43 protein-coding genes, 5 tRNA genes, 12 pseudogenes, 1 riboswitch and 1 other annotated feature (1 of these 62 running past the window's edge) are annotated in these 57,671 nt (G+C 55.0%); of the genes and pseudogenes, 50 read left to right on the forward strand and 10 right to left on the reverse strand.

Going from position 1 to position 57,671, the window contains the following annotated elements; all coding sequences use genetic code 11:
- The first annotated feature begins 7 nt into the window (after positions 1 to 7).
- Together JCM13996_RS00005 and JCM13996_RS00010 are read left to right on the forward strand one after the other, a co-directional pair.
- Positions 8 to 80, forward strand: a tRNA-Asn gene (locus JCM13996_RS00005).
- Positions 81 to 101: 21 nt separating this feature from the next.
- Positions 102 to 191 (forward strand) — tRNA-Ser (locus JCM13996_RS00010).
- Positions 192 to 786: 595 nt separating this feature from the next.
- On the opposite strand, the gene JCM13996_RS00015 is transcribed toward JCM13996_RS00010, so the two are convergent.
- Complete coding sequence (locus tag JCM13996_RS00015; RefSeq protein WP_054749130.1) at positions 787 to 1,434, reverse strand: hypothetical protein; 648 nt, start codon at positions 1,432 to 1,434, stop codon at positions 787 to 789.
- A gap of 92 nt (positions 1,435 to 1,526) precedes the next feature.
- Positions 1,527 to 1,608: riboswitch (SMK box riboswitch) on the forward strand.
- Here JCM13996_RS00015 and metK point away from each other — a divergent pair.
- From metK to JCM13996_RS12650, 3 genes are all read left to right on the forward strand, one after another.
- Positions 1,606 to 2,763 carry a methionine adenosyltransferase gene (gene metK, locus JCM13996_RS00020; RefSeq protein ID WP_054749131.1) on the forward strand — a complete coding sequence of 386 codons (1,158 nt, stop codon included), beginning with the start codon at positions 1,606 to 1,608 and terminating at the stop codon, positions 2,761 to 2,763. (Overlaps the previous riboswitch by 3 nt.)
- A gap of 398 nt (positions 2,764 to 3,161) precedes the next feature.
- Entirely contained in the window at positions 3,162 to 4,106 is a 945-nt protein-coding gene (locus tag JCM13996_RS12645) for an MFS transporter (protein ID WP_369395672.1), read from the forward strand.
- A complete protein-coding gene (locus JCM13996_RS12650; RefSeq protein ID WP_369395673.1) occupies positions 4,085 to 4,621 on the forward strand; it encodes an MFS transporter in 537 nt (178 codons plus the stop codon). Before JCM13996_RS12645 ends, JCM13996_RS12650 begins: the two co-directional genes overlap by 22 nt.
- Here JCM13996_RS12650 and JCM13996_RS00030 read toward each other — a convergent pair.
- Positions 4,587 to 5,018 (reverse strand): phosphatase PAP2 family protein, encoded by a 432-nt coding sequence (locus tag JCM13996_RS00030; protein WP_162205141.1) that lies wholly within the window; start codon positions 5,016 to 5,018, stop codon positions 4,587 to 4,589. The two genes, JCM13996_RS12650 and JCM13996_RS00030, sit on opposite strands and share 35 nt — an antisense overlap.
- A gap of 49 nt (positions 5,019 to 5,067) precedes the next feature.
- Complete coding sequence (locus JCM13996_RS11065; protein ID WP_054749133.1) at positions 5,068 to 5,262, reverse strand: hypothetical protein; 195 nt, start codon at positions 5,260 to 5,262, stop codon at positions 5,068 to 5,070.
- A 97-nt stretch (positions 5,263 to 5,359) separates the two neighbouring features.
- Positions 5,360 to 5,566 (forward strand) — a binding site (T-box leader).
- A 56-nt stretch (positions 5,567 to 5,622) separates the two neighbouring features.
- Here JCM13996_RS11065 and leuS point away from each other — a divergent pair.
- The 3 genes and pseudogenes from leuS (at position 5,623) to JCM13996_RS11295 (ending at position 9,732) form a co-directional block, all read left to right on the forward strand.
- Positions 5,623 to 8,035 (forward strand): annotated as a pseudogene (gene leuS, locus JCM13996_RS00040) (leucine--tRNA ligase).
- Positions 8,036 to 8,209: 174 nt separating this feature from the next.
- On the forward strand, positions 8,210 to 8,767 hold the full coding sequence (locus JCM13996_RS11290) for an oligosaccharide flippase family protein (RefSeq protein WP_225353379.1): 558 nt from the start codon (positions 8,210 to 8,212) through the stop codon (positions 8,765 to 8,767).
- The gene (locus JCM13996_RS11295) at positions 8,764 to 9,732 is read left to right on the forward strand and encodes an MATE family efflux transporter (RefSeq protein ID WP_225353380.1); all 969 of its coding nucleotides are present in this window, start codon (positions 8,764 to 8,766) and stop codon (positions 9,730 to 9,732) included. Before JCM13996_RS11290 ends, JCM13996_RS11295 begins: the two co-directional genes overlap by 4 nt.
- 222 nt (positions 9,733 to 9,954) lie before the next feature.
- On the opposite strand, the gene JCM13996_RS00050 is transcribed toward JCM13996_RS11295, so the two are convergent.
- Positions 9,955 to 12,003 (reverse strand): KUP/HAK/KT family potassium transporter, encoded by a 2,049-nt coding sequence (locus JCM13996_RS00050; RefSeq protein WP_054749134.1) that lies wholly within the window; start codon positions 12,001 to 12,003, stop codon positions 9,955 to 9,957.
- A 305-nt stretch (positions 12,004 to 12,308) separates the two neighbouring features.
- Between JCM13996_RS00050 and JCM13996_RS00055 the strand changes: the two genes are divergently transcribed.
- Positions 12,309 to 12,392, forward strand: a tRNA-Leu gene (locus tag JCM13996_RS00055).
- Positions 12,393 to 12,640: 248 nt separating this feature from the next.
- Positions 12,641 to 14,466, forward strand: a pseudogene (spxB, locus tag JCM13996_RS00060) (pyruvate oxidase).
- Positions 14,467 to 14,535: 69 nt separating this feature from the next.
- Here spxB and JCM13996_RS00065 read toward each other — a convergent pair.
- Both JCM13996_RS00065 and JCM13996_RS10230 read right to left on the reverse strand, forming a co-directional pair.
- Positions 14,536 to 15,213: pseudogene (locus tag JCM13996_RS00065) on the reverse strand (DUF554 domain-containing protein).
- Between the two features lie 66 nt (positions 15,214 to 15,279).
- Positions 15,280 to 15,780, reverse strand: a complete 501-nt coding sequence (locus JCM13996_RS10230) for a DUF805 domain-containing protein (RefSeq protein WP_162205142.1) — start codon at positions 15,778 to 15,780, stop codon at positions 15,280 to 15,282.
- Between the two features lie 284 nt (positions 15,781 to 16,064).
- Here JCM13996_RS10230 and JCM13996_RS00070 point away from each other — a divergent pair, with 284 nt between their 5' ends.
- From JCM13996_RS00070 to JCM13996_RS00080, 3 genes are all read left to right on the forward strand, one after another.
- Complete coding sequence (locus tag JCM13996_RS00070) at positions 16,065 to 16,505, forward strand: Hsp20/alpha crystallin family protein (RefSeq protein ID WP_054749135.1); 441 nt, start codon at positions 16,065 to 16,067, stop codon at positions 16,503 to 16,505.
- 54 nt (positions 16,506 to 16,559) lie between these two features.
- A complete protein-coding gene (locus JCM13996_RS00075; RefSeq protein WP_054749136.1) occupies positions 16,560 to 16,991 on the forward strand; it encodes an Hsp20/alpha crystallin family protein in 432 nt (143 codons plus the stop codon).
- Between the two features lie 69 nt (positions 16,992 to 17,060).
- Positions 17,061 to 17,144 (forward strand) — tRNA-Leu (locus tag JCM13996_RS00080).
- Between the two features lie 52 nt (positions 17,145 to 17,196).
- Here JCM13996_RS00080 and JCM13996_RS00085 read toward each other — a convergent pair.
- Positions 17,197 to 18,483, reverse strand: a pseudogene (locus JCM13996_RS00085) (replication-associated recombination protein A).
- 206 nt (positions 18,484 to 18,689) lie between these two features.
- Between JCM13996_RS00085 and JCM13996_RS00090 the strand changes: the two are divergent.
- From JCM13996_RS00090 to JCM13996_RS00100, 3 genes are all read left to right on the forward strand, one after another.
- Complete coding sequence (locus tag JCM13996_RS00090; protein WP_225353382.1) at positions 18,690 to 19,514, forward strand: matrixin family metalloprotease; 825 nt, start codon at positions 18,690 to 18,692, stop codon at positions 19,512 to 19,514.
- 161 nt (positions 19,515 to 19,675) lie between these two features.
- Positions 19,676 to 19,748, forward strand: a tRNA-Thr gene (locus JCM13996_RS00095).
- A gap of 317 nt (positions 19,749 to 20,065) precedes the next feature.
- Entirely contained in the window at positions 20,066 to 21,010 is a 945-nt protein-coding gene (locus tag JCM13996_RS00100; RefSeq protein ID WP_162205143.1) for an MFS transporter, read from the forward strand.
- 284 nt (positions 21,011 to 21,294) lie between these two features.
- Here the strand turns inward: JCM13996_RS00100 and JCM13996_RS00105 are convergent, their stop codons facing one another.
- The gene (locus JCM13996_RS00105) at positions 21,295 to 22,152 is read right to left on the reverse strand and encodes a metallophosphoesterase family protein (protein WP_225353383.1); all 858 of its coding nucleotides are present in this window, start codon (positions 22,150 to 22,152) and stop codon (positions 21,295 to 21,297) included.
- A gap of 247 nt (positions 22,153 to 22,399) precedes the next feature.
- Between JCM13996_RS00105 and JCM13996_RS00110 the strand changes: the two genes are divergently transcribed.
- The 14 genes and pseudogenes from JCM13996_RS00110 to JCM13996_RS11310 all read left to right on the forward strand — a co-directional run bounded on the left by JCM13996_RS00110 (position 22,400) and on the right by JCM13996_RS11310 (position 36,621).
- Positions 22,400 to 23,023 (forward strand): endonuclease III domain-containing protein, encoded by a 624-nt coding sequence (locus JCM13996_RS00110; RefSeq protein WP_054749137.1) that lies wholly within the window; start codon positions 22,400 to 22,402, stop codon positions 23,021 to 23,023.
- A gap of 88 nt (positions 23,024 to 23,111) precedes the next feature.
- On the forward strand, positions 23,112 to 24,314 hold the full coding sequence (locus JCM13996_RS00115) for a MalY/PatB family protein (protein WP_054749138.1): 1,203 nt from the start codon (positions 23,112 to 23,114) through the stop codon (positions 24,312 to 24,314).
- An 11-nt stretch (positions 24,315 to 24,325) separates the two neighbouring features.
- Positions 24,326 to 25,145: pseudogene (locus JCM13996_RS00120) on the forward strand (sugar phosphate isomerase/epimerase).
- Positions 25,146 to 25,324: 179 nt separating this feature from the next.
- Entirely contained in the window at positions 25,325 to 27,064 is a 1,740-nt protein-coding gene (locus JCM13996_RS00125) for an ABC transporter ATP-binding protein (RefSeq protein WP_054749139.1), read from the forward strand.
- A complete protein-coding gene (locus JCM13996_RS00130; protein WP_156321840.1) occupies positions 27,057 to 28,880 on the forward strand; it encodes an ABC transporter ATP-binding protein in 1,824 nt (607 codons plus the stop codon). The genes JCM13996_RS00125 and JCM13996_RS00130 overlap by 8 nt, the downstream gene beginning before the upstream one ends.
- A 73-nt stretch (positions 28,881 to 28,953) precedes the next feature.
- Positions 28,954 to 29,076: a hypothetical protein gene (locus JCM13996_RS12110; protein WP_263848826.1), complete on the forward strand. Its 123-nt coding sequence runs from the start codon at positions 28,954 to 28,956 to the stop codon at positions 29,074 to 29,076.
- Between the two features lie 385 nt (positions 29,077 to 29,461).
- Positions 29,462 to 30,562, forward strand: a complete 1,101-nt coding sequence (locus JCM13996_RS00135) for an ArgE/DapE family deacylase (RefSeq protein WP_054749141.1) — start codon at positions 29,462 to 29,464, stop codon at positions 30,560 to 30,562.
- A 140-nt stretch (positions 30,563 to 30,702) separates the two neighbouring features.
- Positions 30,703 to 31,176 (forward strand): nucleoside 2-deoxyribosyltransferase, encoded by a 474-nt coding sequence (locus tag JCM13996_RS00140; protein ID WP_054749142.1) that lies wholly within the window; start codon positions 30,703 to 30,705, stop codon positions 31,174 to 31,176.
- 168 nt (positions 31,177 to 31,344) lie between these two features.
- Complete coding sequence (locus JCM13996_RS00145) at positions 31,345 to 31,611, forward strand: ACT domain-containing protein (RefSeq protein ID WP_054749143.1); 267 nt, start codon at positions 31,345 to 31,347, stop codon at positions 31,609 to 31,611.
- 9 nt (positions 31,612 to 31,620) lie between these two features.
- Positions 31,621 to 32,963, forward strand: a pseudogene (locus JCM13996_RS00150) (PFL family protein).
- 115 nt (positions 32,964 to 33,078) lie between these two features.
- Positions 33,079 to 34,146 carry a competence protein CoiA gene (locus tag JCM13996_RS00155; protein WP_156321776.1) on the forward strand — a complete coding sequence of 356 codons (1,068 nt, stop codon included), beginning with the start codon at positions 33,079 to 33,081 and terminating at the stop codon, positions 34,144 to 34,146.
- Positions 34,147 to 34,239: 93 nt separating this feature from the next.
- The gene (yjbM, locus tag JCM13996_RS00160; protein WP_054749145.1) at positions 34,240 to 34,920 is read left to right on the forward strand and encodes a GTP diphosphokinase; all 681 of its coding nucleotides are present in this window, start codon (positions 34,240 to 34,242) and stop codon (positions 34,918 to 34,920) included.
- A 2-nt stretch (positions 34,921 to 34,922) separates the two neighbouring features.
- Positions 34,923 to 35,715: pseudogene (locus tag JCM13996_RS11305) on the forward strand (NAD kinase); the annotation flags it as partial.
- A 6-nt stretch (positions 35,716 to 35,721) separates the two neighbouring features.
- A complete protein-coding gene (locus JCM13996_RS11310; protein ID WP_054749650.1) occupies positions 35,722 to 36,621 on the forward strand; it encodes an RluA family pseudouridine synthase in 900 nt (299 codons plus the stop codon).
- An 80-nt stretch (positions 36,622 to 36,701) separates the two neighbouring features.
- Here the strand turns inward: JCM13996_RS11310 and JCM13996_RS00175 are convergent, their stop codons facing one another.
- Positions 36,702 to 37,076 carry a PTS glucitol/sorbitol transporter subunit IIA gene (locus JCM13996_RS00175; RefSeq protein WP_054749146.1) on the reverse strand — a complete coding sequence of 125 codons (375 nt, stop codon included), beginning with the start codon at positions 37,074 to 37,076 and terminating at the stop codon, positions 36,702 to 36,704.
- A gap of 121 nt (positions 37,077 to 37,197) precedes the next feature.
- Between JCM13996_RS00175 and JCM13996_RS00180 the strand changes: the two genes are divergently transcribed.
- The 4 genes and pseudogenes from JCM13996_RS00180 (at position 37,198) to JCM13996_RS00195 (ending at position 41,423) form a co-directional block, all read left to right on the forward strand.
- Positions 37,198 to 38,217, forward strand: a complete 1,020-nt coding sequence (locus JCM13996_RS00180) for a lactonase family protein (RefSeq protein WP_054749147.1) — start codon at positions 37,198 to 37,200, stop codon at positions 38,215 to 38,217.
- Positions 38,218 to 38,284: 67 nt separating this feature from the next.
- The gene (locus tag JCM13996_RS00185; protein ID WP_054749148.1) at positions 38,285 to 39,106 is read left to right on the forward strand and encodes an undecaprenyl-diphosphate phosphatase; all 822 of its coding nucleotides are present in this window, start codon (positions 38,285 to 38,287) and stop codon (positions 39,104 to 39,106) included.
- A gap of 106 nt (positions 39,107 to 39,212) precedes the next feature.
- Positions 39,213 to 39,884 (forward strand): copper homeostasis protein CutC, encoded by a 672-nt coding sequence (locus JCM13996_RS00190; RefSeq protein ID WP_054749149.1) that lies wholly within the window; start codon positions 39,213 to 39,215, stop codon positions 39,882 to 39,884.
- A 228-nt stretch (positions 39,885 to 40,112) separates the two neighbouring features.
- Positions 40,113 to 41,423 (forward strand): annotated as a pseudogene (locus JCM13996_RS00195) (ammonium transporter).
- A gap of 73 nt (positions 41,424 to 41,496) precedes the next feature.
- Here the strand turns inward: JCM13996_RS00195 and rpsN are convergent.
- The gene (rpsN, locus tag JCM13996_RS00200; RefSeq protein ID WP_054749150.1) at positions 41,497 to 41,766 is read right to left on the reverse strand and encodes a 30S ribosomal protein S14; all 270 of its coding nucleotides are present in this window, start codon (positions 41,764 to 41,766) and stop codon (positions 41,497 to 41,499) included.
- A 575-nt stretch (positions 41,767 to 42,341) separates the two neighbouring features.
- On the opposite strand from rpsN, the pseudogene JCM13996_RS12655 reads away from it, so the two are divergent.
- The 16 genes and pseudogenes from JCM13996_RS12655 to JCM13996_RS00265 form a co-directional block, all read left to right on the forward strand.
- Positions 42,342 to 43,284, forward strand: a pseudogene (locus tag JCM13996_RS12655) (magnesium transporter CorA family protein).
- A 53-nt stretch (positions 43,285 to 43,337) separates the two neighbouring features.
- Positions 43,338 to 43,846: pseudogene (locus tag JCM13996_RS00210) on the forward strand (tRNA (cytidine(34)-2'-O)-methyltransferase).
- Positions 43,847 to 44,090: 244 nt separating this feature from the next.
- Complete coding sequence (locus JCM13996_RS00215) at positions 44,091 to 46,505, forward strand: FtsK/SpoIIIE family DNA translocase (protein ID WP_054749151.1); 2,415 nt, start codon at positions 44,091 to 44,093, stop codon at positions 46,503 to 46,505.
- A 23-nt stretch (positions 46,506 to 46,528) separates the two neighbouring features.
- Positions 46,529 to 47,782, forward strand: a complete 1,254-nt coding sequence (yfmF, locus tag JCM13996_RS00220) for an EF-P 5-aminopentanol modification-associated protein YfmF (RefSeq protein WP_054749152.1) — start codon at positions 46,529 to 46,531, stop codon at positions 47,780 to 47,782.
- A complete protein-coding gene (gene yfmH / locus JCM13996_RS00225) occupies positions 47,782 to 48,903 on the forward strand; it encodes an EF-P 5-aminopentanol modification-associated protein YfmH (protein ID WP_156321778.1) in 1,122 nt (373 codons plus the stop codon). The genes yfmF and yfmH overlap by 1 nt, the downstream gene beginning before the upstream one ends.
- Complete coding sequence (locus tag JCM13996_RS10665) at positions 48,900 to 49,088, forward strand: hypothetical protein (RefSeq protein ID WP_156321779.1); 189 nt, start codon at positions 48,900 to 48,902, stop codon at positions 49,086 to 49,088. Before yfmH ends, JCM13996_RS10665 begins: the two co-directional genes overlap by 4 nt.
- Positions 49,085 to 49,810, forward strand: a complete 726-nt coding sequence (ymfI, locus tag JCM13996_RS00230) for an elongation factor P 5-aminopentanone reductase (RefSeq protein ID WP_054749153.1) — start codon at positions 49,085 to 49,087, stop codon at positions 49,808 to 49,810. Before JCM13996_RS10665 ends, ymfI begins: the two co-directional genes overlap by 4 nt.
- Before the next feature lie 96 nt (positions 49,811 to 49,906).
- Positions 49,907 to 50,854, forward strand: coding sequence for a helix-turn-helix domain-containing protein (locus JCM13996_RS00235; protein WP_054749154.1), 948 nt, complete (start codon positions 49,907 to 49,909; stop codon positions 50,852 to 50,854).
- Positions 50,855 to 50,965: 111 nt separating this feature from the next.
- Positions 50,966 to 51,543, forward strand: a pseudogene (pgsA, locus tag JCM13996_RS00240) (CDP-diacylglycerol--glycerol-3-phosphate 3-phosphatidyltransferase).
- A 149-nt stretch (positions 51,544 to 51,692) separates the two neighbouring features.
- Positions 51,693 to 52,921, forward strand: a pseudogene (locus tag JCM13996_RS00245) (competence/damage-inducible protein A).
- A 101-nt stretch (positions 52,922 to 53,022) separates the two neighbouring features.
- A complete protein-coding gene (recA, locus tag JCM13996_RS00250) occupies positions 53,023 to 54,126 on the forward strand; it encodes a recombinase RecA (protein WP_054749155.1) in 1,104 nt (367 codons plus the stop codon).
- Between the two features lie 309 nt (positions 54,127 to 54,435).
- Positions 54,436 to 55,077: an Rnase Y domain-containing protein gene (locus JCM13996_RS13045; protein ID WP_439646443.1), complete on the forward strand. Its 642-nt coding sequence runs from the start codon at positions 54,436 to 54,438 to the stop codon at positions 55,075 to 55,077.
- Positions 55,056 to 55,523 carry a KH domain-containing protein gene (locus tag JCM13996_RS13050; protein WP_439646444.1) on the forward strand — a complete coding sequence of 156 codons (468 nt, stop codon included), beginning with the start codon at positions 55,056 to 55,058 and terminating at the stop codon, positions 55,521 to 55,523. The genes JCM13996_RS13045 and JCM13996_RS13050 overlap by 22 nt, the downstream gene beginning before the upstream one ends.
- Complete coding sequence (locus JCM13996_RS13055) at positions 55,490 to 56,005, forward strand: HDIG domain-containing metalloprotein (RefSeq protein WP_439646445.1); 516 nt, start codon at positions 55,490 to 55,492, stop codon at positions 56,003 to 56,005. Before JCM13996_RS13050 ends, JCM13996_RS13055 begins: the two co-directional genes overlap by 34 nt.
- A gap of 278 nt (positions 56,006 to 56,283) precedes the next feature.
- Positions 56,284 to 57,438: a DUF4097 family beta strand repeat-containing protein gene (locus JCM13996_RS00260; RefSeq protein WP_054749156.1), complete on the forward strand. Its 1,155-nt coding sequence runs from the start codon at positions 56,284 to 56,286 to the stop codon at positions 57,436 to 57,438.
- Positions 57,439 to 57,456: 18 nt separating this feature from the next.
- A protein-coding gene (locus JCM13996_RS00265) for a hypothetical protein (protein WP_054749157.1) crosses the window boundary here: on the forward strand, positions 57,457 to 57,671 show its 5' portion. Its footprint extends 52 nt past the window's final position; 215 of the gene's 267 nt are visible here — the first part of the coding sequence; it begins with the start codon at positions 57,457 to 57,459; its stop codon lies beyond the right edge, outside the window.

The following is a 57,671-nucleotide window of genomic DNA, read 5'->3' on the forward strand; positions in this document are numbered from 1 at the left end:
ATATTATTCCGGTTTAGCTCAGTTGGTAGAGCGCCTGACTGTTAATCAGGGTGTCGTCGGTCCGAGTCCGACAACCGGAGTTTTTTTATTGTTTTAGCCTTGGAGAGTTGTCCGAGTGGCTGAAGGAGCATGCTTGGAAAGCATGTATACGGGTTTTGCCTGTATCAAGGGTTCGAATCCCTTACTCTCCGTAGTGATTCATGAGTTTCACAGGTTCATTGAGGCATCGCTACTGGCGGTGCTTTTTTTTGTGCCCAGAGTGCAATAAAAATGATTTTCAGGGAGGGGTAGGATTAGTGCCAAATCTGTCTTTGCTGCGAGCGTCCCCCCCTAGATATATTAGTTAAACTAGCTGATTATTCTGGTGCGGCCAGTATGACGTGGGTTTCACGCTTTTTTTGGTATTATCGTAGCCACGGCCGCGGCCATACGCGCCGACAATTTACAGAGGAAGTGGGATCCAACATATTGGTTGCGTTTCTTTGAAAAGTTCTAGATGGACAATAAAGCGTTTGAGGTACTACATACCGGTAATCGGGGTCCAACCGCACCTCCCCCAACGTCTAAGGTCGATTGAATCCGCTGTGTCACTATGTGGGGATGACTACTTACCATTAGTGCCAAAGTGGGGCTAGACAATGGCCAATTATTTGTAACGTTGTGTGCATGCTAACTGAGTTTCAACACCAATAACATGGCCAAAAAGCGCCCCGCAACTGTTGACCTCACGGCCGCTCCAGCTGCGGGGCGCGTAATTAATTTTGATGGAGTACTAGTGCTTGTGGTTTAACCGTGGATAAAGGAGACCGTCATGAGAATACTGGTCAGCCACGCTGCGCCTAACCAGTAGGCAGACCACCAGTCACGCCGACGCCGCAGTGGGGCGAGCGACAGCACCATGATTGCGACCACAACGATAATGGTCAGTTGCTGCATGATAAAGCCGGCAATACAAAGTGCAAATACGACGAGGCTGATTGCCCACATCGGTAAGTATTCCGACCACACCCCGATAATAAACGGGGTGAGCATGAGTACCAATGCCAGCAAGTAGGAAGACTGCAGTACGTGTGTATCGGCCATGGTCAACATAATTTGAGCAAAGCCGGCCAGAATGAGCAGTAGCGTGGTCCGAATTTCATGTAGCATTGCCTGGGTGCTAATAATGTAACTTACGGCCAGCAAGGCTAACGTTAACGGCAAGAGGAGCCACTGGTCAAATGCACCCACCACGGCGGGAACAATGCCGATAAGTGCCATCCACCCAGCGTGCCAGTCGAGCTGGATAGCCGCCAGTAGGCAGGCGACGATCACTAGTGCGACTAGCTGGAACGACCAGACAAAGCCGCCCGTGCCACCGGCGAGGATGGGGTAGGTAATGGCCAGTCCGGCCAGGGTGATTGTGGATAGAATTCGATCTCGTGCTGATGGCATGGTTCTACCTTCTTTCATTCATTCTTTATGCTACCTGAAAACTACGTGGTAGGCAAAAACTTTGTGGCGGGCCACCGTTATATGGTAGGATAGATTGTTGCAAAGAATTCCCGATAGGGCCACAGGCGTGGGTTTGCCTTGTAACCGAAAACTTTTAGGGGGAAAATTTTTATGTCGGAAAAACGTTTATTTACATCCGAGTCCGTTTCTGAGGGGCACCCGGATAAAATTGCTGACCAAATCAGTGATGCCATTCTCGATGCGCTGTTGACCAAGGACCCGGACGCCCGAGCCGCGGTAGAAACCAGCGTGACCACCGGTTTGGTGCTCGTATTTGGGGAAGTTTCAACCAATGCATACGTTGACATCCAGGGCGTTGTCCGGGACACGATCCGTCGTATTGGCTACACCCGCGAGAGCGGCTTTGATCCGGACTCTGTGGCCGTATTGGTAGCATTGGATGAACAGTCACCTGACATTGCGCAGGGTGTGAACGAATCGCTGGAGGAACGTGAAGGCGATGCTGACCCGCTGGACCAAATTGGTGCCGGTGATCAGGGGATGATGTTTGGTTACGCCATTGATGAAACTCCTGAGTACATGCCGCTACCAGCGGTTTTGGCTCACGGTTTAATGCGTAAAATTGCCGCGTTGCGTCACGAAGGTGTCATCAAGTACTTGCGGCCGGATGCTAAGGCTCAGGTGACCGTTGAATACGGTGAGGACGGCAAACCGTTGCGTGTGGACACTGTGGTGGTGTCAACGCAGCACGATCCGGATGCCACGTTAGCCCAGATTCGGGCTGACGTCGAAGAGCAGGTAATTCGCGCGGTCATTCCGGCAAACTTACTTGATGATCAAACCAAGATTTACGTGAACCCGACAGGCCGCTTTGTTTTGGGTGGCCCCGCGGCGGACGCTGGTCTGACTGGGCGCAAAATTATTGTCGATACGTACGGTAGTTTTGCTCGCCACGGTGGTGGTGCCTTCTCCGGTAAGGATGCCACTAAGGTGGACCGGTCCGCTAGTTATGCGGCACGGTACATCGCGAAAAACTTGGTTGCAGCGGGGTTGGCCAGCACTTTGGAAGTGCAGTTAGCTTATGCAATTGGGGTGGCCAAGCCGGTGTCGATTTCGGTCAACACCTTTGGTACAAACAAGATTCCTGAAAGCAAAATTGTGGAAGCAATTCGGAACAATTTCGATCTGCGTCCAGCCGGGATTATCCAGATGTTGGATTTGAAGCGGCCAATATACGAACAGACGGCGGCATATGGTCACTTTGGCCGCACGGACATCGATTTACCTTGGGAACACTTGGACAAGTAGATGCGTTGAAGAAGTACTTACAGTAAGGTGATCGATTGGCGGGGGGACATTTATTTGTCGCCCCCGTTTTTGCGTAGGCCCTTAGCGCTTTCAGCGCTTAGGGCCTGCCACTCGGAGGGCTCGCGGAGCTAGCCCGAGAGATTGAGGCCCGATACCACTTGGCCGCCAGGCCGAGCAAAGTAATAGCCCCAGTGGGCGTACTCGCTGCTACTCGGAGGCTCCGCGTCAGCAGAGCCGAGAGACTGAGGCCCGATACCACTTGGCTGCCAGGTCGAGCAAAGTAATAGCCCAGTAGGCGTACTCGCTGCTATTCAGAGGCGCCGCGCCAACCAACCTAAATCCAGTGCTTCACCAGTAGCACGAACAAATTTGATTAAATGATAGTTGAGGGATTAAACATGCATTCACAGCGTACTAACGTTCCGGTTATGACCGTGACGGTATTTATAGCAACATTCATGGCGGCAATCGAAGGTACCATTGTCAGTACCGCCATGCCGACAATCGTCGGGTCGTTACACGGCGTCCGGTTGATGAATTGGGTCATTGCGGTGTACCTGCTTACCAGTGCCATTGCGACGCCCGTCTACGGTAAGCTGGCCGATATGCGCGGCCGCAAACCGGTGCTGTTAGTGGGACTGGGCATCTTTGTCGTGGGCTCACTTTTTAGTGGGTTATCCCAATCAATGATTATGCTGATTATTGCGCGGGCGATTCAGGGTGTGGGGGCTGGTGCCATCATGCCGGTCACCTACACGATTATTGCCGATATGTATTCGCTGGCGAAACGGGCCCAAGTGCTGGGCCTGAACAGTTCTGCCTGGGGCATTGCGGCCGTTGTTGCACCCTTACTAGGTGGGTTGATTGTTGACCAATTGTCCTGGCACTGGGTTTTCATTATTAACGTGCCAATCGGGCTCATCACGATGGGGCTCACGGCGGTGTTCCTATACGAAAAGCCGCGGACGAGTTCGTCCAGTTTGGACATTCGCGGCATTTGGTGGTTAGCGCTCGTGTTGGTCTGTGTATTGGGTGCCTGTGAGCTGTTACAAATCAGCCACGGCACGTGGTACGCCCTAGTGCTGCTTGTCGGCGCTGGGCTGAGCGTGTGGCGGTTTATCGCCGCAGAACACGTGGCGGCCGACCCGGTAATTAGTTTGCAACTATTCCGTTCCCGGACGTTTATCTCCCAAAACATCATTGCGGCCCTAATTTCTGGCGTGGTAATGGGCCACGAAGTCTACATTCCGATGTGGATGCAGGGAATTTTGGGCATGAGTGCCACTTTTGGTGGCTTTGCCGTCACTCCCAGCAGTATTTTATGGGTCGTGGCTCATTTGTAGCGGGTAAGATGTTGCCGCGGATGCGCGTCACCCGGGTGCTCGGCATTGCGCTGGTCGACGTGTTGGTCGGTATTGCCGCGGTACTTTGCCTGAGCATTCATACGGTGTACCCAATCTTTCTGGGCGTGTCGGCTGTGCTCGGCTTTGGCTTTGGTATTATTATTACCAGCACGACGGTGGAGTCCCAAAACGTGGTTGGCCCTGACCAAATCGGGATGGCGACCAGTTTCAACACGCTCAGCCGCACGCTGGGACAGACGCTGATGATTTCAATTTACGGCATCATCTTTAATGGGCGGATCAGCGCCGGGGTAGCTGGTCATCGTGGTTTGGACACCAACATGATGAACAAGCTGGTCAACTCACAAACGGTGCACGAATTGTCGGCCGAGGTGATTCCGCCACTGCGCGGAGTGCTCTTTAGCGCGCTGCACACGGTGTACTTGACCTGTGCCGTCGTGGTGGTACTGGCGTTAGCCGCTAACCTGCTGGGCCACCAACGCCGCCGTGCATAAGGTGGCGGCGGTATCGTTGCTGTAAGCCACGCATTATTTCCCGGGCAATGATGGCGACCGCCACGCCTTCCAACACCCCGGCGAGGACGTCGCTGGCAAAGTGGACGTGCAGGTACACGCGGGTCCAAACGATGGTTGCCAGGTACAATACCCCGATGATTGCCGCCAGTGTCCGGGTTGCTGGGCGCCGGTGCCACCGCCAGATGTACATGAGCATGATAATCACGAGGGCGGCACTCGCACTTGCGTGGCCGCTGGGAAAACTCCAACCACTGGCGTGCGCGAGGGCGTGCAGTTGGGGGTCAGCAACAAAGGGGCGCGGCCGGACCACCACGCTTTGACCAGCCGGTTCAAAATGGCCGTTGCCAGTACCGCGCTTGCCAATGTCGCCGCCCACGTTGGCCGGCGCCGCCACAACATCCAGAGGGCCAAAACGATGGCCGTGATCACCATCCCACTGGCGACCCCCAGTTGGTGATGGTGCGCGCCCAGTTCGTCCGTGTAGTGGTGGTTTGCCCGGCGAGGTGCAGCCCCCAGGTGTCAAACTGGTGGAGGTACGGTTGGTTCGTGGTGATGGCGACCGCGATGGCGAGCATTGCGGTCATTAAGATGGTGGCTATTAGCCAGCGATGAATGCGCATGATGACCTTCCTCCGCAAAATAAATACCGTTAGTTTAGCATAGTGCTGCCGAAATGCTTGCTTGGTCGGGGGGATTTTGCTATTCTTAACACAATAATACTAAACGTAGGGAAGATTATTAGCGTATGGGTTGCGTCCAGAAAGGCGGCGGTCGTTGGAAGTCGTCCGTGACCCATCCGTGAACTGACTTCCTTGGTTGCCGGCCTGAACAATGTCAGTAGGGCCGACCGGGCTGCCGTTATCCAGACAAGCGCCGGGAATTTCCGGAACTTAGGTGGTACCGCGGCTCAAAGTCGTCCTAACTTGTTTAGGGCGACTTTTTGCGTTCAGGGGCATAAAACACACAGGGGGCAACACGAAATGGCAGCATTTGACCATGCAGCAATTGAAAAAAAAGTGGCAAAAGTATTGGCGTGAACACGACACGTTTAAGACGGGTAAGGATCCCAAGAAGCCGAAGTATTACGTTTTGGACATGTTCCCTTACCCATCCGGACAGGGCTTGCACGTGGGTCATCCCGAAGGATACACGGCCACTGATATTATTGCCCGCATGAAGCGGATGCAAGGGTTCAACGTTTTGCACCCCATGGGCTGGGATGCCTTTGGGTTGCCAGCAGAACAGTACGCTTTGAAGACGGGGAACCCACCTAAGGAGTTTACGGCGGCAAACATTGCCAATTTTAAGCGGCAGATTCAAAGCCTTGGTTTTTCCTACGACTGGGACCGGGAAATCAACACGACCGACCCATCGTACTACAAGTGGACGCAGTGGATTTTCGAACAGATGTACCGGCGTGGGTTAGCCTATGAAGCCGAAGTACCAGTCAACTGGAGTCCTGATTTAGGGACCGTGGTAGCCAACGAAGAGGTCATCGACGGTAAGACTGAACGCGGCGGCTTCCCGGTTGAACGCAAGCCTATGCGGCAGTGGATGCTGAAAATCACGGCGTATGCCGACAAGTTGCTGGACGGCTTGGACGACCTCGACTGGCCGGAATCCATCAAGCAAATGCAGCGTAATTGGATCGGCCGTTCAGTTGGGGCCAGCGTTAACTTCCAGGTAGCCGGCGCCGATAAGACCTTTGAAGTCTTCACGACACGTCCGGACACCCTCTTTGGGGCGACCTACACCGTCCTGGCACCCGAGAAGGATCTGGTGCAGGAAATCACCACGCCAGAACAACGTGATGCAGTCAACGCCTACATTAAGGAAGCGGCCAGCAAGTCTGACCTCGACCGGACCGACCTGAACAAGGATAAGACCGGTGTGTTCACCGGTGCCTACGCCATCAACCCGGTTAACGGCGCTAAGTTGCCGATCTGGATTGGGGATTACGTGCTTGCTAGTTACGGCACGGGGGCCATCATGCTGTTCCGGCCCACGATGAGCGTGACTGGGAGTTTGCCAAGAAGTTTGACCTCCCCATCAAGCCCGTTATTGAGGGTGGCAACGTTGATGAAGCTGCCTACACTGAAGACGGCGTGCACATTAACAGTGACTTCTTGAACGGGATGGACAAAGCCACGGCGATTGACGCCATGATCGATTGGCTCACGGAACACAAGGTGGGGGCCAAGAAGGTCAACTACAAGCTCCGTGACTGGGTCTTCTCCCGTCAGCGTTACTGGGGTGAACCGATTCCAATTATTCATTGGGAGGATGGCGAGACCACGCTGGTTCCCGAAGAAGAATTGCCCCTGGTACTGCCAGAAGACGCCAACATTGAGCCGACTGGTTCGACGGAGGGACCACTAGCTAACCTGACTGATTGGGTCAACGTGTCGATAAGAATGGCCGCAAGGGCAAGCGCGAGACGAACACCATGCCGCAGTGGGCCGGTTCATCCTGGTACTTCCTGCGGTACATTGATCCTCGCAACGGCCGGTTGCTAGCCGACCCGGACAAGCTGAAGTACTGGATGAACGTTGACCTGTACATTGGCGGGGCCGAACACGCCGTACTGCACCTACTGTACGCCCGTTTCTGGAACCTCTTCCTCTATGATCTGGGGGTGGTTCCAACCAAGGAACCATTCCAGAAGCTGTTCAACCAGGGGATGATTCTGGGCGACAACCACGAAAAGATGAGTAAATCTAAGGGCAATGTGGTCAACCCGGATGACGTTGTGGACCAGTATGGGGCCGACACTTTGCGCTTGTACGAAATGTTCATGGGCCCACTGGATGCCGGTATTGCTTGGAGCACCAAGGGGTTAGCTGGTGCCCACAAGTTCCTGGAGCGGGTTTACCGTACCTTCGTTGATGAGAACGGCAAGATGCGTGACCGGATCACGACCATTAACGACGGTCGCCTGACCAAGGTTTACAACCAGACCGTCAAGAAGGTCACCGACGACTTTGCGGACCTCAAGTTCAACACCGCCATTGCGCAGATGATGGTCTTCATCAACGAGGCTAACAAGGTGGATGACCTGCCGTACGAATACGTGGAGGGCTTCGTCAAGTTGCTGGCACCGGTAGCGCCACACCTCATGGAAGAGATTTGGCAGATCCTGGGCAACGACGACACCATTACCTACGCGGCTTGGCAACGTACGATGAAAGTGCGTTGGTGGCCGACACGGTCACGGTGGCCGTCCAGGTCAACGGTAAACTGCGGGGCCAGCTGGATGCGGCTAAGGACACGGACAAGGACCAGTTGCAACAGGATGCGTTGGCACTGGCTAACGTCCAGAAGTTCATCGCGGGCAAAACCGTTCGTAAGGTCATCGTGGTACCAAATAAGATTGTCAACATTGTGGTTGGTTAGTTTGCCAGTCACGTTAGGGCCCCTGCCATTGTGGCGGGGGCCTTACTGGGTTCATGGTGGGCTAGTGGCCCCGTTAAAAACCTGATAATCTGGTTAAAGATGCAGCCGTAAATTGCAGTCATGGTGCGATTCAACTAGAATTACTATGTTAACTACGAATAAAGAGGATTTTTAATGAACGCAAAAGAAACGCAGACCACGACCTCGAGTCAGGCCAAGATGCTCCGCGGTTCCGCGTGGATGACGATTGGTAGCATCTTTTCCCGGGTGCTGGGGGCCATTTACATCATCCCGTGGTGGGCCTGGCTGGGGTCAGCAGCGTTGACCGCCAACGGTTTGTTTACTAAGGGTTACCAAATTTATGGGGTCTTTATCATTATTTCGACGGCGGGGATCCCCAGTGCCGTGGCCAAGCAAATTGCGCATTACGACGCCATGAACGAGTATGCCACCTCAATTCGGTTGTGGTGGCATGGCATGATTGCGACCGGAATCCTTGGCGTCATTTCAGCCGCGGTGCTCTGGTTGGCTGCCCCGCTGTTAGCCGCAGGGGACAGTCGCATGGTGCCGGTCTTCCACTCCCTGGCGTGGGCCATCCTGGTCATTCCCGTGTTGAGTATCATGCGGGGTTACTTCCAGGGGGTCAGCGACATGCTCCCAGTGCGATCTCCCAGCTGGTCGAACAGTTTGTCCGGGTTATTTACATGTTGGCATCGGTGTTTTTCATCATGAAGATGGGGAACGGGGACTACGTGCTGGCGGTGACCCACTCCACCTTTGCCGCGTTTGTTGGGGCTCTGGCCGGAATCTTGATGCTGGTAGCCATCTTTATTCGACGGTGGCCGCGAATTCACGCGCAGATGGAGCAATCAGCCAACCAGATTGACGTCTCGGTCAACCAGCTGTTGATGGACATCGCGCGCCAAGCGGTGCCGTTCATCATCATGGATTCGGCCATTAACTGGTATTACATCATTGACCAGTACACCTACAAGCCGATGTGGGGCCACCTGTTTCACTGGTCTGTCAACCACATGAACGATTTATACGCCCTGTATGCGGGTAACGCCAACAAGTTGATCATGATCGTGGTGTCGTTGGCGTCGGCCTTAGGTATTACCGTAATTCCGCTGTTGTCGGCGGCGGTTACGCGCCACGAGATGCGCGATGTGAGTCACCAGATGACCAACGCCATTCAGCTGTTCAGCATCGTCATGATTCCCGCCTCCCTGGGGATGATGGCTATTGCCCAGCCGCTGTACGTCGTGTTTTACGGCTACAACGTGACGGGAATCCTCATGCTGGAGGTGTCCTCCCTTCTGGCGGTGGCACTGGGGCTGTACACCGTTCTGGCGGCTTTACTGCAAGGGGTGTTTCGTAACTGGTTGGCCATCGTTCTGATGTTAGTGGGAATCGTGGTCAAAGTGGTGTTACAATACCCATTTTCAGCGTGGTTCGGTGCGTACGGGCCAATGCTCGCTTCCATGGCGGGGTTGGGCGTCAACTCCGTGCTGATGTTACGGAAGTTGTGGCAGTACTACCGGTTCAAAGTGTTCCAAACTTCGCGGCGCGTGTCGGGAATGTTGCTATTCGGGGCGATAATGTTTGCGGTTGTGCGTTTAGCCGTGTTCTTCCTAAACCACTTTATTCCCGCCGTCAGCAAGCCTGGTGCCGTAGCGGAGCTAGTGGTAGCTTGATGCTGGGCGGCGGTGTCTACGGGTACCTCGTACTGAAGACGCACTTAGCCGATATGGTTTTGGGTAGCCGCGTGGCCGGAATTCGCCGGTTGCTACACATGAAGTAATTATTGTTTCATCATACTGGTGGTCCCGTTATTCGCAATCACCGATAAAAAAAGCCATCGTGGCACGTCCGCCCAGTTATTCTAGGGGATGCGCCACGATGGCTTTTTGCGTTGCTTATTGATTTTCTTCTTGGGCACTTGGTTGCGTGTGGACCCGCTTAAGGCGGGCGGCCCGCACCTTACCTAGTACTAACGGCACGTGCTCTTCCACCACGTCCGCGTATTCAAGGCCAAACCAGCGGGCTGGACTAACGGTGATCCGCTGCAATAGCAGGCGGGCCTGGATGATGGTTTTGACAAAGGTGTTGATCCGGGTTTCCGAGGACAATTCTTCGCGTACCAGGACGAAGGACCAGTCACCAACATCGCGGCCCGGCATGGTGGTGTATTGTTGCGGCTGCCGGTCGATCTCGCCGCTGGCCATCAGGTCCTGCACGATTTGCCGCAGGAAGACGTTGACGGTTTGCTGCATGCGGAAGCCGAGGTAAAGCTGCACGTTGACCATAAAGTCGGTGCCGTAAGTGTCTGCCGTGTACTCCGCCGTGAACGGCTCGTCGGTGACGTTGACCGTGACGAACCAGTAAACGTCAGCCCGTTTGGGCCGTTTATCGACGATGGAGTAAATGAGGTTCTTTTTGACGAAGTGGTTGTCGTGAATTTTGGTCAGGTAGACCAGGTTGTCCGCGTACCGCTCGTAATGAGTGTCGGCGTGGAGCGCGTCAAGCATCTTTTTGTACGCTAGCAGGGACACCCGTTGATTGGTGAAGGAATTCCGATCGCGGAGGATTCCCCCGTAGAGCCACACAAACATGACCAGCAGGATCGCTAGAGCGATGATTACGGTCACGTAACCACCATGGAGGAACTTCGCCGCGCTGGCAATGAAGAAGATACTTTCAATGCTGGCAAAGAACAGGAAGATGACCCACGACCAGATTCGGGGCGTGTGCCGCAGACGCAAGTACTGGTAGAGCAAGATGGTGGTCATCAACATCGTGACGGTAATGGCCAGGCCGTATGCAGCCTCCATGTGTGCGCTGGTCCGGAAGTAAAAGACAATGGCCGTACACGTGATCCACATCAAGATGTTGACACTGGGGATGTACAGCTGCCCCTTGAAGTTGGTTGGGTAGACGATGCGTAACCGCGGCAGGAAGCGCAGGCGGATAGCCTCTGCGACCAGCGTGTAGGAGCCACTGATCAGTGCCTGGCTGGCAATAATGGCGGCCAGGGTCGCGAGCACAATGCCGACGAGGTGAATGCTGGCCGGGAGCATGTCAAAGAAGGGGTTGAGGTCGGTGGCGTGTTGCCAAGCCGTGGCCGCACGGTTCTGGTTGATCCAGACGGCCTGGCCCAGGTAGTTGAGCACGAGGCAGATATTGACGAACGGCCAACTACCATAAATATTGGGCCGGCCCACGTGCCCCATATCGGAGTACAGGGCCTCCGCCCCCGTGGTTGCCAGGAAAATCGATCCCAGAATCAGGATACCGACTTTATTAGCGGGACTGAATAGTAGCTTGACGGCGTAGTACGGGTTGAGCGCGGCCAGCATTGACCAATCCTTGGTGAGGCTGACCAATCCCACTACACCCAGAAACAGGAACCACAGCGTCATGATGGGCCCAAACAACCGCCCAATGGACTGGGTCCCGAAGCGCTGAATGAAGAAGAGCACCGAAATAATAATGACGGTGGTGATGATTACCTGATCTTGTTGGGTAATGAAGACGTGGTGGTTAATAGCAGTATTCTTGAGCCCCTCAATGGCGGTGGTGACCGTCACTGCGGGCGTTAACATGCCATCCGCGAGTAAGGCTGCACCCCCGACCACGGCCGGGACGAGCAGCCACTTGGCCCGCTGGCGTACTAGGGTGAAAAGGGCAAAGATGCCACCTTCACCTTTGTTATCCGCGTGCAAGGCGATGATGACGTACTTGAGGGTCGTCACAATGGCCAGGGTCCAGAAGACCAAGGACACGGAACCGACCAGAAAATCGTGGGTCATCGTGCTCATGCCGCCGTTTTCGTTAACCAATGATTTCATTACGTAGAGGGGACTGGTCCCAATGTCACCGTAAACCACCCCTAGGGTAATGAGTAGCCCCGCCGCGGTTAAACGGTGGTGTAACTCGTGGTGTTGCTCAGTTTTTAATTGTGTCATGGGTAACTCCTTGTGAATGATGCTATCAGACAGTGTAGGCTATCTAGCGGGGGATGTAAATATTATTGTACATGATGGGCGCCCCCTGGGTCAGTGTGTTGGCGGTGGTGGACCACTAACGCGCATCTGCACTTCAACAAGGTCTGCACGTGATGTTATTTGGCGCCCGCAGTGGGTAAATATCCGCGGTGGGCCAGGCGGACCTCATGGCGTGGATACGTAGCTACTGATCAAAAAAAACGCGTCTTTTAATTGCAAAAGGGTTGGCAAAAGTTGCAACTGTTGGTATATTTATATTTGTTGTTGCCGCGATGGCGGAATTGGCAGACGCGCAGTGTTCAGGTCGCTGTTTGGGTAACCAAGTGCAGGTTCGACTCCTGTTCGCGGCAGATGGTAACAACTTGCACCCCACTACTAGTAATGGTAGTGGGGTGCTTTTTTTGCTACTCGGCAATAAAAAAAGAACATGTATGACTCCGGGCACAATAGCCCCGCAACGTTGGTGTACCTGGGCAACTACCCGATTTTAACGATCATAAAAGCACACTTACTAATTGAAAGTAAGCTATAAACGTGGTACATTATCCATGTAATCGCTGTCAAACCCAATCGCATACAGAAAGAAGCGTGTTTTTTTATGGCTAGTACACAGACTGTGCGCGCGAGTGTTGCCATGCTACGGGTGCTAGAGGCGTGGGGCGTTGACCACGTGTACGGGTATCCCGGTGGTTCGTTTAATTCCACCATGCCGCGCTCGACGACGAAAAAGAGCGCATCCGTTATATTCAGATTCGGCACGAGCAGGTCGGGGCCTTTGCCGCCGCAGCCGATGCTAAGTTAACCGGCAAAATTGGTGTAGCGTTCGGGTCAGCTGGTCCTGGGGCGACCAACCTGCTGACCGGGTTGTACGACGCGCGGGAGGATCACGCACCCGTTTTAGCGCTCGTGGGCCAGGTCCCGCACACCAACATGAACTATGACTACTTCCAGGAGTTTGACGAGGATCCCATTTTCCGGGACGTCGCGGTGTATGACCGCACCGTCATGACTCCGGAAAGTCTGCCGTACGTGGTGGATAAGGCCATTCGCATCGCGTACCAGCAGCGCGGAGTAGCGGTGGTGATCATCCCCAACGATTTCGGTATGGTTGAAATTCCGGACCGGCCGTATGCCAGCGCAGACGCGGAAGTTGCGGCTAAGCCCGCACCGTTGCCGCAGCCGACCACAGCCGAGGTGGATCAGGCCCTGGCGATGATCAAAGTCGCCAAACGGCCGGTTATTAATGTGGGTCAAGGTATTCGTGATGGTGGTCCCCAGTTGGTCGCGCTGTCGCGGAAACTGCAGATCCCGTTGGTGACTTCCAGTTTAGCGACGGGCAAAGTTGATCCTGATTATGAGGGCAACTTGGGGGCGTTGGGCCGACTTGGTGCCAAAGCGGCCAACGAAATCTTCGGCGCGGCAGACCTGGCCATTTCGCTGGGGGCCGACTTTCCGTTCGCCCGGGTCGTCTTTGAGTCACGCCCGTTCAAGTTTATTCAAGTTGATACTGACCGGTCTAAGTTTGGTCGCCGGCACCACGTTGACCTCGGCGTTTGGTCCGACGCGACCAGCTTTGTGGAACAATTGTTAGCGCGGAGTGAACCGGCTGCACCAAGTGCCTTCTACCAGGCAGCCATTGCTGATAGCCACGAATGGCGGGGTTACCTCCACGACCGTGCTCACCGGGACACTGACCCGCTTGAGGCGGAGTCGCTTTACCAAGCGATTAACGACGTCGCGGCGCCCGACGCAGCCTTTGCCGTGGACGTGGGTGACAACAGCATAAACGCCATTCGTTACCTGCACCTCAGCCCAGCGAACAAGTGGACGATGTCGGCGTTGTTTGCCTCGATGGGCACCGCGTTGCCCGGTGCCATTGCCGCACAGCTCGATTTCCCGGACCGGCAGGTATTCAGTATCTCGGGTGACGGAGCGTTCTCCATGGTCATGCAGGACCTGATCACCGAAAAGAAGTACCATTTGCCAATTATTAACGTGGTCACGAGTAATACCGTGCTTGGCTTCATCAAGGGTGAGCAGGACGATGTGAACATGGCCGAATATAGTGGTATTGACCTGGCTGACCAGGACTTTGCCCAAATTGCCGCGGCGATGGGCATTCAGGGCGCAACGGTGCGCAAGACGGGTGACCTGCAACCCGCCTTTGCCCGGGCGGTTGCGGCCAGCAAGGCGGGGGAGCCGTTCCTCATCGATGCTAAGATCACCGCTAACCGGACGTTTGCTACGGAGTCCCTCATCGTCAACGTCCATGACGGTCAAGTGGATGAGTTCTTCAATCCGGCGTTTAACAGCAAGCACGACGCACCTAAAGTGCAGACCCTGGCGGACTTCTTTGCCTACTTTGATGCCGCCAGCTTGCACCCGCTCCGTTACTTCTTTGACAATGCGGGTGTCCAACTGTAATAATAATTCGCAATTAAAAACGCTGGCCGTCAGTCCATTGGGGACTGACGGCCAGCGTTTTTGCGGTACCTAGAATAATTGCAAAATGGCCACTGCCACGATGGGGACGACGAGGGCGGGGAGCAGGTTGAGTGTTTTGATGTGCTTTAGCCCCAGAATGCTGATGCCACTAGCCAAGATAAGGATGCCACCCACAGTCGATAATTCGTTGATCATGGCAGTACTGATGGCGCCTGTGCGAGGGAGGCCAATAAGTAGATACTGCCCTGCCAACAGAACAGCACGGGGGCAGCGAGAATCATGCCGATACCAAAGGTGCTAGCCAGCACCGTACTGGTGACCCCATCGAGCATCCCGTTAGTGAGCAGCATGGTGATGTTGCCGCGAAGCGCAGCCTCGATGGGACCGACGATGGACAGGGTACCGATACAATATAGAAGAATTCCGGTCGCAAGTCCCTGACCTAGGCTGGATTGGCCCGCGTGGCGTTGGAGTAGCCGGTTGAAGTGGCCGTCGAGGTCGAGCCACTCACCCAAGATACCGCCTACCGCTAGGCTGACAATAAACAAGACGGGGTAGTGACTCTTGGCCATGTGGGTCAGGGCAGTATTGAGCCGATCGCCATGACGCTAGGCCCATCGCGGTCATCATGATGTCGTGGTAGTGTGCCTGCAGACCGTGTCCCAGCACCGCCCCCAGCGTACTACCGCCGATGATCATGGCCGTATTAAAAATTGTTCCCCACACAAGATCACGCTCCCTAATAGCTAGTATTGCTTCATATTATACCGTAACTAGGGGCCGACAGTGGTCCTAGTTACCTGCCGGGATGCGGCTGGGCAGGAGCGTGATGACCAACGTGACGAGGCCACTAATAATGGAGAGCGCGTTAAACGCATCACTTGGATAGCCCCAGATTACGGCGCCCGCGCCCATCACACCGTACTGAATCATCAGTACCCACCACGGACAACCCGCGTCACGATAACGGCGTACGAGCAGCGTAAGTGATGGTAGAAAAATGGCGAATGCGTAGATGACGATTGCGACGAGTATTACCCCCACACCGACGCCCAGTGTTCGCCCCAGGGCGGTAGCGGCATTTCCTTGGATGCCAGTGGCGTAGCCTGACAGTATGAGTACCATTCCGAGTACCAGGATGATGCTTAGCAAGTACAGCCATAAAGACATGTACCAGTATTCGCTCCGGCGTGACCGGCCCTTGAAGTTGACGTAGTTGGCAAAAAAAACGCCGCGATGGCGGTGAGACCAGTAGCCCCGTAGTAGCGATTGTGGGCATAATCTTGTTCGCAATGATTGGATTTTGTGGCCATGATGTTACCTCCTCTTCTTGGCCTAATTAAACCATAAATAACAGGGGATGACTATCAATTTGTAATTGAGCTGACGGCGGCTATTTGCGGAGCTAGGTAGCACCGTTATGCGTAGTCGACACGCGTAGGCGCGCAAAAAAAACTGGTTGTAAAACAACTGCAAAAAAAAGTTTTAGCACTCTCTTGACAAGAGTGCTAAAACATGGCATCATTATTATGTAAACAAGGAAAGGGGTTATCCCTTAGGAAAGGCAGATGTAGTCTATGAGTGATGAATTAATGCAGATGGATAACTGGTTGGATGACCCGTTCTTTGATGAATTGAGTCGTCGGTTCTTCACGCCGTTTACGGATGCCCGGGCCACGGCCACGCCGGTTGGCGCCTTGCGGACTGACATACAGGAACAGGATGACCGTTACGTCGCGACGGTCGATGTCCCGGGGGTCAATAAGGATGACATTCACCTGAGTTACCGGGACAACGTGCTCACGGTCAACGTGAACCGCCAGGCGGAGCAAAGTCAGCGCGATGATCACGGTCAGACGCTGATGCACGAGCGTTCCGCCGAGAGTATGACGCGCGACTTTGAATTGCCTCACGTCGATGCGGCTAAGATTAAGGCCGCGTACCGGGACGGTGTGCTGACCATTACCTTGCCGAAAGTCACGCAGGACGTTGACCAACACCAAATTGACATTCAGTAGTTTCACTTGGACCAATTGATTGATGTAGAGAATTAATGAAAGGAAGTATGCTTTATGGCTAACGAAATGATGCGGCGGAATGATATGTTTGCGGACCCATTCTTTGACAACTTGGGCCGTCACTTCTTTGACGACTTCTTTGCCCCACGTCAGGTACGGGGGTTGAAGACCGACATTGAAGACCGGGGCAACAGCTACGTTGCGCGGGTCGATGTGCCAGGAATCAACAAGGATGACATCCACCTGAACTACCAGGACAACGTGCTCAGCATCCAGGTCACTAAGCACACGGACGCTGACCACAGTGATAAGGATGGCAACCTGCTGATGCAGGAGCGTAGTTACGGCAGCATGTCCCGTAGCTACCGCCTGCCGTATGTTGACGCCGACCAGATCAAGGCTAGCTACAACGATGGTGTATTGAGTATTACGTTGCCAAAGGTCAAGGAAGAGGAACAGACTGGTCACGAAATCAATATTGACTAGTTGCTGGTAGTTTTTCCGGCGAAGTGCTTGGCAAAAATCTTGCGACCTGCTATACTAAATTCTGTTGTTGCCGCGATGGCGGAATTGGCAGACGCGCAGTGTTCAGGTCGCTGTTTGGGTAACCAAGTGCAGGTTCGACTCCTGTTCGCGGCAGATGGTAACAATTAAAAGCCTCACTACCAACTTTGGTAGTGGGGCTTTTGCGTTACTGGCGACCTTGTTGGAGGCTGCGGAGTTGAGCCAGGCGTTGGTCAAAGCTTGCTCATACTTCCCCGTTTGTTTGGGCTCATAGTAGTGCTTACCGCGTAAGTTATCGGGCAGGTACTGTTGACGGACCCAACCACCTGGGAAATCATGCGGCAGCTGGTAATGCACACCGTGGCCGAGGGCCTTTGCGCCTTTGTAATGCGCATCACGGAGGTCGTCAGGAATCGCGCCGGTTTTGCCCGCCCGCACATCCGCAATGGCAGCGTCGATGGCGGTGATGGCGGTGATGGCGGTGTTACTTTTCGGTGCCAAACAGAGGTCAATGACGGCGTTAGCGAGGGGGGATGCGGCCTTCCGGTAACCCCAGACGCTCGGCGGCCTCGATGGCGGTCAGCGTGCGGCTAGCAGTTTGCGGGTTGGCCAGCCCAACATCTTCATACGCAATGACCAGTAGTCGCCGCAAAATGCTGGGTAGGTCGCCAATGACGATGAGACGGGCGAGGTAGTGCAAGGCTGCGTCCACATCGCTACCCCGGATTGATTTCTGGAAGGCTGAAATGAGATCGTAATGGGCATCCCCGTTGGCGTCGCCGTCGAGGGCGTGCTGTTGCAACGATTGGTGCATGACCTGCTCATCGAGCGTGATGTGGCCGTCTTTTTCTGGGGTCGACAAGGTAGCGAGTTCGAGGGCGTTGAGCGCGCTACGCAAATCGCCGTTGGTGGCCGCAATAAGGTAGTCCCGCCCGCTTGCCGTTAAGTTGACGGGGTATTTGCCCAGGCCCCGCTCCTCATCGTGTAGGGCCCGATCGACGGCGGTACTAATGTCGTCGGGGCTGAGCGGGAAGACCTGGAAAATCTGGGCCCGGCTGCGGATGGCGGGCAAAATGCTCATGTAGGGATTCTCCGTAGTGGCGCCCACCAGGATGATGCGGCCGGATTCGAGGTGCGGGAGGAGAAAGTCTTGCTTAGACTTGTCGAGCCGGTGAATCTCGTCCAGGAGGAGAATGACGGTGCCGCTGATTTTGGCTTCTTCGGCGACAATCTGCAGGTCCTTTTTGGTGTCCGTAGCGGCGTTGAGCATGCGGAGGAAATACTTTGTGGCCCCAGCAATGGCGCTGGCAATACTGGTCTTACCGGTGCCGGGTGGTCCGTACAAAATCATTGAGGTTAATCGGTGCGCCTGGACCATACGCCGGATGATCTGGTGCGGGCCGACGAGGTGTTGTTGCCCCACGACCTCGTCCAGGTTGCGGGGACGCATGCGGTATGCTAATGGGTGTTGCATAGTTGGTTTCCTTTCTGAAAATTATTTTTGCCTTACGCGTGGGGTGTCAGGCCCCACTGCATGGTACAATTTAGGTTACTTAAAACGGTGTGCGGTGTTGCCCAACAACCTGTGGGCAGCTTTTGTACAAGTAATACAATCGTCCCCACCACCTTAAACTAGGTGGCTGGTCAGGGTCAATGCGGGGATGGGAAAGGAGGTCCATCATGAAAAGCAAGTCATGGTTAGCCCTGGTATTGGTGCCGGTCGCGGTTTTGGCCACGGGGGTATGGATCAAGCTCGATCCGCGGGTGAACATTTCCCGGACGGAGATGGTCGCCAAGGTCAAAGGCTATTTGGGTGGTCTGCGGAGCGTGTTGGTGCAGTTCCCGCCGTTGGAACACTTGGCCAACCGTATCGGGCGGGATGCCACTAGTGACGTGAGCATAAATAGTAGTAGTTCCAGCTCCCAGTCGCAGACTACTAGCAGCAGCGCTAGCGCCACGACCAGAAATGCGACGACCACAGCCAGCAGTAATAGCGATAACGCCGAACAGACCCCCATTGAAAGTATTGTGCAGGGTGTTCAGCTAGCCAATACGTACTATTACCACTTTGAAGCGGATACCCCAGCGGCCGTTCAACGGGTCTTCACGCAGGCGGTGGCGGTTTATAACGCGACTGGAATCGTGTCGCTACGGGCCGGTCAGGGGACGAACCTGCAAAACCGCATCACCTTGGGCGTCTACAATAAGCGCATGGGGGCAGACGCGGGCGGAACGTTAGAGCTGGGCAAAGGTGGTCCAGAAATAGTGCAGCGCATCAGTAGTAGAGGTCAAGTCACGGCAGTGGTTAACCGGAGTACGGCCCGGCTGAACGTTGATTATGCCGATGCGATTAAGTTGTCGGTCGCGATTCACGAGCTAGGGCACGCCCTCGGCCTCGACCATAGTACCAGTCGCAATTCCGTGATGTACCCAATCGATCAGGGGCTCACCCATTTATCGCCAGCAGATTTGGCCGGATTGAAGGTCATTTACGACCAACAATAATATTAATTAGTGCTGTTATTGAAACCGTTTAGGGTGCTATTATGTTCTCAATGATTAGTGTAAACAGGTTTTTTTATGCGAGAAAATTGCAAAAAGAGGTACACACGGCGTGAATCGTATGGTAATATATTTCTTGTGCTTAAGGGCACCAAACAGTTTTTGCCGTTTTAGCTCAGTTGGTAGAGCAACGCTCTAGTAAAGCGTAGGTCGCTGGTCCGAGTCCAGTAAACGGCAGCAAGGTACCACACGTCGACCGGATGTCACCTGACATTCGGTCTTTTTGTATGCTAATTTCGGTGCGGGACCAGCATCCGCAGTCACCCCTAAGGCCATGAGTTGGGCCAGTCCCACTGTATGATCAACATGTTGTGGTAGGATGAAAGGTATGTTGAAATAGCTGCCTGGCAAAACAGGGATAGGTGCTTTAAGCTATCAGTACGTGGCATAAATTGAAAATTTGTGCTGAAAGTACACCAATGTTGTCGGTCAGTCAGGAAGGATTGGTAAAGACATTGACAGAAAAAAGGGGACTAACGCGGGGGCAAGTGTTGTTGCTTGCGATTGCTACCGGGATCGTGGTGGCCAACCTCAACTACATTCAGCCGCTAGAGGCGTTGATTGCGCAAAGCTACAATGTGACCCGTGGTACCGTCGGCGTGGTGGCCATGCTGACGCAACTGGGCTACGCTTTTGGCCTGCTGCTACTAGTGCCACTGGGAGATATTTTTGACCGCAATCATCTCATTCAGTTCATGCTTGTACTGGCCGTGGTGTCGTTACTAGCGGCATACGCTGCACCAAACATTATTTGGTTTGGTGCAGCCTCGCTCCTTGTCGGGGTGACCTCTGTTGCCCCCCAAATGATTATCCCGTTCTCCGCCTACCTCGCGGACGGGTTACACGGCGGTCGGGTGCTGGGCAGCGTCATGAGTGGTCTGCTCACCGGGATTTTACTTTCTCGGTCAGTGAGTGGCTTGTTGGCCGGCTTCTGGCCGTGGCAAAGTGTGTACCTGGTCGCGGCCATCGCCGTGGTGATCCTCTTAGTGGTACTCCATTGGTACTTACCACAAGATCCGCGCGGCCACCAGCAGTTGAACTATGCTCAGGTTTTACGGTCGTTGCCCCGGTTACTGCGGCAACAGAAGCACCTGCAGGGCTCGGCCATCAATGGTTTTACCCTGTTTGGAGTCTCAAACGTTTTGTGGTCAACGTTAGCCTTCTACCTGGCTGATCAGTTTAAGCTTGGCAGCACCGTGGCTGGCTTAATGGGTCTGTTGGGAATCACCGGGGTCCTGTTCGCGCCTTATATTGGGCGGCTGGTTGACCGGGTCTCGCCGCGACGCACCATCGGCATGGGCATTATGTTTTCCACCTTGCGTTCGTCGCCTTTTGGCTACTCGGCCATTGGCTACTGGGACTGGTCATCGGTATTGTGCTACTCGATTTGGGTACCCAGTTTGGCCAAATCTCCAACCAAGCCATCGTCCAGTCGCTGAGTCGCACATCTGGGAGCCGCAACAATTCCGTCTTCATGTTCAGCTACTTTATGGGCGGTGCCCTGGGGACGTTCTTTGCCACGTGGGCCTGGGGACGATTCGGCTGGAATGGCGTTTGCGTGGTTGCGGCCGTCTTTCTGCTGGTGAGCTTGGTTGGGCACCTGGTGTGGCGTGAACCCGTCAAGATCGTACGCGCTGGGGAAAGGGACGATTAGCTTATTAGTCAGCATGTAAAAAGGCGGTCTGCCCGAAATTGCTCGGGCAGACCGCATTTTTTTTGTGTATTACCATTCATCAGCAGTAATGGCGCTGTCGGCGACGGTACCTAGTTGATCACGCGTGTTGATTGCAGCGACGTTCTCGGTGGTGTAAGTGAACTCACCAGTGGTCACTAAACGCTGGTATAGCTGGGCGTACGGCACGTCCTTGGTTCCCGCTAATGCGGCTTCGGCCGCCGCGTCGTAAGGTACGTAGCGTTGCGTCCAACCGAGAACCCCACCATCGGCTACATCCAGGAGGCCGTAGCAAGCGCGGCCAACTTCGCCGCGAATCCATTTGGTGGTGGACTGCCCAACGCTCCCCGGATTGATTACGTACCGCCCGTCGCTCGTTCGCCGGGTTACGGGCTGGTGCGTGTGCCCGTAGAAGGCTAGGTCAGCGTGACTATCGGCGAGCACCTGGTCAAAGTGGTCTTGGGGGGCCATGGGTTCAGTATAATGGCCACGACACTTTTCCGGCGTCGCGTGGAAAATGCTCAGGTGCACTCCACCAACCGTCACGTCCTGGTGGAGTGGTCGGCTCGCTAGCCACCGGAACTCGTCACCAGTCAGATGGCGGCGGTCATAGGCAGACGTCACGATGGCCATCACGGCTTTGGCATTATCCGCAAAGTCGACGAACCGGTGCGCTAACAGACTCGTGTATACTTCTTCGTGGTTACCCAGGACCCACGCGAGCGGGTGGAGTGGACGCAAGGCGCGCAGGCACCGTTCTGGCTCCGGCCCCCGATTAGTAATGTCGCCCAGGACGATGTAGTCGGTGGCGCCTTGCTCGTCGGCGTCTGCCAGTGCGGCGCGCAACGCACTATAATTTCCGTGGACGTCGCCGAGGATGGCGACGCGGTGTTGTTTAGTTGTCATCATTAAATTACCTCCATCCGTTATCACTATCATTATGACACCCAGGCACGGTAAAACAAGCACGTGCGTGCCGGCAAGCGTGAGGCCTTGTGCTATAATCGAAAGCGGGCATTACTTATTTTAAGTAACTGTCTTTCGACCGGCTGCAAGGCTGATGGTGCCGTTCGTGCCGGGACCGTCGATTGTAAGCGCAAGTGCGGGGCGGTACGGATAGCAGTCAACGATAATGTGGTAAGGAGCGAGTGACAGTATGAATCTACAGACGCGACAACGACAGATTTTGGACCGGCTAATGGCCCACTATGGCCCACAGCACTGGTGGTCAAACTATAATCGCCTAGCCGACTGGATCGCGATGATTTTAGTGCAACAGACCACGGGGCGGAACACCGAAAAGGTGATTGCACGGATGATGCCGTTCATGACGGTGGCGCAGTTAACGGCGATGCCGACCGATCAGCTGGAACAGTTGATCCGGCCGTCGGGCTTTTACCACCAGAAAACCAAGGCGATTCGGGCGTTGCTCCAGTGGTACCAGGATCATGGTGGCAAATTGTCGGCGTTGGCGGCCGTCCCCACGCCCGCTTTACGTAAGTCATTGTTGGGTATCCGCGGTGTCGGCGAAGAGACGGCGGACGACATGCTGCTGTACATGTTTAACCGGCCAGTCTTTGTCGCCGATAATTACGCGCGCAAGTTGTTTGCCCGGCTTGGTGCCGGAAACTACACCACGTATACCGCGATGAAGCGCGCGACCGCACCGTTGATGACGGGGGTGTCGGCGGCACTGGCGCAGGACTGGCACGCGGTGATCGATGAGCACGGCAAGTTGATGCGGCGCCAGGCCGACGCGGACGAGTCGTGGCTGTCCTAACGGCGCGCGGTAGGCCTGTTTTTTTTGTTCATTGGTAGGGTTTCTGCTACCATAAAGCTATTGATATTGTGGAAAGTGGGGTACGGTGATGGCAGTGCAGTTACCAGTAGCAGTAAAAGCGTTTGTTGATGCCAACTTGGTGGATCGACGCGGTACGAATTCAGAAAAGTGGGACGGTTTGCAGGGTGAATTTGGCGCCACGGACCTGTTGCCATTATGGATTGCGGACATGGAGTTCAAAGCCCCCCAAGCCGTGCGCGACGCGTTGACGGCGCGGGTTGCTAACGGGGTGTACGGTTATTCCTTCACGCCAGACAGTTATTACGCTGCGTTGGCTGACTGGATGCAGCGACGCCACGGTGTGACCATTCAGCGCGACTGGGTGCGCCTCACGACGGGCATCGTTAAGGCACTCTACATGATGGTGGACTGGTTAACCGCACCGGGGGCACCGGTCGTGGTGATGGAGCCGGTCTACTACCCGTTCATGCACGCAATTGAGGACCAGGGACGCAAAGTAGTGTCAGCCGACCTGCAGCGGACCGCTACGGGATGGCAAATTGACTTTGACCGCCTAGAACAGGTCTTTGCGCAACAGCATCCCCGGTTACTGATTCTCTGCTCCCCGCACAACCCGGTGGGCCGGATCTGGACGGCTGACGAGTTACGCCGCGTTTTAACGCTGGCGGAGCAGTACCACGTCATCGTGGTTGCCGATGAGATCCACCAGGACTTTGAAGTTACTGGACCGCAATTTACCTCCGCGCTGGCGGTAGCCACACCGAGCCAGTTGCAACACTTGATTGTCCTTAACGCGGCTTCCAAGACGTTCAATTTGGCTGCACTCAATAATGGTCACGTGTTGATTCCTGACGCTACACTGCGGGCGGACTATGACCAGTACGCGCAGCGGGTCGATAACGTCGCTGGCACCATGTTGGGCCAGGTCGCGGCCGAGGCTGGGTACCGTCAGGGTGAGGCTTGGTTTGATGACCTGCTAGCGGTCATTCGCTTTAACTACGCGCACTTGCAGGCTGTTCTCGCTGCGGGGGCGCCGGACGTGCGGGTTGATGATTTGCAGGGCACTTACCTGAGCTTTGTCGACCTGGGCGCGTACGTTGATGCGGCCCACCTGCACGACTTTGTGCAGCAGCAGGCCCACCTGGCGGTTGATTACGGTGAATGGTTTGCACCCATCACGGCGACGTATATCCGCTTGAACCTAGCAACGGATCCGCAGATCGTGGATGAAGCCGCCCAGCGGATCGTGCGGGCGGTACGGGCACAGTAGGGGGTCTCAGGATGCAATTAGGGTTAAAGGCTAGTACTGACGAAGACCAAATTGCGGACCGCCTCCAGTACCATCCGGATGTCTTTGAGTTTCACCTGACGGCGGACGACTTCACCGACACTGGTGGGTGCACCTCACCCAGGTGGTCGCGCACGTACAAGCCACGGTGCCCCGGGTTGTGCTGCATCACCCCATGAAATGGCACGGTTGGCGGTGTGAATTATGTGTCAATGCGGACGTCCACCCCGATTTGTACCAGTTCGTGATGGACAGCTCGCGGCGCTTGGTCGACTTTGCCCGGGCAACCGGCACGATTGCCTTGATTCATGGGGGCTACAACCAGAAGCCGGGGGAACCTGACCTCGTTGGTGACTGGCCGAACCTGCGTACTGCCCAGGCCGTGGTGTTGGGACGACTCAGTGAGTTGCGGAGCCGGGCTCAGGGGCACGTGGTGTTTGAAAACAGTATGTTGCCCACGTTCCAGTACGGGGTACCCGCCTTTGAGGATCAGCTGCTGGCTTTGGGGTTACCATTGGCCTATGATGTTAGTCACGCTTTATCGTCCTACATGGTGATAATGACGCGTTGATTGCCAGTTTACACCACCTGGCCCCACTAGTGCGGCACTACCACCTGGTGGACTCCATGGGGCAGACGCACGACAGTCTGACGTTAGGGACTGGTAAAATTGATTGGGTGCGGGTGTTGTCGGAACTTAATCCGACCGCCTCGCGGATTTACGAAATTAACTTAGCGGACCAGTGGCGCTGCCAGGAAATGTTGGCGAGTCACCAATACCTCGAAGGGGTGGCCCGCAAGATTCAACAATAGGTGTGCTGAACCGATAAATCGGCGTGTAGCACGTACTGACAACTGCAAAGTTGTGGGCACGGGCTACACGCCGATTGTGCTTTATGGCAGCAAAGGTTATTGCACCACCAGCCAAATAACGGTGGTTTACGCCGATAAAAAGGGGGTAGTGACCAGGCTATAGTTCTGGCCGCACGGATTTGTTCAACATCGTTTTTAAACATACACATGGGAAAGCACTGGTTTGCTTGATTTTAGCCCCCCTCACGATGCTCGGGGAAGTCTTTTCGGACTTGCAGCAACCAACATTGATGTCCCGCATTCTCGATAACGGGTTAGGCAAAGGTGACATGCACTACGTATTGCGGACCGCCGCGTTAATGGCGTTCTTTGCGGTCGTGGGCCTTGTGGCGGGGGTGTCGTGTAACGCTTTAGGGAGTTACGCCTCATTGCAAATGGGGGCAGCCTTGCGGCAACACATGCTACAGGTGGCACTGACTAGTCGTAACCCCCGGGGACTGCAGCCGGCTACCATCATTACGCGGATCACTAACGATGTGATCCAAATGCAAAACCTCGTGCTGATCATGGTACGGGGGATGGTGCGTGCGCCGCTGTTGATGATGGGCGGGGCCGTTATGTCCGTCATCGTTTGTCCCCAATTGGCCTGGTTGTTGCTCATCGTCATGCCGTTACTGCTGATTTTTATGGTGCTAGTAGTGCGGCGGAGCGTCCCGCTGTTTACGCGTGTGCAGCAAAGCATTGACCACGTAAACCAAATCATGCGGGAAAACTTGAACGGGATGAAGACCATTAAGTCTTACGCACTGGAAGACAGTCAATACCACCGCTTCAATGGGGCCAACGAGCAGCTCCAAAGTGATAGTGAGGTGGCACAACACTCGACAATCATCTTGTCGCCGGTCATCCTCCTGGTCCTGAACCTGGCGGTGGTGATTGCCTTGGCTTACGGTGGCCGGCTGGACATGCAGCACGTCATTTTGGACGGGCAAATTATTGCCTTTGTCAATTACATGATTCAAATTACCAACGCCATGATCGGGACGGTCAACATCATCACCGCCTTTTCACGGGCCAGTACCAGTGCTATTCGGGTGCGGACCGCGCTTGATGAGGAAAATCAGGCGGACGCGCTGGACCAGCAACCGGGGCACGCCCAACTGCCAGCTGGTAGTGGGTTCGACTTTGACCACGTCAGCTTTGGCTACGGCAAGCGGCCCATTTTGGCCGATATTGACTTCCACGTGGCCGATGGTACCTGGCTGGGGGTAATTGGCACAACGGGGAGTGGTAAAACCACGTTGGTTAACCTGCTGACCCGTGCCTTTGATGATTATCAGGGGCACATCATGGTCGGTGGCACGGACGTACAGGCGCTGACGCTCACCGAATTGCACCACAAAGTGGCGGTGGCCCTGCAGGACAGCGTGCTGTTTTCCGGGAGTGTGCGCGATGATCTGCGTTACGGGCAACCCGACGGCACGGACTCCAATTTAGCCCGGGCGATACACGATGCCGCAGCGGATGACTTTATCGATGCGGCTGGTGGTGGGTTGGACCTACCGGTTGAGCAACACGGAAAGAATTTTTCTGGTGGTCAACGGCAGCGCTTGAACTTATCCCGGGCACTGGCGGCTGATTCCGACATTTTGGTGTTGGATGATATTACCAGCGCGGTGGATCAAGAAACCAACGCGCGGATTCAGCAGCGGTTGCGTACTAGTCGACGCGGTCGGACTACCATGATTATTTCCCAGCGGATTAGTAACCTGGTGGATTGTGACCAGATTATTGTGCTAGAGGGTGGTCGGATCACCGGTCGCGGCACGCACGCGGAACTGATACGGACGTCGTCATTTTACCGACGGCTGGTGGCAGCCCAATTTGGCGAGGAGACGGTAGCCAATGCAAATGCGTAATGTTGGTAACATGGGCGGTGGGCGCCGTCCCGGCACACCACGTGGAGTGCACGTTGAAGTAACCATCAATGATTGGCGCGGGACGGTACGCCGGATCTGGTCGTACCTTGTCAGCAAAAAGTGGCGCCTAGTCGGCGTGTTTTTGATGACGGTAGTCACTACGGCCGTGACGATTGTAGGCAACCGGATCAACGGCATCGTTGTGGACACGTACATTGCCAAAGACAACTTGCGGGGACTGTACATCATTTGCCTGATGTTGGCGGGGATGTATGTAGTCTCCAGTGCGTTCACCTATTGGCAGAATGCCACCATGATCGACGTGGCTCAGGATACGAGTGCGCGGATTCGCCACGACATCTTTGCTCGCCTACAACGGTTACCCATGCGCTACTTTGATACCCACGATAATGGTGACGTGATGAGTACACTCACTAACGATGTGGATAACATCAACACGGCGTTGATGCAGACGTTTGTGCAACTGTTTACCGGGATCATTAGCGTGGTGGGCATGCTGGGGGCCATGATCGTGCTCAGCCCGCTACTGACCGTGATCGTGCTATTGAGCACGGTCATGACGTACTCATTTTCCCGCATGGCGGCACGGGTGACCCAAAAAGCCTTTACGGTGCAACAAGCAGCGCTGGGGGACCTGAACAGTCAGATTGAGGAATCGGTTTCGGGTAAACGGGCCGTGCAGTTGTTTAACCACGAAGCGGCCACGTTACGCCACTTTGCTAGCACCAACGCGGAGTACACCGCGGCTGCTTACCGGGCACAACTGTTTAGTGGGGCCATGGGGCCGTTTAACAACATGACCAACAACCTCGCTTACCTGCTGATTACGGCGGCTGGGGCCATTTCCATTGTGAGCGATCGCGGTGGCATCACGGTGGGGGTTATCTTTACCTTCCTGATCTACCTGCGCAACTTTACTGGGCCCATTAACAACACCTTGAACCTGATCAACACGCTGCAGCTATCATTGGCCAGCGCGGAGCGGGTGTTTGCGGTCATCGATGAACAGCCAGAGCAGGATCAACCTGACGCGGTGGCAGTCACGACCACCACGGGGGCGGTGCGCTTTGACCACGTCAGCTTTGCCTACGTGCCCGGACACGAAATTTTGCACGACATTAATATTACGGCGCACCCCGGGGATACGGTGGCCATCGTGGGGCCAACTGGGGCCGGAAAGACGACGATGATGAACCTACTGACAAACTTGTACCCCCTGCAAGCGGGGGCGGTCTTCTTGGACGGTCGGGATGTTACCACCATCAAACGGCAAAACCTACGGCGGTTGGTGACGGTGGTACAACAAGAATCGCACATGTTTACGGCTAGCGTAGCGGATAATATTCGCAACGGACGTCTTGACGCTACGGATGAAGAGGTTCAAGCCGCTGCGGTACGTGCGCACGCGGATACGTTTATTCGGCAGCTGCCGCAGGGGTATGCGACGGTGTTGACGGAGGACGCGGCGGGATTATCGCAAGGGCAGCGGCAGTTATTGAGTATTGCGCGCGCCTTTGTGACGAATGCGCCGGTGCTGGTGCTGGATGAAGCCACGAGTTCAATCGACAGTAATACCGAGTTGGATGTGCAACATGCGATGGCGGACCTGATGCAGGGTAAGACCAGCTTTGTGATTGCGCACCGTCTGTCCACGATTCAGCGGGCCACGACCATTGTGGTGATCAATGGTGGGCGCGTGGTGGAACAAGGGACGCACGCAGAATTATTAGCGGCACATGGATTCTATTACCAGCTATACCAAAGTCAGTTCCAGCATGACATTGACAAAAAGTAAGAAAGAGTGTAATATACTAGTATTCGCTACCTCGAGACCATTCGCACCACGAAACATGAATGGAGGTAATATTATGCAGTATCGTTTACAACTTGATATGAAGACGCAAGAATTTATTGCGATTGATCAGCACGACAGTCACAAGGTCGGGCGCGGTCTAACGGTTGAACAAGCTATAGCAGCCATGAAGCGGTAACCCGCGATGGCAAATAGTTGTGGGGTTCAACGTCAATCACATGATAATTTACAGTCTATCAACCATCCTTCGTGAATGTGCGCTATGTGCATTCGCGGAGGATTTTTTTTGCGCGGCGAGTTAGCGCTTTAGCGCATACTCGCCGCCACTCGGAGGCTGCGCGCAGCCCAGCCGAGAGACAGAGGTCCGATAGCAATTGGCAGACAGATCGCGCACGGCCCCCCCCCGTTCTATCTTCGTTGCACTAACTCCCGCCTTGCCCCAACCCCGCCAAATGACTATACTTGAGACAACATAAAAATTCACTTTCTTGCATATTAAGTCATTCAGGAGGCTCTCATGTCAAATTATCCAGCTGAAGCACTCACGTTATTGCAAAAAAATTATGGCCGTACCCACGGTGGGTCAGGACGAAAGTTTGGTGGCCGATATTATTGAGGATTACCTGCAACCATTGATTGCGTCTGGGGTGCTGGCGAGTACCCGCGTCAACTTTGCGCCAGGTCGCGACAACCTGGTAATCCGTTATGGTGAGGGCACCGACCACCTGCTCGGGTTGAACGGCCACATGGACGTGGTCACGGCTGGCGACGAGCAGCAATGGCAACACGCGCCCTTCACAGCTACGGTCGTTGGTGGCCGCATCTACGGTCGGGGTGCTACCGACATGAAGGCCGGACTGGCCGCGTTGGTAGTTGCCCTGAAGCGGCAGGCGACCGCGGTCCCGCATCCGGTGCACCCAGTGGTGTTGTTCGCCACCGTGGGTGAGGAAGTGGACAACTACGGGGCCCGCCAGTTGGCCGCGGCGGGGTACGCCGACCACCTGGAGGCACTCTTGGTGGGTGAGCCCAGTGAGGGCGTCATCAAGCCCGCCCAGCGTGGCATTATCGATTACACGGTGACGGCACGGGGCAAAGCGGCGCACTCCTCGCAGCCGGAGTTGGGGGCTAACGCCATTGACGGTTTGGTTGCCTTCCATCAGGCCGCGCAGACGGCAGTGGCACCACTACTCGCCCAAACCGCACCGCTATTGGGGCACCCAACGCACGCCATTACCCTGATCAATGGCGGGGCTCAGGTCAACATCATCCCCGAAGCGGGCCATCTGCGTGGTAACATTCGCACCATTCCTACAGCAAACAACGCGCAGTTTGTCGCGGCCTTGCACCAAGCGGTTGCGGCGGTCAATGTCCCGGGTGTGACGTTGGACTTGAGCGTTGATTCCACGTTGGACCCGGTTGGCACTCCGGCCGATAACCCGTTGGTCCAGGCTGTGCAAGCGGCGCGGGCCGCTGAGCAGTTGGCGCCGGCGCCCGTTGCGGGGGACACCGGCATTACTGATGCCGCGCTGATGTGTTTACCGGGGACGGCTTTAGCCATCTACGGTCCCGGCAACGGCACTTCACATCAGACTGATGAGTTTGTCGAATTAGCCGACTTTAATCAGGCTTTAGCCGTGTATGGCCACTTGCTGGCCCAGTGGTAAATTGTTCCACGACAATGTACGCCGCTGATTGACCTGATGGGAGCGGTTTAGTTGGGAAACATTACGGTTGGTGGGTGTCCCCGTAACCAGTGAAATGATGATATGCTGTTAACATCAACTTATTTGAAGGATGGTTACTAATGACAAAAACTGCATATATTGCATCAAGCTGGTTCAATCCAGAACAAACTGCGCTGATGAACGCGGGTGTTGCGGCACTGAAGCAAAACACCACTGTTGATATGGACAACAGCTACCTGCCGTTGGCACACCAGTACAAGGGTTTGGACACGACGGAACATCCAGAATTGCTCTCTGACACCGAGTGGCAGATGGCGACCTTTAATGGTGATGTTCAGGGCATCAACAACACGGATTTGGTGATTGCGTTGTATGACCCCAAATTGGAGAACAGTGATCCGGGCGTTCTATGGGAAATTGGGTATGCCTACGGAATCCGGAAGCCCGTCATTCTCGTGCTACCAGATGGCAACGAAATGCCAATCAACCTAATGCCAGCAATTGGTGTCACGGCGGTGATTAACGTCGCCGATTTGACGGATTACAACTTTAACTTTCCTAATTACGTTGTGTACCAGGGCAAAGCTTACTAAAGTTTGCTTGATTGATCCCGTAGATCCCGTAGCTAAGTGGCTACGGGATTTTTTTACGGGTGTGATTGGGGACCGGTCAATTCCAGTATTGCTGCGCGTTGGCGGCAGGGTGCCATATGGTACAATGGCGATAATTGATGCAGCAGACACATACAGGAGGAACGCGTAATGGACGTAGTAGTGACAGTGATGGGGCAAGACCGGGTCGGTATTGTGGCCGCGGTGGCGCAGACGTTGGCTGACCACAACGTGAACATCGTGGACATGACCCAGACCATTCTGCATGGTAGCTTTACCATGATGATGGGGGCAACTTTACCGGCAGACGCTGATTTTGCCACGGTCAAGCAGGCCGTACAGGCGACCGGGGAACAGTTAGGGATGACCATCCAGATGCAGCGCCACGAAATTTTTGACGCAATGCACGAACTTTAGGGGGACACCATGGACAGTAAGCAAATATCCGAAACTATTGCGATGATTCGCGAGGAAAACCTCGACATCCGGACTATCACCATGGGCATTTCATTATTAGACTGCATTCGTGGCGACTTTGACACTACCGCGCAGGCTGTGTACGACAAAATTGTGGCTAAAGCGCAGCACCTCGTGCCAGTGGCGGACCAGATTGAGGAGGAATACGGCCTCCCCATCGTGAACAAGCGCGTGGCGGTCACCCCCGTGGCGTTATTAGCCGGCGGCGATACCAGCTACGACTTTGTTAAGATTGCCCAGGCCATGGACCGGGCGGCTAAGGACCTCGATATTGATTTGATCGGGGGCTATTCGGCGCTGGTCCAAAACGGCATGACCCCTGCCGATGAGGCGTTGATCGACAGTATTCCGGCCGCGTTACAGCAGACTGAACGCGTGTGCTCGTCGGTCAACATTGGGAGCACCAAGTCGGGGATGAACATGGATGCGGTCAAGCTAATGGGCGAAATCGTTCAGCAAGTAGCTACACCCAAGCCGCAGGACGCCATGAAGCTGGTCGTGTTCTGTAACGCTGTTGAAGATAACCCGTTCATGGCGGGGGCCTTCTGGGGTGTTAGTGAGGGTGACGTGGCCATTAACACCGGGGTATCAGGCCCCGGCGTCGTCCAACGCGCCATTGCGGCGATTCCCGATGCGCCGTTTGAACAACTGTGTGAGACCGTCAAACAGACGGCCTTCAAGGTATCACGGATGGGCCAGTTTGTGGGCAAAGTTGCGGCTGAGCGACTACACGTGCCGTTTAACATTGTCGACCTGTCGTTGGCCCCAACCCCGGCCCAGGGTGATTCCGTGGCCGAAATTTTGGAGACGATGGGGCTGAGCCACGTGGTAGTTACGGCACCACGGCGGCCCTCGCCCTGTTGAATGACGCGGTCAAGAAGGGCGGCATCATGGCCGCAGAACGTGTCGGGGGACTTTCCGGGGCGTTCATTCCGGTCAGCGAGGACGCTAACATGATCGCCGCTGCGGCTGCGGGCCACATTGGTCTGGAAAAACTGGAAGCTATGACCGCGGTTTGTTCCGTTGGTCTCGACATGGTGGCCGTTCCTGGTAAGACGCCGGCCACGACCATTGCCGGCATGATTGCGGATGAAGCTGCTATTGGGATGATCAACAACAAGACCACGGCGGTGCGGGTGATTCCTGTTGCCGGCAAGGATGTTGGTGACGTGGTGGAGTTTGGCGGCATCTTTGGCCGCGCCCCAATTATGGCCGTGAACGACGGTGATAGTAGTCAGTTCGTGAACCGGGGCGGCCACATTCCGGCGCCGATCCACTCCTTCAAAAATTAGCTGGTCGTTATACCAAAAAGTCTGTCACCGCATCTCTCGGTGACGGACTTTTTTGGTGGGTGGACTGTGCCAGCTGGCGGAGCGCCGCGAAATCACCCTGTACGGGGGTGATGGGATGTTTGTAGCGATTGATGATGCGGGGCAGCGCATCCAACTGGATGCCCACGACCAGGCCACGGCGTTGCAAGTGACGGGGACGGTCTGTCGGTGTCCGGTTTGTCATGCTGAGCTGATAATTCGCAACGGACAGGTGTTACCGGCCCACTTTGCCCACCGGGCCGGATCTGATTGCGTCGTGGGCGAACCAGAGAGTCGGGACCACATGGTGGGTAAACACCTACTGGCGACGTGGGCACGGGCAGCTGGTTGGCAGGCCGACTTTGAGGTATACTTACCAGCCGTCAAGCAGCGTGCCGATGTGTTGCTGCACCGGGGCGATGCGGTGCAGGCACTGGAATTTCAGTGTGCGCCGTTGAGCGTACAAAGATTAGCCGAGCGGACGGCGGGGTATGCACAGTTGGGCTTGCCGGTACAGTGGCTGTTGGGGCCACGCTACGTGGGTCAGCAGCCCGGACCCGCAACGGCCAAGTTTGAAACGTGGAGTGCTACGCGGGGGCGGGAACTGCGGTTTGTGGACCCGCATACGCGGCACATGTGGGCGTGGTGGGGGCTCACCAACGCAGGTTGGAACGTGGAGCAACTGGCCCCCAACGCCCGTCCTGCGCGCTGGCACGCGCAAAGTACGTCCGGTGTCTCTACGGCCCGACAGATACTGCAGGCGTTGGCCTACCGGGACCGGGACACCATGGCCGTGCAGGCTTTGTGCTACCAACGTGGTGTGCATTTGGCGGGTTGTCCAGTGGTGGTGCACCAGCAGTTGAGTGGGGTGCCGGGATTACAAACCAAGGAGTGGCTGTTAAGAGTACGTTGGTTGCTCGATTTTTGGGCCGTACCCACGTGGACTGTCGCCGGGATGACGCATTGGTGGATGGATTACGTTGTGGGTGCCCGGGTGCCGCTCATGGGTGGGCGCCAGGTCGCCGCCCTGGCTGCGGACGCGTGGTTAGCCGCCTTGGTGGCGGGCGACTACGTCACGGTTGACGGTCAGCAGTTGCGTTGGTGCCAGTGGCCGACGTGGTTTGCTGATGGTGACCGCAAACTAGCGGCTATTCACGAGCGTTGAAGTATAACCCGTGACACCAGCCCGACCGACTGCCGCACTTTGATGGGGCTATGTTACAATGTGGTGTATTCATTGCGTAAGGAGGCAACCGGTATGGCACGTGATTGGGATAAGTTTTTGATGCCCTATGAACAGGCAGTGGCGGAGCTCAAAATCAAGCTGCGCGGCATGCGTAAACAATTTCAACAAAATAACGCCCACTCACCGATCGAATTCGTCACGGCGCGGGTTAAAACGGTTGATTCCATCATCGAAAAGCAAGCACGACGGCATATTAAGGACGACGTGCTCGAAACGGACATGCAGGACATCGCGGGTTTCCGCATTATGTGCCAGTTCGTGGAGGATATTTACACGGTTGTGGACCTGTTGCATCAGCGTACGGACATGACGATCGTGGAGGAACGGGATTACGTCACGAACGTCAAACCGTCTGGCTACCGATCGTACCACATCATCATCGAGTACCCAGTACAGATGGTGAACGGGGAGAAGAAGATCTTGGCCGAAGTGCAGATTCGGACCATGTCGATGAACTTCTGGGCGACAATCGAGCACTCCCTCAACTACAAGTACGGCGGGGAATTTCCCGACGATATCAAGGACCGGTTGAAGCGGGCCGCCGAAGCTAGTTTCTTACTGGACAAAGAAATGTCGGAAATTCGTGAAGAAATTCAGGAAGCACAGCAATTATTTTCGTACGGCAAGGGCCAAGAATTACCGCCAAGCGCTGACGGCAATACTGATGGCACTACGCCGTCAAAGGGGGCATAGCAGTGCGCGTTTGGGTTTTTCATAATTCGGGTACCAAGAGTATGGATGCGGCGCACGCCTTGTCCAAAAAAACTCCAGGCCGCCGGGTTTCAGGTTAGCCCGGCCCGCCCGGAAGTGGTTATTACCGTGGGCGGTGACGGGACGCTGTTGTCGGCCTTCCACCGTTATAATGCATCGCTGGATTCCATTCGGTTTGTGGGGGTGCACACGGGGCACCTCGGGTTTTATACGGACTGGCGGGATTACGAACTGGATGAATTAGTGACGGCCCTTAAAGCCGATAATGGCCAGCGCATCGGGTACCCGTTACTCGATGTGAAGGTGACGTACGCTGATGATTCAACGGGACACTACGTTGCGTTGAATGAGGCTACCTTGAAGCGGGTCACGGGCACCATGAAGACGGACGTCATGATCAGTGGCAACTTCTTTGAAAGCTTCCGTGGCGATGGTTTATGTATTTCGACGCCAACCGGTTCTACTGGTTACGCCAAATCGGCGGGGGGCGCTGTATTACACCCACGGCTGGAGGCACTGCAAATGACGGAGATTGCGTCCATCAATAATCGGGTCTACCGGACGTTGTCGTCGCCAATTATCATTGCTCCGGATGAGTGGGTCACGCTCAAACCCGTTCCAGGCATTAACTACACGATGACGGTAGACCAGTTCAGTATGTCCGACCGGCCAGTAAAGGCTATTTCGTACCGCATCGCGTCTGAGCGTATTTACTTTGCGAAGTACCGGCACATGCACTTCTGGGATCGCGTCGAGGATGCATTTATTGGGGCGAAAAAAATAATGGATTTTACGTGGAATTATCAGGGCCCCCGCCAATCCCTACAAAAGTTTTTGCGTCACCAAGGGTTTAGTTTGACCCTGCTGACAAAAATGAAGTACCACGGGGGTATGGTCTTTGTGAACCATCGCCAGCGTAATACTACGTACAAAATTCGCCGCGGAGACGCGGTATTTTTGCGTCTGCCACCCGAGCAGCCAGCGGACAGCGTGGTCGCCACCCCGGGGCCCATCGACATCGTCTTTGAAGACCGGGACCTGCTGATCGTCAACAAGCCGGCGGGGACTGCGTCCATTCCTGCAGCCAACCACCAGCCAGACTCGATGGCGAACTTCGTGAAGCATTACTTGCAGGTGACCCACGCGGAAAGTACGGCGGTGCACGTGGTCACCCGATTGGACCGGGATACCAGCGGGTTGATGATCTTTGCCAAGCACAGTATGGCGCATTCCTTGTTGGACCGGCAGTTGCACAGCCCGCAGATGCGTAAGGAGTATTACGCAATTAGTGGCGGTAATGAACCACTGGCGGCCCACGGCTGGATGGTGATGCGATTGGGATTGTCCAGCGAGTTTTACATGCGCCGGGCGGTGACCCTGGACGGCAAAAAGTCGGCTACGGAGTACTGGACGTTAGCTCAACATGGCCGCTGGGCCTTGAGCCGCGTGCTACTGCACACGGGCCGGACGCATCAGATTCGGGTACACTTTGCCGCAATTAATCGTCCCCTGGTGGGGGATGATTTGTACGGAGGCGCTCCCGGCGTGGGCCGACAAGCGCTTCATTGCGCCGCGCTCACGTTGCGGCATCCTTACACCGGAGCAACGTTACGCCTAACGGCCCCCATGCCGGACGACATGCGGCAATTTGCGCAGGCCCATCACCTGTTGACAGGGGCCTAATTATCAAGAACCACTACACAAACAATCCTTCCTGCCATTGACAGGAAGGATTGTTTGTTTGTATTAGGATCAGTCGTGAATTAGTCGTTCATCACGTAGCGAATGGTTGTGCCCACCGTAAAGGTTGGGCGTGCGGTCGGTACCAAGTAGACGGCGTTACCCAGCCGGTCCTCGTTGGGCACCGGTTGAAACATGAGCGTGGCGTGGCCGATTTGCTGCAGGTTGGCGTTGGTTAAGCTACCCACCGCCGAGATGCGAAACTTGATGTCGTTAATGTAGATGTGGTCTCCGTGGTGCAGTACTAGCTGTTTCTGTTGTGCTGGTTGGTCAAAAGTTTGGATCACCGAGACGTCGGCCAGTTCTGGCGTGGCTTCCTGACCGAACAAAATGACCAGTGGGTCCGTCTGGCTGATTGCGTGTGGCCCAATTGCCGTAACCGTTGCCGTGATTTCCATAGTTGTACCATCCTCACTTACTGAAATTAATTCCATCATACCATTATCGCGATGATAATTTCACAATTTGGGGAATACGCTTTCTTTTTCGGGTATACTGGTGACAAAGGGGGAAATTACCATGCAAGAAACAGTGTATCTCGGTGGCTATACCCGGAGCAATGGCAAGGGTATCTACCGGGCCGTACTTGATACGACCAAGCAACAGCTGAGCACACCGACACCGTTGATCACGACGGTGTCCGGGCCAACGTATCTGGCGGTGAATGGCGACAAGATGTACGCCGTGGCCGCGGGGGACGGTACCGGGGGTGTGGTAGCAATTGACCTTGCGGGTACGCCCCACGTCATTAACTCGGTGTTATTACCGGGTACGTCTCCAGCCTACGTGGCGGTTGACGCCCAACGCCGGCTGGTTTATGCGGCTAACTACCACATGGGGCGGATTGACGTTTTTGTGATCCGCGATGATGGTGGTATTGCGTTAGCCAGCAGCAATCAGTGCACGGGCTCCGGGCCGCGGCCAGAACAAGAAGCATCCCACGTGCACTACACGAATTTAACGCCGGATGGACGCCTAGTGGTCTGTGATTTAGGGGCGGATGCCGTGACGACCTATGACGTTGATGCGGCGGGTCAAATTCGGCCGGTGGCCACCTTTGCTACGGCGCCTGGTTTTGGCCCCCGCCACATTACCTTTCACCCAACGCTACCGGTGGCTTACCTACTAGGGGAGCTGGCCAGTGAGTTACAGGTATTGGACTATGACGCAGCGGCTGGGACCTTTGCTGCCCGTGAGCGGCTGTCCACGTTGCCACCGGATTGGCACGGGCAAAATGGGGCGGCGGCCGTACGAATCAGTGCTGATGGACGTTTTCTGTACACCAGCAACCGCGGGCATAACAGCATCACCGTTTGGGCCATTGATGCTGGTGGTGATGTGACTCCCGTCCAGCACATTACCACCGCCGGCGAATTTCCGCGCGACATCAATCTGGATCCGAGTGGCCAGTTTGTGTTGGCCGTCAACCAGAATTCGGATAACGCAACGCTGTACCGGCGTGATGCCGAGACGGGCTTGCTGACCATTGTGCAGCAAGACATCGTGGCGCCAGAAGCCGTAAACGTCACCTTTGCTTAATATTCTATTTTGCTGACCTCTGGTATACTTGAAGCATTGTGTATACATAGGAGGACGCAAAAATACCATGATTGATATCATTAAAGCCATTATTATTGGGATTGTTGAAGGGTTGACTGAATTCCTGCCGATTAGTTCCACGGGCCACATCGACCTGGTGCAATCACTGATCCATATGGGCCAGTCGCAGCAATTCAAGGACATGTTTAACTACGTGATCCAGTTGGGGGCCATCATGGCCGTGGTGATCTTGTACTTCAACAAGTTGAACCCGCTGGCACCCAGCAAGTCCCACTCCGAGAAGCGGTCCACGTGGTTATTATGGGCAAAGGTCATTGTGGCCGTCCTTCCCAGTGTTATCATTGGTTTCCCACTGAATGACTGGATGGATGAACACCTGCAGACGCCGCCGGTCATCGCGACGACGTTGATTCTCTACGGGATTTTGTTCATCGTGATCGAACGTTGGAACGCCAAGCGGACCCCGGTAATCAACACCTTGGCTGATGTTTCGTTCCAGTTGGCGCTGTGCATCGGGTTGTTCCAGGCACTGTCCATTGTGCCGGGGACTAGTCGTAGCGGTGCCACCATTTTGGGGGCTATTATTCTCGGAACATCCCGTTACGTCGCCACTGAATTTTCGTTCTTCTTGGCGATTCCCACCATGTTTGGGGTATCCATCTTGAAGTTAGGAAAGTTCTTTGCTCAGGGTAACGCTTTTACCGGCGAACAATTTGCCGTCTTAGCGGTAGGGTTCATCGTTTCGTGGATCGTTGCCTGGCTCACCATTAAGTGGTTGTTGCGGTTTGTTCAGGGGCACGACTTCCAGGGCTTTGGGTGGTACCGCATTGCTTTAGGAATTGTGGTCGTGTTAGTCATGGTATTGTAGCGCGCGGGTCTGCAGTGTCGAGCCCGTACGGCAAATGTTGTCAAAAATTCCTGGCGGGTGGTCGTTAACCACTCACCAGTTACCAGTTATATGAGGAGAACAAAACATGCTGAATGAAATTGCCGTTGAGAACTTTACCTTAGTGCCGGCCGCCATGCGTGCGGGCGCCCAGCGCATCGAATTGACCGGTAACCTCGCGTCTGGTGGTTTGACCCCCAGTAAAGGGGTGATGGCGGAAACGCTGAAGTATTGCCACGAACACGACATGACGGTCGTGGCTATGGACCGCCCCCGTGGTGGGGATTACTACTTCAATGACATTGAGTTGAAGATGATGGAAGCCGATATGTTTGAAATGCAGGCACTCGGGGTCGACGCCGTCATCTTTGGGGTGCTGACCCGGGACAACCACCTGGACGCAGACGCCATGGAAAACCTGATTGCCGCTGCGGGTGGCATGGACCTGGTTTGCAACCTGGCGTTTGATTGGATTCCGCGGGCTGATCAGCATGCCGCTTTGGATTGGCTGGCGGACCATGGTTTCCGGCGGATTTTGACCCATGGGGGCTTGCTGGACACGAACGTCGTAGACAACATCCCGGTTCTCAAGGAAACTGCTGCTTGGGCACAGGGCAAAATTGAGGTTATGCCCGGTGGTGGCGTTAACGACGGTAATAAGGAGCAGGTAACCAGCGCGATGGGGGTTAACCAAGCACACGGGACCCACTTGCTCGGCGAGCTGGTACCCGCCGTTCCGGTCCACACCCGGCCACTTTAATGACAGATAAACTGACATTTTTGCTTGTAAGTGCAAAACTGTCAAGTACCCTTGTGAGGAAAGCTTACGCGAATTGAACAAAACTGCGCCGTGGCGGATGACCGTCACGGCGCTTTTTATGTTGGGCGTGCTGCCCAAGGCCTATACCAATTGGTGAAAATATTGTCGGGGGGAAGCGTTAACCGGTGCTACCATGCCGGTATAGTGCAATCGAGGGAGGAACAACCAATGAATACAGTTGATACGGCATTTGTGATACTCGCGAGTGTCTTGGTGTGGTTTATGACGCCGGGACTAGCCTTCTTTTACGGTGGCATGGTTTCCAAGGGTAACGTCGTGAATACGATGCTGTCGGTGTTCTACATTACGGGGATCGCAATCTTGCTCTGGGTTGGTGGTGGCTACGAATTGGCCTTTAACGGGAACGTCCTCGGTATTATCGGTCGGATTCACGGGTTGTTCTTGTCTGGCGTGCACTTGACCACGTGATGGGGACGGGGCTACCGGTCGGGGCGTACGTACTGTTCCAGATGATGTTTGCCATTATTACGCCGGCCCTGTTCGTTGGGGCGGTGGTTGGCCGCATGCACTTTAAGTACCTGACGTGGTTTATCGTGTGCTGGTCCGTCCTGGTGTACTACCCGTTGGTACACATGGTGTGGGGCCCAGGCGGTCTCCTAGGAGGCTTGGGGATGCTCGACTTTGCTGGTGGCACTGTCATTCACATCAATGCCGGTGTGACGGCACTCGTCCTCTCGGTGTTCCTGGGTCGGCGGCGGGTGTCCCGGTTTCAACCGTATAACCGTCCGTGGGTATTACTCGGTACGGCGATTTTGTGGATCGGTTGGTATGGGTTTAATGCTGGGTCGGCATTGGGTGTCAACCGGGCGGCGGTCACGGCAGCCCTCACTACCAGTGTTGCCGCCGCCAGCGCCTGGTAGCCTGGATGGTCCTGGACGTCTATCGCACGGGAAAACCGACGCTGGTTGGTGTCTGCACGGGAGCACTTTGTGGGCTGGTGGGTATCACCCCGGCGGCTGGTTACGTCACCTGTGCGGGGGCCGCGGTGATTGGGCTAGTGGCGACGATTGCCAGTTACAGTTTTATCCAGTTGGTGAAGCCTCACCTCGGTGTGGATGATACCTGGATGCCTTTGGCTGCCATGGCGTTAGCGGGATTGTGGGTAGCCTGTTAACGGGTGTGTTCGCCAGCAAAGACGTGGCTCCACAAATTAAACACGCGGGGGTGCTCTATGGTGGTGGTATGCGGTTGTTGTTGGTGCAACTGCTGGGTACGTTGGTCACGGTCATCATCGTTGCGGGCATGGTGGCGCTGATTACGGTGACGTTGCGGCGCTGCTTGCCCATGCGTGTCGGGGCCCAGGAGGAGCGGCTCGGGTTAGATTTGGGCGAACACGGTGAGACGGCCGATTACACGGTGGCCGCGCTGCGGGCTTCGACGCCGGATGTCCTTAACTATCCGGATGAATTTACTGGACAACTGGGTGGTTTAGGTCACTTACCCAACAAGAGACGTTAAGTTGCTGCCATAAAAAAAACACCAATTAGCAACTAATTGGTGTTGAATGATTCATGCAATTAAAGTGTCATGCTTACCAGCTAGCCTTGCGCACACCAGGAATTTGTCCTTGGTGCGCTAGCCGCCGAAAGTTGAGGCGAGACATGCCAAACTTACGCATGTAGGCATGTGGACGTCCGTCGATACGGTCGCGATGGTGCAGCCGCACTGGCGAGGCGTCGCGGGGCAACGTCGCTAGGGCAGCATAATTGTGTTGCTGCTTGTACTCCGCTCGCTTGGCGGCGTACTTAGCCACGGTCGCTGCTTGACGCCGGGCCTTCATGATCTTTGATTTCTTGGCCATAGTGAACTCCTTTCTCGCACACGGGGTGCGCAAATGATTTTATACTGGTAGGTGCTACCGATTGTTGACTCGGTGTAGCATCCCTTGACTGGTCGGTCAATACGCTTAACAACAATATTCATTATACACTGGTTACTAACAAAAAGAAAGTGAATTGGCGGACACGTTGGCGATTGTGATCGGACAGCTGGCTTTGTAACCGCCTTGTCACAAATCATTATGACCATGAATGGCGCTGAACCCTAGGGTGACGGCGATACGAGGCTATTTTCCGCGGGCGGTTAAGGGTTGCATTTACAACGTGTCGGTGATATAGTTTCTGCAAGGCCGATTAATCTCCGACTTTTATCAGGTGCGTGGTTGCCGGTTTGATAAAAGTTTGCGACTAAGGTCCACTAGCGTATCATCTCGCCGTGCTTAGCACCGAGGTGGTCCGCTTTTTTTTGTGGCCGGGACAATGCTACCGCGGTTCTACCGCCCGCCACTCAGGCATTACACGGGGCAAGTGTGACCTGACTTTTACCAGCCAGTGCCGTACAATGGGGTTATTCAATCAGGACGAGGAGGGCGGCACCATGCTGGATGTTTATCGACGCAATGCGGCCGGATCACTTTACCCAGTTAAAACAATTGCTCCGGGCACCTGGATCAACGTGGTGGCACCGGATAGGGACGAGCGGGCGCGACTGCTGCAGGAAGCCACGTGCCCGAGGACTTCCTCCTCTACGGGTTGGACCCTGACGAAGGGGCCCGCTTTGAGTTTGACGAGGATAACCATAGTGGGCTGATTATTTACGACATGCCCACGGTGGTGGCCCATGAGCACCAGCGGTATAGCTACAAAACCATTCCGCTGGCGATGATCATCACCCCAGATTGTATCGTGACCCTTCACGAGGAGCCGGTACCGTTGCTGGGCATGTTTGTAGAGGGCAAAGTCGCGGGGTTTGACCCCGAACGGCGCATGCTGGCCGCGCTACAGATGATGTACCAGGTGAGCGTGAGTTACCTCGCATACCTGCGGGACATGAACAAGGAGCGCGAGCGGACCGAGGCCAAGTTACAAAAGTCCTTGCGGAACGATGACCTGTACGGCCTGATGAGCATTCAGCGTAGTTTGGTGTACTTCATGATGAGTTTACGGACGGACCGGAACGTGCTGGATAACTTGCGGCGCAGCACCAGTTAACCTTGGCCGAGGACGAGCAGGACCTGCTGGAAGATATCGGCATTGAAGTGCAGCAAGCGACCGAAATGTCGCAAATTAGTAATTCGATCATCAAGGAAACTGCGGATACATATTCGTCGATCATTAGTAACAACATGAACGGTGTGATGAAGTTTTTGACCAGTTATTCCATCATTTTGACGATTCCCACCCTGGTGTTCTCATTTTACGGGATGAACGTCGCGTTGCCGTTCTCGCATTCGGCACTCAGTTGGGCCATCACCATTTTGATTTCGGTACTCATTGCTGCTGTCATCAGCGTCGACTTTTGGCGGCACAGGTACTTTTAGTACGTAGCAGTAGTCCGCAGTAGCAAATTAATTAAGCAAAGGAAGTAAGTGCGTTGACCAACCACATTGTTTTATACCAGCCAGAAATTCCGCAAAACACGGGGAACATCGCCCGGACGTGCGTCGCACGGGTGCCATTTTGGATATTATCAAACCGATGAAATTCAAAATTAACGACCACACGGTCAAACGTGCGGGACTCGATTATTGGGACAAGTTGCAACTGGTGTTCCATGACAGTCTGGACGATTTTATGGCGACGGTGCATGATCGCGGGCGGCTCCACTTGATCACTAAGTTTGCCAGCGAAACGTATTCGGATCGCGACCTATCGGCGACCACGGGCGACCAGTACTTCATGTTTGGCAAGGAAACGACCGGTTTGCCGGAGCCATTCCTGCGCGAATACGCGGACCGTTGCCTGCGTATTCCGATGACGGACGGTATTCGGGCCCTGAACCTGTCAAACTGCGCGGCACTGGTCATTTATGAAGCGCTGCGGCAGCAAAACTTCGCCGGCCTGGAACGGGTGCACGAATATCCACACGATAAGTTGAAGTAACCCACCGCGAGCGTTTCCGCCCAGTCCAGTCACTGGCGGGCACGCTTTTTTTGGTCCAAAGATGTGGGGTAGCGTGCTGACCAGCTCGGGGTGGGTGAACCGCTTCCCAGTGCACGTCAAGGCGCGGTTCGCTACGCACCAGCTACGGCGTTATGGCGGTCCCACGCACCGTGGTGGGTCATACTCATGCGACACCACGGCAGAAGTCTTGTATAATCGGTAAGAGAAATGGGGGCACTACGTAATGGCAAAGAGACGCCGCAAAACGACAACTGCACGTAAAACAACCGCCCGGCGCAGAAGTAGCGGGGATTATACACTTAACTGGGTGGGCGCGATCCTACTCCTCGTGAGCGTCTTGACCGCCACGCAATTGGGACTCATTGGTGTGACCTTTGCCAACATGTTGCGCATCGTGGTCGGGGATAGCTTTGTCGTCGCCGCGTGGGTACTGGCCGTACTTGGTGCATGGTTGCTGTTTACCGGCAAGATGCCGCGCATTAAGCACCGTGTATGGTGGGGCTTCGCCCTCTTTTACGTGGGCGTATTACTCTGGATGACAGCCACGACCATGAACAAGTTGGCCGTTCACAGTCACTTCCTGTCCGCCTCGTGGGCGATCCTCAAAGCTGACTTTCAACAACTAACTACCGCCAACCCAATTGGTGGCGGGCAAATCAGTAGTGCCATTTACACGTTGACCTATGCGCTGGTTTCGTCACTCGGTTCATACATTGTTGCCGGTTTGGCGATCCTGGCTGGGATCATGATCTTCTTGGGCGTTACACCCGCCCAGTTGTTTGATGCACTCCAGAGTTTCGGTGCTTGGTTGGCTGAGGGTGGTCGGCGCCTCCGCGACACTTACACTAATTGGCGTACTGCGCACGACGAGCGTGCGGCCGATGACGCGCAAAAAGACGCGCAGGTTGCCAGCCGGAAACAACGTCGGGCTGAGGCTAAGGCAGCGCAGACGGCGCACAAAGCGGACGATAAGGATCTACCGACGCCGCATGATCACGACGAACCACTAGTCGGTCAAGTGGACACACCTACGACAGCAGATGATTTTCACATTAACGTGCCGTCTTCCGCGGCGCCGACTAGCAGTGCGGCGGCCAGTGGGGCACAGAATATTGCGGCATCCAGCAGTTCGGCGAGTCCGGAGCACGCCGAGCAACTGTCTTATGACGACGCGTTGGCCCAGACGGGGGAGCCTACGGACGATTACCAGTTGCCGTCATTGGACTTGTTATCCCAGCCAAAGCCGGTTGACCAGTCCGAAGAGCTCAGTGCGATTCAGAAGAACCGGACCAAATTGGAACAGACCTTCAAGAGTTTTGGGGTCGACGTGACCGTGAAGTCGGCGAGCCTCGGGCCGTCCATTACTAAGTATGAAATTGAACCGGCCGTCGGGGTCAAGGTGTCGAAAATTGTGAACCTGACTGACGACCTGGCGTTGGCGCTGGCAGCGAAGGATATTCGTATTGAGGCGCCGATCCCCGGTAAGAGTTTGATTGGGATCGAAGTGCCGAACGCACACGTAGCCACCGTGGGTTTTCAGGAAGTCTTTGGCGCGGTTAAGCAGCACCCAAACAAGCCCCTGGTAGTGCCACTGGGTAAAACCGTGACGGGGGACATCGTGACGAGTGACCTGGCCAAGATGCCGCACCTGCTGATCGCGGGGGCGACGGGATCCGGGAAGTCCGTGATGATCAACGTTATCATTACCAGTCTGTTGATGACCACCAAGCCGTCAGCAGTGCGGCTGATGCTGATCGATCCAAAGAAGGTTGAGCTATCGATCTATAATGGTATCCCGCACCTGCTCGCACCAGTTGTTACTGAAGCTAAGCGCGCCCCAGCCGCTCTAAATAAGATTCTCAAGGAAATGGAACGGCGTTACGAAGCCTTTTCGGCGGCGGGTGTTCGTAACATGGAAGAGTACAACCGGAAAGTACAACAAGACCCCACGGGTAACGCGAAGAAAATGCCGTTTATCGTGGTGATTATCGATGAATTGGCTGACCTGATGATGGTTGCGGGGTCCGAGGTGGAAACCGCCATTATCCGCATCGGGCAGATGGCCCGAGCAGCTGGCATCCACATGATTATTGCTACGCAGCGGCCATCGGTTGACGTCATTACGGGGTTGATCAAAGCCAACATCCCGTCCCGCATTGCCTTTGCCGTTTCCAGCGGGGTGGATTCCCGGACCATTCTGGACATGAACGGAGCCGAGAAACTGCTGGGCCGTGGTGATATGCTCTATGATCCAATTGATATGAACAAACCACAGCGGGTACAGGGTGCCTTCATTCCGTCGGCGGACGTCGAGGCGGTGGTGCAGTACATCACTAACCAGGTAGCGCCAGCCTACGACGAGAGCATGATTCCGACCGCTGAGGATGAACAAACTGACGAGCCCGGCGCTGAGGAGGACGAATTGTTTAACGATGCGCTGGCCTTTGTGGCGCAGAAACAGTCCGCCAGCACGTCCATGTTACAGCGCCGGTTCCGCATCGGTTACAACCGGGCAGCCCGCTTGATCGATGACCTGGAAAACCGGGGTTATATCGGTCCAAGCCAGGGTAGTAAGCCACGGCAGGTCTTTGCGAAGCCTGCCGACGATCAGTCCGGGCCCAAGCAGTCGGGCGCATAATTGTCGTTGAGAAGGAGAACAACTTGCGAACTAAGATTACCGATGGTGTATACCTGAATGTCATTACGTCGAACCAGTTTAAAACAACGCGGATCAACGTCCAGTTCTTGGCCCCATTACGGGCACAACAAAGTGGCCGGCGGGGGTTGTTGACCAGCGTTTTGGAAACGAACAGTGCGGAGTACCCCACGCAGGACCAGTTAGCGGCCCGCCTGGAGGAAATGTACGGCGCCAGCTTTGGCTTTGGCGTCGCACGCGAGGGGGCGGTGCACCGGATGGGCGCCGCCATTAGCGTGCTGAACGATCAATACACCGACACGCCGTTATTGCCCGCAGCTTTTGCGTTTTTACGCTCGGTATTGATGCGCCCGTTAATGCAGGGCAGCGTGCTCGATCCGGCCACGGTGCAACGGGAACGCGACAACCTGTTGCTGTATTTAGCTTCCCTTAAAGAGGACCGGGGGACCCAGGCCGCGTTGGCCTTGCAACACGGCTACTTCGATGACCCCGTGCAAGCGGCGCCGAGTTTTGGTGAATCCGCGGACATTGAGGGCATCGACGCCCAGACGCTGACTGATGTGTACCACGACGCGCTGACGCACGACGCCATCGAGATCATCGTCCTCGGGCCAGTCACGACGGAAACCGTGTTACCGTTGGCCCAGCAGTTGGGCTTTGCCCCACGGCAGGTGGCGTTGAGTCCGGGCTACGACCAGCCGGTCCACACGGACGTGCGCCAGTTCCACGAGCACGCCCCAGTGCAGCAAGCCAAGTTGAACTTGGGTTACCACGTCGAAAGTGACGATTGTGGCCCGCGGTACTTTGCGGCCATGGTTGCCAACCAGCTTTTTGGGGGATCGCCATTGTCGTTATTGTTCCGGAACGTACGCGAGCAGGCAAGCTTGGCTTACTTTGCCAGTTCTAGTCTTAACCAGCGGCGGCACTTTATGATGGTGCAAACGGGGATTGAGGCAGCTAACCGTGCACAAACTGAGGCGTTGATTGCCGAGCAACTGGACAAAGTAGTGCGGGGTGACTTCCCGGACGATCTGCTCCAAACCGTGAAGGACGAAATTTTGAACGGTCGCGAATCGGCGCTGGATAGTCAGCGGTTCTTGATGAACCAGGCGCTGACTAGCGCGTTACAACCAGCGGCGGCGTTGGACTTACCTACGTTTACCGCGCGCGTACAGGCGGTGACCAAAGCGGATGTGGCCGCTGCGGCGGCGACGTTTAAGCTGCAGGCCGTGTACTTGCTTGATGGGGAGGAACAGTAATGGACGATACGACCAAACGATACGCTGATGCGGGGGAAACTTTGCGGCGCGTCACTTTACCGAACGGACTGCGGTTACAAATTGTGGTCAAACCGGAGTACCACAAGACCTACGCGGTGTTTACCACGAACTTTGGGGCGGTCGACGACCAGGTGCGGTTGCAAGCGGATGCCCAACCGGTCGTAGTACCCGCGGGGACCGCCCACTTTTTGGAACACAAACTGTTCGACAAAGCGGATTACGATGCGTTTGACTTGTTTGGGGCCAGCGGTGCATCCGCGAATGCTTTTACAAGTGCTACGAACACCAATTACCTCTTTTCGACGACCCGCAACGTGATGAAGAACGTCGAGATCCTACTCGACTTTGTGCAGGACCCGTACTTCACGGATGCCACCGTGGCCAAAGAGCAGGGGATTATTGGCCAAGAAATTCAGATGTATGATGATGACCCGAACTGGCAGGCGTATACGAGCCTGTTGGCCGACATGTACCCCGGCCACCCGTTGAGCCAGGACATTGCTGGTACCGTGGATTCCATTAGCCACATCACCCCAGCCATCTTACGGACGATGCACCAGGCATTTTACCACCCGCAAAACATGGTGCTGACCGTAGTCGGTAATTTTGACGCTGACGAACTGATTCGGGTCGTGAGTGCCAACCAGGCTGGCAAAGTGACTGCGCCGGCCCCGCAAGCACGGATCACGCACGATGATTACGATGTGAGTGTGGTGCAACCTTACAGCGTCAAGCGCTTAGACATCGTGCGGCCTAAGGGTTACGTCGGGATTAAGGGCAGTGCGCCCATTACGGCCGACCGTGCGGGGTTACGTCAAGAATTAGCTACGCGGCTATTCTTGGAGCTGATTTTTGGCGACTCTGGTCACACCTATACCGACTGGTACGACCAGGGTGTGATTGATGACACCTTTGGCTACGAATTCAACGTGGGTCGTGGTTACAACTTTACGGTCTTTAGTGGGGATGCTACCGACCCGAACCGGATGACCAACGCCATTATGGCGGCGTTGCGCAACTATCGCGCTAACCCTGACGTGAACGTTGACCGCCTAGCGCGGATCATCAAGGCGTCACTGGCAAGTACTTTGCCTCGTTGAACTCACTGGAAAATATTGCTAACCAGCTGGCTAGCCGCGCCTTTGGTGACACGAACATGTTTGATTATCCTGACGTGCTGGCCGAACTGACGTTGGCCGACGTACTGGCAGCGGGCCAGGCCCTGGTACGTGACGATGGGGTGGCTATTTTGCACCTGTTACCGGAAACGGAGGCCAGCAAATGAATACGGCGTTAATTTTGGGTGCCTCGGGGGATATTGGCACCGCCACCGCCCGGACCTTAGCAGCACAGGGTTGGAGCCTGTACCTCCATTTTCACCATAATCAGGCTCAAATCGATGCGTTAGTGCGGGAACTGGTGACGGCGTACCCCCGCCAAGACTTTTTCACCCTGCAAGCGGATCTGACCGACGTACAAGCCGCCGACCAGATTGTGCAGCAGTTGTTTGCCGTGGATGCGGTCGTGGTCGCTGCGGGCATGACGTACTACGAGCTTTTCGCGGACACCACCGTGGCGCACTTGACCAACCTGCTACGGGTGCACCTGTTGACCCCAATGGCATTGATTCGGCAGCTTCAGGATAAACTAGCGCGTAGCGGACACGGGCGCATCGTGTTTATCGGGTCCGTTTACGGCGAAGCTGGTTCGCCCATGGAAGTGGGTTACAGTACGGTCAAGGGTGCACAGTCAGCCTTTGCCCACGCGTACGCCCAGGAAGTGGCTAGCCTCGGGATCACCGTGAACGTGGTGGCCCCGGGGGCGGTGGACACGAAGATGAACGCGGGGTTCGGTCAGTCAGCTTTAGCAGCGGTCACGGCTGATATTCCGGCGCAGCGGCTGGCCCAGCCAGCCGACATTGCCTACTTTGTAGCCACCTTACTTTCTGAAAAGGCAGGTTATTTAACCGGCCAGACTTTAAACGTGACGGGCGGTTGGTTGCGTTAAAACCGTATGATATAACCATTTCTTAATTCAAGATGATGTTGCGGTATGGTAGACTTACAAGTGATGAAACTTTGTAAACGGGTGAGGATATAAATTATGGACGAGATCGGCCAAAAGCTGCGTGAAGCGCGTCTGGAAAAGGGCTACACACTTGACGATCTGCAGCAGATTACCAAGATTCAGAAACGCTACCTAATCGCGATTGAAGAGGGTCACTTTGATGCCCTGCCAGGGGACTTTTATGTGCGTGCTTTCATCAAGCAGTACGCGCAGGTAGTTGGCCTCGACGCGGAAGCGCTGATGGAGCAGTACCAGCAGGACATTCCGGAGGTTAAGCCCGAAAACGTGGTGCCGAACCCCGAAGATAGTCCGACGCGGACGGCCAATAAGCCGCAAAGTCGCGGGGCCCGGTTACGCCGGTTCCTGCCGCAGATTATTATCGCCCTGGTGGCGGTGGTCATCATTGCGGTTGTTTACGGCTCAACCATTATTTCACAACGGTCGAACGATTCTACGAGTGATATTCCGGTTTCAAAGTCTAGTACTAAGGACGACTCGGACAGCATTGCTTCGAGCAAGAAGAGTAGCCGGAAACAGGCTAGTCGCAAGCGTAGTGCGCAGAGCAGCAGCAAGCAGACCACCAGTAGTAGCTCCAGCAAAACCGTTGCTAAGGGTTCCAGTAAGCAACGGGCAACCAGTAGTGGCAGCAAGTTCAAAATCTCTAAGCCTAGCATCTCTGGTAGCACGCAGAACTTCACGTTGAGCCACTTTCCTAAGAGTGGTAACAAGGTTGTCCTGAAGGCTTCGTCTGGGTCTGCGTGGGTCAGCGTTAGCGTTGCTGGTACCACGACTTGGCAGGGGACGTTGGACTCTGGCAAATCGCACACGGTTCGCTTAGCTAGCGGGACGACGAGCTTCACGGTCAGCACCGGGAACGCGCCGGCCACGACGGTGAAGATCAACGGTAAGAAGGCTGCTATTAAGTCCAGCACGAGCGTTGTGCAGACATTGACCTTTGCACCGAAAAACAGTAGCGCAGAATAGTGAGTGATGGCGTGTGACGCCACGCCACGAATGGTCACGTACCGGCAGTGAGTCGGTACGTGACGTTCTGTTTTACGGCAAAAGCTAAATTTTGTTCTGGGAGGAATACTTGTGAACTTACCAAATAAATTAACCTTGATGCGGATCATCCTGATTCCCATCTTCACTTTGATCTTGGCATTAGGCTGGCCAGTGGGTACGGTGACTTGGCTGGGCACGAAGATTACCGTGAGTGCCATTGTAGCATGATCATCTTCGTGGTGGCGTCGTTGACCGACTTTGCGGACGGGCAGATTGCGCGGCGCAATCACCTCGTGACTAACTTTGGTAAGTTCGCTGATCCGCTGGCTGACAAGCTGCTGGTCATCACGGCCTTCATCTTCCTGGCCGTCCAGGGTAGTGTACCGGCGTGGGCTGTAGCCATCATCTTGTGGCGGGAATTGGCCGTCACCGGCCTGCGTCTGTTGCTGTCCAACGAGGGTGAAGTTTTAGCCGCTGCTTGGCCGGGCAAAATTAAGACGACCACGCAGATGATCGCCATCATCCTGTTGTTGCTGAACAACGTCGGCTTTGCGACGCTAGGAATTCCGTTGGCCCAAATCTTCTTCTACGTGGCGGTCTTCTTCACCCTGTATTCTGGTATCGAGTACTTCTACAAGAACCGGAGCGTCTTTGCGGATAGCTTTTAATAACTGAATATGCATAATCCACGCCATCGTGGCGGCTACTTGGTGCCGTCACGATGGCGTCTTTGTCCCCATGAGTAGGTGCACCAAAAATTGCGGTCCGGTGTGCTAAACTAAAGAAAATTGCGGAATTACTATCCGAGGAGGTAACCATGAACGCAGAATTAATTGCTGTTGGTACGGAAATGTTATTAGGCCAAATTGTGAATACTAACGCAGCATACTTGGCCCGCACGTTGGCACACCTGGGCATTGGCAGTCGCTACCAGCAGGTGGTGGGTGATAACCAGGAACGGTTAGACGGGGCCATCAGCGTGGCTGAGCAGCGCAGTGACACCATTATCTTGATGGGTGGCCTGGGCCCGACGCCTGACGACTTAACCAAACAAACGTTGGCAGCCCATTTAGGGCGGGAGTTAGTGACCGACGCGGCGCACCACGAGAAGTTGGTGGAAATGGCCCGGCGTAAGCAGCAGCCGCTAACCCCGAACAACTTGGTGCAGGCCATGCTACCGGCGGGGGCCACGCCGTTAACGAACCATAACGGTTTGGCGGTCGGGGCCTTCATGGCAGCCAACAACCACCACTACATCTTATTGCCTGGGCCACCCCGTGAGTTCAAGATGATGGTCGATAAGGAATTGGTACCATTACTGGCTGGCCAGCAACACGAGACCCTCGCCAGCGAGACCATGCACTTCTTTGGCCTGGGCGAATCCGCGCTGGTGACGGAAATTGGCGACATTATTGCGGAACAGGGCAACCCCACTGTGGCCCCATACATTGGCAATTATGAAGTTGAGCTCCGATTGACCGCACGCGCGGTGGACGCTGACCAGGCCCAAGCGTTAATTAAACCGATGCGTAGCAACATTTTGCGCCGTATTGGGCAATACTATTACGGCAGCGGTGATGAGTCGCTGGCGGCGCACGTGGTGGCAGCGCTAGCCGCAGCCCACGCGACCATTACGGCGGCCGAGAGTTTGACCGCTGGTGCCTTTCAGGCGGCTCTGGGTGACGTGCCTGGGGCTTCAAAGGTGTTGAACGGCGGCTTTGTCACCTACGCCCCAGGAGCGAAGGAACAGCTCGTGAACGTACCTGGTAGCGTGATCGATCAACATGGCGTCGTTAGTGCAGCCACCGCTAAGGCGATGGCGACGGGCGCCCAACACGCACTCGGGCTGATGTGGGTGTCGGGCTTACGGGCGTCGCGGGTCCCGAACAACTCGAAGGTCATCCGGCTGGGACTGTGTGGATCGGATTAGCCGTGGGCACACAGGTCAGTGCAACGGAATTTCACTTTCAGGGTAGCCGGAACGATGTGCGTGGACGTGCCGTGAAAACGGCCCTGCTAATGGTCCTGCAGGCGCTCCAAAAATAATTTGTTGGTAGGGGAACATTCGTTCGATTTTTGCTTGTAATTGGTGCAACTGACCGGTATGATGGTGGTAGTGATAAAAGCGAAACGAAGGAGGCCGTATTGTGGCTGATAAAGGCGAAACAAAGGAACAGGCGGCCCGTCAGGCAGCATTACAGACGGCGCTGAAAAAGATTGAAAAGAATTTTGGTAAGGGTTCGATTATGCGGATGGGTGATAAGTCTGATACCCGGATTTCCACCGTATCCACGGGCTCACTAGCCCTCGACAACGCCCTGGGTGTGGGCGGCTTTCCTCGTGGACGGATTATTGAAGTGTATGGCCCAGAAAGTTCTGGTAAGACGACCCTGGCACTGCACGCCGTTGCGGAAGTGCAAAAGCAGGGGGGCACGGCAGCTTACATTGACGCTGAAAACGCAATGGATCCGAAGTACGCGACGGCTTTGGGGGTCAACATCGATGACCTGCTATTGTCGCAGCCAGATACCGGTGAACAGGGACTAGAAATTGCGGACGCCCTAGTGTCCAGTGGTGCCATTGACATCCTGGTCATTGACTCCGTGGCGGCCCTGGTTCCACAAGCCGAAATTGACGGCGAAATGGGCGATGCCCATGTTGGGTTGCAAGCGCGGATGATGTCGCAAGCGTTGCGGAAGCTGTCCGGACAGATCAATAAGACCAAGACCATTGCCATCTTCATCAACCAGATTCGTGAGAAGGTCGGCGTGATGTTTGGTAACCCGGAAACCACGCCAGGTGGCCGGGCCCTGAAGTTTTACGCGACGGTGCGCTTGGAAGTCCGGCGCGCTGAACAGATCAAGGAAGACGGTGTCGTGATTGGTAACCGGACCAAGATCAAGGTCGTGAAGAACAAGGTGGCGCCGCCATTCCGGGTGGCTGAAGTGGACATCATGTATGGTCACGGCTTCTCGCAGACGGGTGAAATTGTCGACATGGCGGTCGATAAGGACATCATGCAAAAGAGTGGTTCGTGGTATAGTTACGGCGAGGACCGCATCGGTCAGGGCCGGGAGAAGACCAAAAACTACCTAGATGAGCACCCTGACGTCAAGGATGAGATTCGCCAAAAGGTACGTGCCGCCTACGATATGGACGGCACCGGTGAGAGTGTTGAGGAAGAGACCGAAGAGTTGGCCGGTACCAGTAAGGCCAAGAAAAAGGCGGCTGATCCTGAAACACTGGTCTAGTTTGAAAAATATTTGTTTAGACATGAAAAGCGTTGCTCGTGGAGCAACGCTTTTTTTAGTGGCATAACACGCCATTGTGCTAGCAGAATATTTTTTTTCTTGCTAGTCGGTGGGTGAAGTGTGGGCCTGATGTTATGCGCAAATAGTCGGATAATCAGCTTGGCGAAAGCGCTTTAATTACCGTGGTGGCGCGGTTGGAAAGTTGACACGATTATTAGACAAGGTTAAACTTAATAGCTGTAATAATCTTTAAAAATTTTAAACTAGCATCTGAAATTTGCACAATTATGATGATGCGGAGGTGAAAACGTGAGTTCAGTAACACTGATCGCGATAGCCCTCGCCGCAATCATCGCTTTAGCTATCGGTTTAGCTGCCGGTTATGCATTACGCAAGAACTGGTATGAAACCAAATTAGACCAAGCCACCGGTACGGCGACGGGGATTATCGCAGCTGCTAAGAAAGAAGCAGCTACCCTCAAGAAGGAAAAAGTGCTTGAGGCTAAGGAAGAAACTACCCGTTACCGGACCCAGGTTGAGGACGAATTAAAGGAACGGCGGAGTGAGGTCCAAAAATCCGAGAACCGCCTATTAACTCGTGAAGAAAGCCTGGATAAACGGGACGATACTTTGGACCGGAAGGAACAGAGTTTAACTGACCGTGACAACCATTTGAAGGAACGCGAACAACAGCTGAACGCTCGTGCTGCTAAACTCGATCATAGTGACGAGGAGCAGCGGGCGGAGTTGGAACGCATTGCTGGTTTGTCAGCCGACGAAGCGCGTGATGAAATTATTGCGCACACGAAGGAAGAATTGGCGCACGACCGTGCAGTCATGATTAAGGACAGTGAAGACGAGGCCAAGGCGACCGCTGACCGGACCGCCCATGCCATTATCGCTGATGCTATCCAGATGAGCGCTGCGACGTGGTTTCTGATGCCACCGTGACGGTGGTCAACCTGCCTAATGATGACATGAAGGGCCGGATCATTGGCCGTGAAGGTCGTAACATCCGGACTCTGGAAACGTTGACGGGAATTGACATCATTATTGATGACACGCCAGAAACGGTGGTGCTGTCCGGCTTTGACCCGGTTCGCCGGGAAGTTGCCCGGTTGGCACTGGAGAAATTAATCAAGGATGGTCGGATTCATCCAGCTCGTATTGAAGAGATGGTGGATAAGGCCCGTAAGGAAATTGATGACCAGATTCGTGAATTTGGTGAACAAACTATCTTTGATCTGGGCATTCACAAGATGCATCCAGATTTGATTAAGATTCTCGGTCGGATGCATTATCGGACTAGTTATGGTCAAAACGTGCTGGATCACTCAATTCAAGTAGCCAAGTTGGCGGGAGCATGGCGGCTGAATTGGGTCAGGACGAAGCTTTAGCGAAACGCGCGGGGTTATTACATGATATTGGGAAGGCGTTAGACCACGAGGTTGACGGTTCCCACGTTGAGATCGGCGTCGAAGTGGCTAAGAAGTACCATGAGCCGAAAGTCGTGATCAACACCATTGCTTCACATCACGGGGACACGGAGCCGACTAGCATCATTGCGGTGCTGGTGGCCGCGGCGGATGCCATTTCGGCAGCCCGTCCGGGTGCCCGGAGCGAATCACTTGAACACTACCTTCACCGGTTGGAGAAACTGGAGGAGATTGCCAACGGCTTTAAGGGCGTTGACCACAGTTACGCGATTCAAGCGGGCCGTGAGATTCGGGTCATCGTGTCACCAGACCAACTCAATGACGAACAGTCAGTGGTGTTGGCGCGTGATGTACGGAAGAAAATTGAAGATGAGCTTGAATATCCGGGTCACATTAAGGTTACGGTTATTCGGGAAAAGCGAACTGTTGAGTATGCTAAGTAAGGTCAATGGTTTGGGGAAGGACGTAGTTGCGGCTGCGCCCTTTTTTTACGTTATGTGGGCTTTGTGGCAACTGAGCAAGGAGGTTATGGTGCGATGTGCGTCAGGTGTCGAACCTAGAACGGTCACGCATCAAACTGATTTTGTTCCATTTTGTGGTGACCCAATGAGATAATTCGTCCCACTCCCTCACCCGGTAATCTCGGCCTTAGGACCCATGCGCCCAACATGATGCCATGGCATAATGAACCCAACATCAAGTACAGTTTGGGGGTAGGCGTATGAACGAGCGTGAACGGATTATTGACCTGATTAAGCGCGGCGTCATTTCGAGTGCCGAAGGGTTAACGCTCCTTGAGGACATTGCTAACCAGGGTGGGCCCAAGGAACGCAATGGGCGTGCCATCATGGTTGATTGGCAACGGCGTGGCCTGACTACGGAAACTAAGGTGGCGCGAGTGCACCAGCATGATGCGCAAACGGTCCTGCGTGCGGAACAAACTTACCATATCGCCACTACTTCCACGGATGCCGATACCGATACGGTAGGCAAACGCCCCCTACGGTACTTATTTCGGCGTTCGGTCCGTAACGTGATTGATAATGTGGATTGGCATGACGTGACGCGGCGGTTGCCAGGCGGGCAAAGCCGGCGGGGCACCAAAACGTTCGACTTTGCTGACTGCGCGGCTAGTGTGGTGGCAGTAACCGTTGCCAGTGGCTCGGTGCGTTACCGGACCTGGAATAAAGCGGGTTTTCGTATCACGGCCAACGTACGGGTGTACGGGCGCAGTGATAGCGAGCCGGTGCGGGCCTTACTTGACCACAGTGTAATCCGGGCGGATGCCGATCAGCTGACGTTCAGTGTGGAGGATAAGCGGCTGACGGTCGATCTTGATGTACAGCTCCCTAGGCGCAGTTTTGACCACTTTGACACCCAGGTACTCAACGGTGACGTTGGTTTTGACGATGTGCACGGGCAGGACTTTTACGTGAAGTTAGCAAACGGTAATCTGCGGGCCCATACGCTCAGTGCCAGCATGTTTGAAGTGGAGAACGTGAACGGGGACGTCAGCCTGCGTGGATTACGGGCGCAGGATGCGGTGTTAAGCACTGTCAATGGTGATCTGACCGTCATGGGTACGGTGAACGCGTTGCATTTCCAGACGGTCAACGGGGTGGCCCGGGCCGACTTGCACGCGGCTGCCGAAACTATCGTGGGTGCTTCGGTCAACGGTAACGTATCCGTAAGCTTGCCCCGAACTGCGGCCTTGAGTGGTAACCTACAGACTAAGTTTGGACACGTGGTCGTGCAGGCCCACGGGGTGCCGGACGCCCAGCAGGCCCATCAGGTAGAGTTAAATCGGTCGGGGGAAAAGTCGGGTCGGTTGACTTTAACAACCGGTGCGGGCGATATATTATTGTTTGATAATTAAAGTGGAGGAAAAAGGTTCATGCCAATTATCGGCTGTCTTGCAGCAATTATTATCTTTGTCGTGGTGGCGGCTATTCTCAGCCTGTTTGCCAGTGTTGCCTGGTTCCTGGTCGAGTTTATTGGGCTACCGTTACTAGTGATCGTGCTGATCGTATGGCTGATCACGAGCATCAGTGGTGGGCACCGCCATGGAGGTGGTCCGCGCGGTGGTGGTAATTGGCGTGATGATTACTA

Origin of the sequence: Lacticaseibacillus thailandensis DSM 22698 = JCM 13996, assembly GCF_001312865.1 — a bacterium.
GTDB classification, from domain to species: Bacteria; Bacillota; Bacilli; order Lactobacillales; family Lactobacillaceae; genus Lacticaseibacillus; species Lacticaseibacillus thailandensis.

Excerpts from the sequence above, each read along its gene's own strand:
- JCM13996_RS00185 (WP_054749148.1), top strand. The coding sequence starts at position 38,285 with ATGATTGATATCATTAAAGCCATTATTATTGGGATTGTTGAAGGGTTG.
- JCM13996_RS00015 (WP_054749130.1), bottom strand. The coding sequence starts at position 1,434 with ATGCCATCAGCACGAGATCGAATTCTATCCACAATCACCCTGGCCGGA.
- JCM13996_RS12650 (WP_369395673.1), top strand. The coding sequence starts at position 4,085 with ATGGGTCGTGGCTCATTTGTAGCGGGTAAGATGTTGCCGCGGATGCGC.
- JCM13996_RS00180 (WP_054749147.1), top strand. The coding sequence starts at position 37,198 with ATGCAAGAAACAGTGTATCTCGGTGGCTATACCCGGAGCAATGGCAAG.
- yjbM (WP_054749145.1), top strand. The coding sequence starts at position 34,240 with ATGGCACGTGATTGGGATAAGTTTTTGATGCCCTATGAACAGGCAGTG.
- JCM13996_RS00145 (WP_054749143.1), top strand. The coding sequence starts at position 31,345 with ATGGACGTAGTAGTGACAGTGATGGGGCAAGACCGGGTCGGTATTGTG.
- JCM13996_RS12645 (WP_369395672.1), top strand. The coding sequence starts at position 3,162 with ATGCATTCACAGCGTACTAACGTTCCGGTTATGACCGTGACGGTATTT.
- JCM13996_RS00050 (WP_054749134.1), bottom strand. The coding sequence starts at position 12,003 with ATGACACAATTAAAAACTGAGCAACACCACGAGTTACACCACCGTTTA.
- JCM13996_RS11310 (WP_054749650.1), top strand. The coding sequence starts at position 35,722 with ATGGATTTTACGTGGAATTATCAGGGCCCCCGCCAATCCCTACAAAAG.
- JCM13996_RS00070 (WP_054749135.1), top strand. The coding sequence starts at position 16,065 with ATGAGTGATGAATTAATGCAGATGGATAACTGGTTGGATGACCCGTTC.
- JCM13996_RS00260 (WP_054749156.1), top strand. The coding sequence starts at position 56,284 with ATGAACGAGCGTGAACGGATTATTGACCTGATTAAGCGCGGCGTCATT.
- JCM13996_RS00155 (WP_156321776.1), top strand. The coding sequence starts at position 33,079 with ATGTTTGTAGCGATTGATGATGCGGGGCAGCGCATCCAACTGGATGCC.
- JCM13996_RS12110 (WP_263848826.1), top strand. The coding sequence starts at position 28,954 with ATGCAGTATCGTTTACAACTTGATATGAAGACGCAAGAATTTATTGCG.
- JCM13996_RS11295 (WP_225353380.1), top strand. The coding sequence starts at position 8,764 with ATGAAGATGGGGAACGGGGACTACGTGCTGGCGGTGACCCACTCCACC.
- rpsN (WP_054749150.1), bottom strand. The coding sequence starts at position 41,766 with ATGGCCAAGAAATCAAAGATCATGAAGGCCCGGCGTCAAGCAGCGACC.
- JCM13996_RS00175 (WP_054749146.1), bottom strand. The coding sequence starts at position 37,076 with ATGGAAATCACGGCAACGGTTACGGCAATTGGGCCACACGCAATCAGC.
- yfmH (WP_156321778.1), top strand. The coding sequence starts at position 47,782 with ATGGACGATACGACCAAACGATACGCTGATGCGGGGGAAACTTTGCGG.
- JCM13996_RS00135 (WP_054749141.1), top strand. The coding sequence starts at position 29,462 with ATGGCCGTACCCACGGTGGGTCAGGACGAAAGTTTGGTGGCCGATATT.
- JCM13996_RS11290 (WP_225353379.1), top strand. The coding sequence starts at position 8,210 with ATGAACGCAAAAGAAACGCAGACCACGACCTCGAGTCAGGCCAAGATG.
- JCM13996_RS00190 (WP_054749149.1), top strand. The coding sequence starts at position 39,213 with ATGCTGAATGAAATTGCCGTTGAGAACTTTACCTTAGTGCCGGCCGCC.
- JCM13996_RS00105 (WP_225353383.1), bottom strand. The coding sequence starts at position 22,152 with ATGATGACAACTAAACAACACCGCGTCGCCATCCTCGGCGACGTCCAC.
- JCM13996_RS00235 (WP_054749154.1), top strand. The coding sequence starts at position 49,907 with ATGGACGAGATCGGCCAAAAGCTGCGTGAAGCGCGTCTGGAAAAGGGC.
- JCM13996_RS13055 (WP_439646445.1), top strand. The coding sequence starts at position 55,490 with ATGGCGGCTGAATTGGGTCAGGACGAAGCTTTAGCGAAACGCGCGGGG.
- JCM13996_RS00140 (WP_054749142.1), top strand. The coding sequence starts at position 30,703 with ATGACAAAAACTGCATATATTGCATCAAGCTGGTTCAATCCAGAACAA.
- JCM13996_RS00110 (WP_054749137.1), top strand. The coding sequence starts at position 22,400 with ATGAATCTACAGACGCGACAACGACAGATTTTGGACCGGCTAATGGCC.
- JCM13996_RS00215 (WP_054749151.1), top strand. The coding sequence starts at position 44,091 with ATGGCAAAGAGACGCCGCAAAACGACAACTGCACGTAAAACAACCGCC.
- metK (WP_054749131.1), top strand. The coding sequence starts at position 1,606 with ATGTCGGAAAAACGTTTATTTACATCCGAGTCCGTTTCTGAGGGGCAC.
- JCM13996_RS11065 (WP_054749133.1), bottom strand. The coding sequence starts at position 5,262 with ATGCGCATTCATCGCTGGCTAATAGCCACCATCTTAATGACCGCAATG.
- JCM13996_RS00130 (WP_156321840.1), top strand. The coding sequence starts at position 27,057 with ATGCGTAATGTTGGTAACATGGGCGGTGGGCGCCGTCCCGGCACACCA.
- JCM13996_RS00090 (WP_225353382.1), top strand. The coding sequence starts at position 18,690 with ATGAAAAGCAAGTCATGGTTAGCCCTGGTATTGGTGCCGGTCGCGGTT.
- JCM13996_RS00115 (WP_054749138.1), top strand. The coding sequence starts at position 23,112 with ATGGCAGTGCAGTTACCAGTAGCAGTAAAAGCGTTTGTTGATGCCAAC.
- ymfI (WP_054749153.1), top strand. The coding sequence starts at position 49,085 with ATGAATACGGCGTTAATTTTGGGTGCCTCGGGGGATATTGGCACCGCC.
- JCM13996_RS00075 (WP_054749136.1), top strand. The coding sequence starts at position 16,560 with ATGGCTAACGAAATGATGCGGCGGAATGATATGTTTGCGGACCCATTC.